This is a genomic window from Acetobacteroides hydrogenigenes, from assembly GCF_004340205.1.
Lineage (GTDB): Bacteria > Bacteroidota > Bacteroidia > Bacteroidales > ZOR0009 > Acetobacteroides > Acetobacteroides hydrogenigenes.
Window position 1 is genome coordinate 1 of record NZ_SLWB01000017.1, and the last position, 57,671, is coordinate 57,671.

General features: G+C 44.8%; 44 protein-coding genes, 1 tRNA gene, 1 pseudogene and 1 riboswitch (1 of these 47 running past the window's edge). Of the genes and pseudogenes, 9 read left to right on the forward strand and 37 right to left on the reverse strand.

What is annotated here, in order from left to right:
• Positions 1 to 197: 197 nt before the first annotated feature.
• A complete protein-coding gene (locus tag CLV25_RS13910) occupies positions 198 to 515 on the forward strand; it encodes a hypothetical protein (RefSeq protein WP_131840274.1) in 318 nt (105 codons plus the stop codon).
• Between the two features lie 20 nt (positions 516 to 535).
• Here the strand turns inward: CLV25_RS13910 and CLV25_RS13915 are convergent, their stop codons facing one another.
• The gene (locus CLV25_RS13915) at positions 536 to 1,153 is read right to left on the reverse strand and encodes a hemerythrin domain-containing protein (protein ID WP_165877090.1); all 618 of its coding nucleotides are present in this window, start codon (positions 1,151 to 1,153) and stop codon (positions 536 to 538) included.
• 142 nt (positions 1,154 to 1,295) lie between these two features.
• On the opposite strand from CLV25_RS13915, the gene CLV25_RS13920 reads away from it, so the two are divergent.
• From CLV25_RS13920 to CLV25_RS13955, 8 genes and pseudogenes are all read left to right on the forward strand, one after another.
• Positions 1,296 to 1,925: a MarC family protein gene (locus tag CLV25_RS13920; RefSeq protein WP_131840276.1), complete on the forward strand. Its 630-nt coding sequence runs from the start codon at positions 1,296 to 1,298 to the stop codon at positions 1,923 to 1,925.
• A gap of 106 nt (positions 1,926 to 2,031) precedes the next feature.
• Entirely contained in the window at positions 2,032 to 2,811 is a 780-nt protein-coding gene (locus CLV25_RS13925; protein WP_131840277.1) for an outer membrane beta-barrel protein, read from the forward strand.
• 5 nt (positions 2,812 to 2,816) lie between these two features.
• On the forward strand, positions 2,817 to 3,425 hold the full coding sequence (locus CLV25_RS13930) for a hypothetical protein (protein WP_131840278.1): 609 nt from the start codon (positions 2,817 to 2,819) through the stop codon (positions 3,423 to 3,425).
• 161 nt (positions 3,426 to 3,586) lie between these two features.
• Positions 3,587 to 4,480 carry a tetratricopeptide repeat protein gene (locus CLV25_RS13935; RefSeq protein WP_131840279.1) on the forward strand — a complete coding sequence of 298 codons (894 nt, stop codon included), beginning with the start codon at positions 3,587 to 3,589 and terminating at the stop codon, positions 4,478 to 4,480.
• A gap of 27 nt (positions 4,481 to 4,507) precedes the next feature.
• Positions 4,508 to 5,386 (forward strand): annotated as a pseudogene (locus CLV25_RS13940) (tetratricopeptide repeat protein); the annotation flags it as partial.
• Positions 5,387 to 5,627: 241 nt separating this feature from the next.
• Positions 5,628 to 8,729: a SusC/RagA family TonB-linked outer membrane protein gene (locus CLV25_RS13945; protein WP_131840281.1), complete on the forward strand. Its 3,102-nt coding sequence runs from the start codon at positions 5,628 to 5,630 to the stop codon at positions 8,727 to 8,729.
• 25 nt (positions 8,730 to 8,754) lie between these two features.
• A complete protein-coding gene (locus tag CLV25_RS13950; protein ID WP_131840282.1) occupies positions 8,755 to 10,140 on the forward strand; it encodes a RagB/SusD family nutrient uptake outer membrane protein in 1,386 nt (461 codons plus the stop codon).
• A 351-nt stretch (positions 10,141 to 10,491) separates the two neighbouring features.
• Positions 10,492 to 11,625, forward strand: coding sequence for a metallophosphoesterase (locus CLV25_RS13955; protein ID WP_131840283.1), 1,134 nt, complete (start codon positions 10,492 to 10,494; stop codon positions 11,623 to 11,625).
• A gap of 207 nt (positions 11,626 to 11,832) precedes the next feature.
• Here CLV25_RS13955 and CLV25_RS13960 read toward each other — a convergent pair whose 3' ends face one another.
• The 36 genes from CLV25_RS13960 to ligA all read right to left on the reverse strand — a co-directional run.
• Positions 11,833 to 12,414, reverse strand: coding sequence for a hypothetical protein (locus tag CLV25_RS13960; protein ID WP_131840284.1), 582 nt, complete (start codon positions 12,412 to 12,414; stop codon positions 11,833 to 11,835).
• A gap of 19 nt (positions 12,415 to 12,433) precedes the next feature.
• Positions 12,434 to 13,744 carry a phenylacetate--CoA ligase family protein gene (locus tag CLV25_RS13965; RefSeq protein ID WP_131840285.1) on the reverse strand — a complete coding sequence of 437 codons (1,311 nt, stop codon included), beginning with the start codon at positions 13,742 to 13,744 and terminating at the stop codon, positions 12,434 to 12,436.
• Positions 13,741 to 15,399, reverse strand: coding sequence for a C45 family peptidase (locus tag CLV25_RS13970; RefSeq protein WP_131840286.1), 1,659 nt, complete (start codon positions 15,397 to 15,399; stop codon positions 13,741 to 13,743). The genes CLV25_RS13965 and CLV25_RS13970 overlap by 4 nt, the downstream gene beginning before the upstream one ends.
• Before the next feature lies 1 nt (position 15,400).
• The gene (locus CLV25_RS13975; protein ID WP_131840287.1) at positions 15,401 to 16,894 is read right to left on the reverse strand and encodes a phytoene desaturase family protein; all 1,494 of its coding nucleotides are present in this window, start codon (positions 16,892 to 16,894) and stop codon (positions 15,401 to 15,403) included.
• Entirely contained in the window at positions 16,891 to 20,742 is a 3,852-nt protein-coding gene (locus CLV25_RS13980; protein WP_131840288.1) for a trifunctional MMPL family transporter/lysophospholipid acyltransferase/class I SAM-dependent methyltransferase, read from the reverse strand. The genes CLV25_RS13975 and CLV25_RS13980 overlap by 4 nt, the downstream gene beginning before the upstream one ends.
• Positions 20,743 to 20,744: 2 nt before the next feature.
• Complete coding sequence (locus tag CLV25_RS13985) at positions 20,745 to 21,914, reverse strand: DUF2062 domain-containing protein (RefSeq protein ID WP_131840289.1); 1,170 nt, start codon at positions 21,912 to 21,914, stop codon at positions 20,745 to 20,747.
• The gene (locus tag CLV25_RS13990; protein ID WP_131840290.1) at positions 21,911 to 22,267 is read right to left on the reverse strand and encodes a hypothetical protein; all 357 of its coding nucleotides are present in this window, start codon (positions 22,265 to 22,267) and stop codon (positions 21,911 to 21,913) included. Before CLV25_RS13990 ends, CLV25_RS13985 begins: the two co-directional genes overlap by 4 nt.
• A gap of 6 nt (positions 22,268 to 22,273) precedes the next feature.
• Positions 22,274 to 22,903, reverse strand: coding sequence for a LolA family protein (locus tag CLV25_RS13995; RefSeq protein WP_131840291.1), 630 nt, complete (start codon positions 22,901 to 22,903; stop codon positions 22,274 to 22,276).
• 97 nt (positions 22,904 to 23,000) lie between these two features.
• Complete coding sequence (locus CLV25_RS14000; RefSeq protein ID WP_131840292.1) at positions 23,001 to 23,675, reverse strand: polysaccharide deacetylase family protein; 675 nt, start codon at positions 23,673 to 23,675, stop codon at positions 23,001 to 23,003.
• Complete coding sequence (locus CLV25_RS14005; protein WP_131840293.1) at positions 23,666 to 24,412, reverse strand: beta-ketoacyl synthase chain length factor; 747 nt, start codon at positions 24,410 to 24,412, stop codon at positions 23,666 to 23,668. Before CLV25_RS14005 ends, CLV25_RS14000 begins: the two co-directional genes overlap by 10 nt.
• Positions 24,393 to 25,592, reverse strand: a complete 1,200-nt coding sequence (locus tag CLV25_RS14010) for a beta-ketoacyl-[acyl-carrier-protein] synthase family protein (protein ID WP_131840294.1) — start codon at positions 25,590 to 25,592, stop codon at positions 24,393 to 24,395. Before CLV25_RS14010 ends, CLV25_RS14005 begins: the two co-directional genes overlap by 20 nt.
• Positions 25,592 to 25,846, reverse strand: a complete 255-nt coding sequence (locus CLV25_RS14015) for a phosphopantetheine-binding protein (protein WP_047447399.1) — start codon at positions 25,844 to 25,846, stop codon at positions 25,592 to 25,594. Before CLV25_RS14015 ends, CLV25_RS14010 begins: the two co-directional genes overlap by 1 nt.
• 2 nt (positions 25,847 to 25,848) lie before the next feature.
• The gene (locus tag CLV25_RS14020) at positions 25,849 to 27,588 is read right to left on the reverse strand and encodes a beta-ketoacyl synthase N-terminal-like domain-containing protein (protein WP_131840295.1); all 1,740 of its coding nucleotides are present in this window, start codon (positions 27,586 to 27,588) and stop codon (positions 25,849 to 25,851) included.
• Positions 27,573 to 28,019 carry an acyl-CoA thioesterase gene (locus CLV25_RS14025; RefSeq protein WP_131840296.1) on the reverse strand — a complete coding sequence of 149 codons (447 nt, stop codon included), beginning with the start codon at positions 28,017 to 28,019 and terminating at the stop codon, positions 27,573 to 27,575. The genes CLV25_RS14020 and CLV25_RS14025 overlap by 16 nt, the downstream gene beginning before the upstream one ends.
• A gap of 380 nt (positions 28,020 to 28,399) precedes the next feature.
• On the reverse strand, positions 28,400 to 28,846 hold the full coding sequence (locus CLV25_RS14030) for a hydroxymyristoyl-ACP dehydratase (protein WP_131840297.1): 447 nt from the start codon (positions 28,844 to 28,846) through the stop codon (positions 28,400 to 28,402).
• A complete protein-coding gene (locus tag CLV25_RS14035) occupies positions 28,822 to 30,183 on the reverse strand; it encodes a lipid biosynthesis B12-binding/radical SAM protein (RefSeq protein ID WP_131840298.1) in 1,362 nt (453 codons plus the stop codon). Before CLV25_RS14035 ends, CLV25_RS14030 begins: the two co-directional genes overlap by 25 nt.
• A complete protein-coding gene (locus CLV25_RS14040) occupies positions 30,183 to 31,079 on the reverse strand; it encodes an LpxL/LpxP family acyltransferase (RefSeq protein WP_131840299.1) in 897 nt (298 codons plus the stop codon). Before CLV25_RS14040 ends, CLV25_RS14035 begins: the two co-directional genes overlap by 1 nt.
• Positions 31,066 to 31,317: an acyl carrier protein gene (locus CLV25_RS14045; RefSeq protein WP_131840300.1), complete on the reverse strand. Its 252-nt coding sequence runs from the start codon at positions 31,315 to 31,317 to the stop codon at positions 31,066 to 31,068. Before CLV25_RS14045 ends, CLV25_RS14040 begins: the two co-directional genes overlap by 14 nt.
• 6 nt (positions 31,318 to 31,323) lie before the next feature.
• Positions 31,324 to 32,547 carry a beta-ketoacyl-[acyl-carrier-protein] synthase family protein gene (locus tag CLV25_RS14050; protein ID WP_131840301.1) on the reverse strand — a complete coding sequence of 408 codons (1,224 nt, stop codon included), beginning with the start codon at positions 32,545 to 32,547 and terminating at the stop codon, positions 31,324 to 31,326.
• Between the two features lie 4 nt (positions 32,548 to 32,551).
• The gene (gene fabG / locus CLV25_RS14055) at positions 32,552 to 33,280 is read right to left on the reverse strand and encodes a 3-oxoacyl-ACP reductase FabG (protein ID WP_131840302.1); all 729 of its coding nucleotides are present in this window, start codon (positions 33,278 to 33,280) and stop codon (positions 32,552 to 32,554) included.
• A 115-nt stretch (positions 33,281 to 33,395) separates the two neighbouring features.
• Positions 33,396 to 34,928, reverse strand: coding sequence for an HAL/PAL/TAL family ammonia-lyase (locus tag CLV25_RS14060; protein WP_131840303.1), 1,533 nt, complete (start codon positions 34,926 to 34,928; stop codon positions 33,396 to 33,398).
• Between the two features lie 488 nt (positions 34,929 to 35,416).
• Positions 35,417 to 36,064 carry an anaerobic ribonucleoside-triphosphate reductase activating protein gene (locus CLV25_RS14065; RefSeq protein ID WP_165877091.1) on the reverse strand — a complete coding sequence of 216 codons (648 nt, stop codon included), beginning with the start codon at positions 36,062 to 36,064 and terminating at the stop codon, positions 35,417 to 35,419.
• Positions 36,054 to 38,171: a ribonucleoside triphosphate reductase gene (locus tag CLV25_RS14070; protein ID WP_131840305.1), complete on the reverse strand. Its 2,118-nt coding sequence runs from the start codon at positions 38,169 to 38,171 to the stop codon at positions 36,054 to 36,056. Before CLV25_RS14070 ends, CLV25_RS14065 begins: the two co-directional genes overlap by 11 nt.
• Before the next feature lie 94 nt (positions 38,172 to 38,265).
• Positions 38,266 to 38,450, reverse strand: a riboswitch (cobalamin riboswitch).
• A 185-nt stretch (positions 38,451 to 38,635) separates the two neighbouring features.
• Positions 38,636 to 40,060 (reverse strand): D-xylose transporter XylE, encoded by a 1,425-nt coding sequence (gene xylE, locus CLV25_RS14075; RefSeq protein ID WP_131840306.1) that lies wholly within the window; start codon positions 40,058 to 40,060, stop codon positions 38,636 to 38,638.
• A 17-nt stretch (positions 40,061 to 40,077) separates the two neighbouring features.
• Entirely contained in the window at positions 40,078 to 41,388 is a 1,311-nt protein-coding gene (xylA, locus tag CLV25_RS14080; protein ID WP_131840307.1) for a xylose isomerase, read from the reverse strand.
• A 6-nt stretch (positions 41,389 to 41,394) separates the two neighbouring features.
• Positions 41,395 to 42,867 carry a xylulokinase gene (locus CLV25_RS14085; RefSeq protein ID WP_131840308.1) on the reverse strand — a complete coding sequence of 491 codons (1,473 nt, stop codon included), beginning with the start codon at positions 42,865 to 42,867 and terminating at the stop codon, positions 41,395 to 41,397.
• Between the two features lie 4 nt (positions 42,868 to 42,871).
• Positions 42,872 to 43,603, reverse strand: coding sequence for an NUDIX hydrolase (locus CLV25_RS14090; RefSeq protein ID WP_243649641.1), 732 nt, complete (start codon positions 43,601 to 43,603; stop codon positions 42,872 to 42,874).
• A 350-nt stretch (positions 43,604 to 43,953) separates the two neighbouring features.
• Positions 43,954 to 44,038, reverse strand: a tRNA-Ser gene (locus CLV25_RS14095).
• Between the two features lie 149 nt (positions 44,039 to 44,187).
• Complete coding sequence (locus CLV25_RS14100; protein ID WP_131840309.1) at positions 44,188 to 44,874, reverse strand: DUF5020 family protein; 687 nt, start codon at positions 44,872 to 44,874, stop codon at positions 44,188 to 44,190.
• Between the two features lie 77 nt (positions 44,875 to 44,951).
• Positions 44,952 to 46,370, reverse strand: a complete 1,419-nt coding sequence (locus CLV25_RS14105) for a tetratricopeptide repeat protein (RefSeq protein WP_131840310.1) — start codon at positions 46,368 to 46,370, stop codon at positions 44,952 to 44,954.
• A 432-nt stretch (positions 46,371 to 46,802) separates the two neighbouring features.
• Positions 46,803 to 47,795: a dihydroorotate dehydrogenase-like protein gene (locus CLV25_RS14110; RefSeq protein ID WP_131840311.1), complete on the reverse strand. Its 993-nt coding sequence runs from the start codon at positions 47,793 to 47,795 to the stop codon at positions 46,803 to 46,805.
• 377 nt (positions 47,796 to 48,172) lie between these two features.
• Positions 48,173 to 49,654, reverse strand: a complete 1,482-nt coding sequence (locus tag CLV25_RS14115) for a glutamate synthase subunit beta (protein ID WP_131840312.1) — start codon at positions 49,652 to 49,654, stop codon at positions 48,173 to 48,175.
• 11 nt (positions 49,655 to 49,665) lie between these two features.
• Positions 49,666 to 54,186: a glutamate synthase large subunit gene (gene gltB, locus CLV25_RS14120; RefSeq protein ID WP_131840313.1), complete on the reverse strand. Its 4,521-nt coding sequence runs from the start codon at positions 54,184 to 54,186 to the stop codon at positions 49,666 to 49,668.
• Between the two features lie 727 nt (positions 54,187 to 54,913).
• Complete coding sequence (gene dapA, locus CLV25_RS14125) at positions 54,914 to 55,789, reverse strand: 4-hydroxy-tetrahydrodipicolinate synthase (RefSeq protein WP_131840314.1); 876 nt, start codon at positions 55,787 to 55,789, stop codon at positions 54,914 to 54,916.
• A 21-nt stretch (positions 55,790 to 55,810) separates the two neighbouring features.
• Positions 55,811 to 56,350: a DUF6913 domain-containing protein gene (locus CLV25_RS14130; RefSeq protein WP_131840315.1), complete on the reverse strand. Its 540-nt coding sequence runs from the start codon at positions 56,348 to 56,350 to the stop codon at positions 55,811 to 55,813.
• Positions 56,351 to 56,354: 4 nt separating this feature from the next.
• On the reverse strand, positions 56,355 to 57,671 hold the 3' portion of the coding sequence (gene ligA, locus CLV25_RS14135) for an NAD-dependent DNA ligase LigA (protein WP_131840316.1). Its footprint extends 681 nt past the window's final position; only the last 1,317 of its 1,998 coding nucleotides appear in the window; the start codon falls outside the window, past its right edge; its stop codon occupies positions 56,355 to 56,357.

The following is a 57,671-nucleotide window of genomic DNA, read 5'->3' on the forward strand; positions in this document are numbered from 1 at the left end:
CAAAGGAAGGCTAGGCCTCTTATCGGAGCAAGGGTATACAAGTGGCTCCGTTCCCTCGCCACCCTTGCTCCGATAAGAGGCCTAACCTAAAAGGCAGGTGTAATTCCTGCTTCCGAGAAAATATGGTAGACACAGTTCCGTGAATACTCCCCGTTACGCTGGTCGTAAAGAATGATGCGCTGGCAATATTCCCGGTTATGCTGATCGTGAAGAGTGTTACGCTAGCAATAACTCCTGTTACGCTGACTGTAAAGAGTATTACGCTAACAATAACTCCTGTTACGCTGACTGTAAAGAATGTTACGCTAGCAATAATGCCTGTTACGCTAAACGTGAAGAGTGTTACGCCAGCAATAATGCCTGTTACGCTAATCGTGAAGAGTGTTACGCCAGCAATAATTCCTGTTACGCTGATCGTAAGGAGTGTTACGCTGGCGCCAAACCATGTTACGCGGAAGTATTCACGCAGCTGGGGCTATCCATACACCTCGCATCAATGGGCGCATAGCCCGTGACCTTTCGCTGCCGCCTTTTGCTACGCGTACTTTTTCTTAAACGCTTTAATGGAGGCGATGATTTCCTGCTTACGGCCCTCGCCAATAACCTCCCGCTCGATGCTTTCGAATTCTAGGAGCAGCCGTTTTTGGGTTTCCTCGGTGAACTTGATATCGCTAATCTGAAATAGAACCATGTTCTCCTTTACGATGTGAGTCCGCAGCAGGCTAATGTAGGCCGAGGCGGCCTCTACAAACTCCTCCCTGCGGATTTCGCCATCACGAATGGCGTCCTGCATCTGCCGAATGAATAGGCGCTCCTTTTGATGCTCGCCAAGAATCATGCCTATCGGTCCGTTTTGGTTCTTAACGCCCACCTCCTCGAGGGCCGGGAATAGGTGCTTCTCCTCCTTGCAGTGGTGGCAGTTGTTTACGAATACGGTAAGAAAATCTACCATTTCGTTGATGTCCTCAGGGTCTACGCTCTTGTTGTTTTGGGCGTGGAGGCACATTTTTTCGATCACCTCCAGAGCAACCAGAATTGCGTTATGCTCGTGCAGGAGCTTTTGGCTAGCCGTCTTCATTCGCTTACGTGTTACAGGGTGTTGGAACTCCTTTTTCTTATGAACAGCGTACAGCCTCAGGTTGTTGCGCCGCATTCCCATTTTAGCATTTATTTGCCAAACCGTGCGCCCTTGCAAAAACGTAGCGCAAAAGGCGCATCCACCACCAATGTTTGCTACCTTTACGCGGGCAGTAGCATAAGGCAACGCTTTCGAAAAACTCAAATAGCCGTTAACGATGGAGAGCCTATTTAGCATCAGAGCCGAACAGTTCCTTTCGGTATACGTTACCATGCTGGCGCTGGTAAACCCAATACAAAAGATATTCGTCATGCTTTCGCTCGACGCGAAGCTGGGCGAGCGCGAGCGCCGCTATGTAGCCCTAAAGTCGAATGCCGTTGCGCTGGTTATTCTTCTGCTCTTTTTGGCGCTGGGCAACGCCATTTTCACCTATGTTTTCAACATAAACCTTTACGCCTTCCGCATTACCTGCGGATTTGTGCTTCTCTACAACGGCTTTATTGCCCTGCAGCAGGGCATCCTCATTAGGCTCGATGCCCAAACGCGCCTAAACGATGTTTCGGCAGTGCCCATTGCCATGCCCATGATTGCAGGCCCCGGAACCATAACCGCAGCGGTTACGCTTCCCAACCAGGAGGGCGTGGTGGTAACCATCGTGGCCATTGTTGCCGTAATTGCAACCAACGCGCTTATCATGGTGCACTCCAAATACCTAGGAGGCTTCCTCAACCGCTTCAACCTGATGTCGCCGCTGATCCGCATCCTGGGCCTTATAATTGCCACCATCGGAGTACAAATGTGCTTTAACGGAATTAAGGAGTTCTTGGATGCCATTGGAATCATATAGCAACAAATGCCCTATCGCAAGCATCCCCTTATGCCGATGGAGTTTTAGGCGGCCTAACGCACGCACAAAACAGCCCAACTAAGCAATAAACAAACACGTTTTACATATGGTTAAACCTCAAAAGTTACTTTACACAACCCTGCTGGCAATCAGCATTAGCGCAGCAGCTCAAGGCCAGGAGCTAAAAAGGCTAAGCCTTGGCATCGACTGCGGAACCAGCACCTACAGCACCGACCTAAAAGAGAACGATGCCATTAGGGCCACATCATCGGTTACCTTTTTCGACCAATCCGGAAGCTACGACTTACGCACGAGCACCCACAGAACCTACTATGGGATAAAAGCCGAGCTGCTCTCCTCTAGCGGATACTTAGGCATTTCCACCGGCATCCGCTATACGCAGGTTAAAAGCGAAATTAACCGAGACTCCTGGTTTAGCTACAGCAAAACCAAGTTCTACGTTCTGTACAACCAGAATGGCACCAATACGGAGTACGCTCAGGTAGAAAAGGTAACGCAAAAGGCCGACTACCTCGGTATTCCTCTCGATTTTCGCTTTTACACCACAAGACCTCGCTTCTTTAGGCTTTTCTTTAAGCTGGGATTCGATTTCAGCATGAGAGTTGGCAATAAAAACACCGTCGATTTTCTTACCACATCCATGAACCCTTACGAGCAGCAGGTTGGCCGTGCAATAGGAACGCCCTCGTCGGTGCTTACAACCTTTAATCCAGGGTTAGGCTTCAAGCTGGGCGACACCGATGGCGTTAACGTAAGCTTCGAGCTCAACGCCCCCTCCTACATCATCAGCACCAATGCCTCTACCTTTGCAAAGAATAGAATTGGCATTGGCGCACAGCTCTACATTTACTATCCAATACTGTAAAACCGATGAAAAAAATAGCATACCTCCTACTAGCCGCTGTAGCCCTATGCTCATGCAGCCGCGAGTCCGACCTAAAAAAGTCCATCTTTATCCCCGACTCCGACGACTCGAGGCTACCCGCCTACACCGAATGGGGCTACAACACCTTTGGGGCCTACCTCGATAGGGAAGTTTTCATTTACAACGACAATGCGCTCCCCTTTAAGGCAATTGCCTATAGCACCACCACCGAACTTCAATTTAACGGCGAAATTTACGAGGAATTCCACTCTAACGACGAGAAGGTTTCACTCATCGTCAAAACATCGAGCATCCTCCTCAAAAACGCCGAAGATTTCTCCCTACTCAACGGGAAAAGCTACCAGCTAAACGATCCCTCCTTTCAGGTCTACCTCGAAAGAAACGGCGTACGAACAAAGCTTTCGGTCGGACAAGGAGTTCTTACCTTTCAGCGGGTACAAAAGATTTTTATAGATAGAAAGTATACCGAAATGATCCTCTCGGGCTACTTCGAATTAAGCGCAATGCAAAACGGCAGCCTCATCAGCATCTCCGATGGCAGGTTTGATGTCGGATTGAAGAATGGGTACAACTTTACCTATCAGCCGATATAGGCAGCTGCACAACAAACATTGAGGTTGCAATAAGGCAAACATTGCCTATTCCCTTATTTTTGTTATTATTGGACTCTTGAAGCAGATGCGCCAAAAACTCTGCAGCAAACAAAAGCCAAATGCAGCAGTAAACAGCTAAATCCATCAGATTTTGCAGCACTATGATTAAAGGGAAGAACTCCAAGCTAAGAGAATCGATTAAGTCGTTACTCGTACCCGTAAAAGAGAAACGACTTTCATTCTCTATTACAATAATCGCTTTGGCGGTAGCAATTGTTACCGCATTAGCAGCAATCTTCTCGTACAACAATCATAAAACGGAAAAAGCGCAGCTTCTTGAGTCTAAAATCGACAGCCTAATCTCCGAGAAAAGCATCCTCTCCGACAAAAATGCAATTCATTCTTTCGAGAAGATCGAAGTAGCGAAAGCTTTGCTTGCCAAAGATTGCAATCCTAGACTCCTCGGAAAGGTACTTATTAGCGAGGCCTCGCTAGAGAAAAAGTACTACCAGTACGAGAAGGCCATTGCATGCTATAAAAAGGCGATAGCCCTATTTTCAAAAGATAATAGCAGACTTAATCTGGCCGAAGCGTACTACAAGCTTGGAGATTGCTACAAAAAAGTAGGGATTTTTGACTTAGGCTTCAAGGCAACCGTTAAAGGCTTAAACCTCTACATCGAAGAGAAGGATCTAATGGGTCAACGCCGATGCTATAACAACATCGGAAGCTTTTACAAATACCTTGGAGAATACGATAAAGCCTTAGCATACTACCAAAAAACGTTGGCTATAAGCCAAGAATTGGGTTACAGCGAAGGCATCTCTTCTGCTTTTAACAATCTTGGAACCATATACTCCGAGATGGGCAAAAATGAGCTAGCCCTAGATTTTTACCATAAAAGCAACATAGGGAAATCGAAGCTAAGCACAAAATCCATTGCTATATATAATGGCAACGTGGGAGGAGTACTCCTTAAAATGGGGAAGTACAAGGAGTCGTATGCTGCTTTAAGAAAAGCTCAATACTATCTTTCCAAAAATTTCGACCCCTGAAATCAGGTTTCGAACTATAACGACTTTGGAGATTACTACAAGGCAACTAGCCGAATCGATTCTTCGGTATACTTTTACCGTAAAGCCTTAAGCCTAGCAAAACAGTACAAGCTACACGAACGCATCCTAAAATCCTACGATAAGCTAGCCGAAGCCTACCAAAAAGCAGGGATGTACCAGAAAGCGCTAGAATATCAGAACCAATACCTCAACCTGCAAGAGATAATACTCAACAGCCAAAAATCGCTAGAGATCGCCCGCTTGGAGATGAACTTTGAGGCCAGCAAAGATCAGATGTCGCGAAACAGCGCCAAACAAAAATCCTTTTTCCTGCTAGTAATCTTCATTCTGATCTGCATTTCATTTGTTTTAACCATACACTACATCCGCAATAAGCACAAAAGCATTGTTAGGAAGCACATCCAGCTTCAGCATACCCTAAAAGAGGAAAAATGTAAGGTAGAAACCGATCTAAACGAGAAGAACCGGGAGTTGGCCCTCCACTCGCTCCAAATGATCCAGCAACAGGAAACCAATAAGGCAATTATTCAAAAACTTTACGCCCGTTCTACATCTTACTCTACCGATGTTCGCCGCGAACTATCTTCAATAATCCATGATTTAGAAAGAGAAAATACCTCGAAAGCAATCTGGGATGAATTCGAGCACCGCTTTATTGCTGTGAATCCCGAATTTTACCAAAAGCTGCTCCTTTCTTTTCCCGATCTTACCCAAAATGAGAAAAGGTTGTGCGCCTTCCTTAAGCTCAACATGAACACCAAGGAGATCTCTACAATTACCGGACAAACGCCCCACAGCATCAATGTAGCCCGAACTCGCCTTCGAAAGAAATTAGGCTTATCAAACAGCGAAGTTTGCACATGTGATTTTCTAGCCACAATGTAGACAAGTAGTTACCTAGAATTTACACTTCTTGTATCACAATTGTATCATACAGACAGGCCGGCTGTATGTACCTTGTTACCCTCCAAAATAACGGCCATCAATATCATTTACCAATTTTTGTTCTGCAAGAGAAATGTACTAGCCATGCCTCCTATTTAGTATGGTGCGCCTTTCATTTTGCCATGAACTACGCCTAACAAAAACACTTCGTTAGACCTAAAATCTAATTAAAACCAGATCTATGAAAATTACTACGCGCAAATCAATTGCATTCGCATGCATGCTGCTTGTAGCACTGATCGGCCAGGCTGAGACCTCGGTCGCAAAGGAGAACAAGGAAATCTTACCACCTAACTCGCAACAATCCACTGAGGTAAAAGGAAAAGTTGTCGACAAATCTGGAAATCCAATTGTAGGGGCCACCATTGCTGTAAAAGGTACCGGTAAGGGTGTAGCAACCCTCAACAATGGTACGTTCACTCTTAAGATTGGTCCCAATGACAAAGTGCTAATTGTCTCGTTTGTGGGAATGAAAAGCGTTGAAATAGCGGCTCCACGCAATGGAGTACCTATAACGATTACCATGGAAGACGACGCCCAGATGATAGAAGATGTAATCATTACCGGCTACGGAACGTACAAGAAGTCAGCTTATGCAGGATCGGCAGCCTCGGTTAAGACCGAAGCGTTAAAAGATATCCCTACCACCAACCTAAGCCAGATGCTACAAGGTGTTGCTACAGGAGTTACACTCACAGGCTCTTCCAATCAGCCTGGTTCTGCAGCCCAAATTCGTATTAGAGGTATGGGGTCATTCAACGCCTCCAACGATCCGCTATACGTAATCGATGGCGTACCCGTAACCTCGGGGAACATAAGCACCTTGGGTACTTCTAATGGAGGTCTTGACATCATGTCTACCATCAACCCTTCCGATATTGAAAACATCACCGTCATTAAGGATGCAGCCGCAGCATCGCTCTACGGATCGAGAGCAGCCAACGGCGTAATTTTGATTAAAACGAAAAGCGGAAAATCAGGAAAGCCAACCTTCTCGTTTAAGGGCGACTGGGGTTTTACTGATTTTGCCACGAGGTACAGGACTCCTATGGGAGGAGAAGAGCGTAGAAACCTTATCTACGAGGGATTAATCAACCAAGCAACCATCCAGAATGATCTTAGCGCTGCAGACGCAAAAACTTATGCAGACTCTAAGATCGACGAATATGCTCCAAAGCCATGGAATGGCTGGGCCGATTGGGAAGATATTCTATTTAGAAAAGGATTTCACCAAAACTACGAAGTATCGGCAACAGGAGGCTCCGATAAGCTAAAGTACTACACCTCTATTGGATATACCCAACAAGAAGGGGTTTCGTATCAATCTGAACTCGAGAGAATTTCTGGAAGATTAAACGTTAGCTACAAAATGACTCCAAAGCTAGAACTTGGGGCTAACATTCTCTTCTCCGAAGTTCAACAGGATGTAAATACCGAAGGTAGCGTATACACCTCTCCTCTATACTCGTCGAAAAACACAGTTACACCTTCCAATGCTCCATTCAATCAGGATGGCAGCTACGCAACCGACTTTCCTCGCAACGGCGATAGAAATCCTAAATCAACCGCTGATTTAAACTACGATAAAGAGTGGATCAACCGTTCTTTCAACACCGTTTTCGGAAGCTACGACCTTACCAGTAACTTGAAGATTAAGAGCACCTTTAGCTACGACTTTTCCATAAACAAGGGCCGAAGCTGGCGCGATCCAAGAACCTCGGACGGTGCAAAGGACAACGGTAGAACCGACAAGGTATACAGCGATCGTAAATACTGGGTTTGGACCAATATCCTATCCTTCGAAAAAACATTCAAAGAAAAGCATAACGTCGATGCCGTTATCGGTTACGAAGTTGACTCTAAGTTCAGGGATGAGCTTTACGGCACTAAAAAGAACTTTCCCAGCATCAACGATAGGGATATCGAAAATGGCTCCATTCCATACGCAGTGGGTGGTTACTTCAGACAAACCCGAATGGTTTCGTACATATCGAAGCTAAACTACAACTACGATAACAAGTACTACCTTGGTGGAAGCTTCCGCCGCGATGGTAGCTCTAAGCTTGCGAGCAAAAATCGATGGGGAAACTTCTGGTCAGTATCTGGCGCATGGCGTGTAACGGGCGAGGATTTTATGAACTCGATCAGTAATATCATCACCGACATGAAGCTTCGAGCATCATACGGGGTTAATGCAACTCTTCCTTCAGACTACTACGGATACCTAAACCTTACCAGCTACGGGAATGACTACTACGGTGTTCCTGGCATTGCCGAAAGTCAAATCGCCTACGAAAACCTAACTTGGGAGTCAAACTATAACATAAATCTGGGTATAGATCTATCCCTATTTAACCGCATTAACCTTACGGCCGAGTGGTACCAACGAAAAACAAAAGATTTGCTTATAGACAAACCACTAACCCTCACATCTGGCTTCTCAACCATCCTAACTAACGAAGGACAAATGCTCAATAGGGGAATCGAGGTTGATATAAAGACAACCAATATTCAGCAAAAAGATTTCAATTGGACGACCTTTATCAACATTTCACACAATAAGAATGAAATTCTTCGCCTAGATGGAGTTCAACAACAAATACCAAGCGGAAGCCAAATCCGCAAAGTAGGATCTCCCTACTATACATTATACCTTAGAGAATTTGCTGGCATTAACCCTTCAAACGGAATGCCTCAGTTCTACACCAACACTGTAGATGCCAACGGCAAACTGGTAAAGGATATTACGGAAGACCCTTCGAAGGCAAACCCTATTGTTGGCAAGTCGATTAGCCCTAAACTAACAGGAGGGATAAGCAACTATATCAACTACAAGTTTATTGATCTAGGCTTTACGTTTAGCTATTCATTAGGTGGGTATTCGTACGACAATGGGGCTCAAAAGCTCGAGCATGGCGGTAGCGAACCTGATGGCAACATACCTACATACTATAGAGATAGATGGAAAAAGGCAGGAGATCATGCAAAGTACGAAATCTTTATCGTTGATAACAGCATGGCAATGAGCGACTGGAGTTCTACACGTCGTGTTCATAGCACCGACCATCTAAGGCTTAAAAACTTCACCGTTGGAGCATCGCTTCCTTCTCGTTGGGCAAAATCAATCAGCTTAACCAAGGCACGAGTGTTCTTTTCGGCATCCAACCTCCTCACTTGGGCTGCTTACGACGACTACGATCCAGAAGTACCGGAAAGTGGCTCTGTTTACTTCGAGCTGCCTCCGTTAAAAACGCTGACCTTTGGTGTTGAACTCAACTTCTAATTCAATAGCATTAAACTAGACAATCATGAAAAAGAAAAATATATTTCTCTATTTGACGATGTCCTTACTATTCTGCTCTTGCGATAATACCTGGATGAACCTAGATCCACAATATGCAGTAGAAACAGATAAGGCGATAAGATCAACAACAGATGCAGAGTATGCCATTAATGGTATATATAGCACAATGCAGAATTACGAGTACTATGGCGCCCGCATGACCTACTACGGCGACGTTACCGGTGAAGATGCGCAAGCCTATAGCAACACCAAGCGCTGCGCCGATTTTTACCTGTTTCAGTACAATAAGGATAACGCTCCTACATCGTTATGGAAGTTCCCTTATAAGGTTATTCGACTTGCAAATAATATTCTTGCAGCCGACCCCAACTTTGTTCCTGCCGATATTAAAGGGCAAGCATTAGCGCTTCGCGCATTGGCCCTTTTTGATGTTACTCGCGTTTACGGATATCCTTACACCAAGGATAATGGAGCATCGTTAGGTGGTGTAATTATGCTAAAAGCCCCTAGCTATCTCGATAGACCAAAGCGTAGTACCGTTGCTCAATGCTACGATCAGGTGATCGCGGATCTTAAGGAGGCAATCCCACTTCTCACCAACTCTAAAAAACAAGGGAAAATGTCGCAAGTTGCAGCAAAAGCCCTTCTAGCACGCGTTTATCTTTACAAGAACGATAACGTAAATGCCTTAGCAATGGCTGAAGAAGCCATTACAGATGCCTTAGCCAACAAGTATCGCCTTTGGACTAATGCCGAATACGTTACGGCATGGGTAGGCGGCTTAGATACAGAGGTGCTATTCAAGATAATCAATACGGTTACAGACAACGCTAGTAACGAATCCATCGGATATCTATACTACGAAAAAGGGTATAAGGATATTATTGCTTCCGATGACTTTAAAACGCTTTTAAAACAGGATGCTAAGGATGTCCGAAATCTGTTAGTCCCCAGTAAGTACCTGCTAAAGTTCATTGGAAACGGAACCGATGAAGATACGCGTATGTCTGACGTGCCAGTCCTTCGTCTTTCGGAGGTTTACTTAATAGCAGCAGAGGCAGCTGTTAAAAGCCTCGATAACACCAAGGCGCTAAAATATCTGAATGCAATTGTAACTAGAGCAAATCCCGAAAAATCAGTAACCGGAACAGTAACGCTCACCCAGGTGCTCACTGAACGCCGAAAAGAGTTCTTTGGCGAGGGTCATCGTTTCTTCGATGCCATGCGAAATGGCATCACCATCGAAAGAAAGGGGAAATCGCACCTTACTGCACTTACTGATGCGGCTAGGAAGTTCAATTGGGATTACTACAAGATAGTACTTCCTATCCCAAAGTACGAAATGGATGCCAACCCTAACATGCGAGATCAACAAAATTCTGGGTATTAGTCTTTATTGAGGTTTTTCAACTATAAATAAATATTGTACAAACTGAAGGGGGAAGGAAAATAGCAGCTTATACTTCCCCCTTTTTACAACAATAAATACATACGGTTAACCGCCTATTAATCCATGATGACGTTTTTCCCATTTCAAACATAATCGATCATACGGAGTTGTAAAAAATATCTCCAAATTTCACAATTTGCCACCTGAAGAAGGTAAATACGAGTACATCGTGCACCTAAATACTAGATCAAAGTACGAATAAAGCACAAGCGACAGATTGTATCAACAGCAAAGAACTATGGTGCGCAAACAAATAGTTCAGAAAACCAGCACTCAAATCAATAGACGGCTATGATTACCAAGTTTTTAAATCTTAAGACAACTTTTTCTCTTATTCTCCTTTTATCGTGCCTTGCAGTACTAGCAGACAAACACGAGCATGAAAAGGACATTTACCATGCCGATGGTCCCTATATATACTATAAGAAGAAAGAGGTAAACGTTATTACGGCAAACAATAAGGGCGAGGTATCCAACATCCGGTATTCAGACAGTGCACTTCCCAAATCCTTCGAAGTATATTCCGAGGAAGCCAACCATCATTTTACCTTCTCGCTACATCCAATTACCATTCCAGCCAACACTTATCCTCAACCAACCAAAACCTTTGTGCTATCCGATCCGCATGGCGATTTTGACGCATTCGTTTCCATTCTTAAAGCAGGAAAGGTTATTAACGACAGGTACGAATGGATATACGGCACCAACCACCTTGTTATTATCGGCGATGTTTTCGACCGTGGTGTCGACGTACTCCCAATCCTATGGCTATGCTATAAGCTCGACTACGAATCGACCTTAGCAGGTGGAAAACTACACTACATTATTGGTAATCATGAGGATATGGTACTTTCGGGCAACTACAAGTATACCGATGATAAGTATGAAGATATTTCGGAGTACCTCAAAATTGACTATAAGCAACTTTTCGACCAAAATACCGAGCTGGGCAGATGGATTCGATCAAAAAATTTCATCGAGAAGATAGGCGACAACCTTTTCGTACATGCAGGACTTAGCAAGGAGTTCTTAGAAAAGAACCTCACGCTCGATGTGGTAAACAATACCATGCGCCACTACCTTGGCGTTGGCAAAAACAACATGGAGGATAAAAGCTCGTTGGCCTTCTTTCTCCTCGACACGAAGGGCCCTATATGGTTTCGCGGTCTTGTTAAAAGCGATGAGAAGTACTCTCCTATCGAAAAGGAAACTCTAAATGAGATTCTGGCAAAGTACGGCGTAAAGCGTATCGTTGTTGGGCATACCATCTTCGAAGAAATCTCCACACACCAGAACGGAAAAGTTATAGATGTAAACGTAAAAAACAATCATAACCGCAGTGTAGGGAAAGCCCGTGCGATAATTATAGAAAACTCGAAAATATCAGTAATTAATGATAAAGGATTTACAACTCTACTAAAGTAAATCTGCAATAATACAGCATTCAAAATAGTGGTTGTCGTTTGTATTGATTACAATAGACCTCCTTCTTTTTCATAGTTTTAGCAGAATGTGAACAGGGAGGGAACTAGTAAATATATTAGTTCCCTCCCTACTTCTTTTTAAGTCTATCCTAAAAGCAAAAAAAAGATGCCGGATAAATCCCGGCATCTTCCTTTTAATTTATACTTTTTAGTACCTCCAATCCTTCATAATCTTATAGATTGAGCCAGCCCAGTAGTTTCTTAAACCAAAACCAGCAGCCTTACCCGATACTGCCTTTGTATATAAAATATCTCCTGTTGCCTCATCGAAAAATACTACATGGTAGTATCCTATTTCGAACTGCTTATCCAAGCATTCTGCAACAAATACAAGCCCAACACCCTTACCTCCGGTTTTGTAGCTCTTAACATGAGCGGCAAGCTGTTCTGGAGCAATAACAGGCTTCTTGCTGTTGACAATCATGCTCGATTCGTTCATTTCATCGTTAAGCTTATTAACCAAATCAAAGTTGTTAGTAACCTCGTCCTTTTTAAAGAAAGAAGGAACGTTGAACTTCTTAGATTCGGTAATAAAAAGACCGTTAATGCCAGTATAAGCTTTTTTAAGCTCCGAAGGTGTGTTAACCACACCATATGCCTTCGAAATAGAGAAATCGACACCATAGAAGGTAATGTTTTTTACATCCTTCATACTGGCAGATTGATTCGACTGTCCGAATGCAAAAACAAAAGAAAACAGCAACAATGCTGCACATAAAACTTTTTTCATAATCCTTTGCATTTAAATGTTAACATTTTGTTTTGTCGCGGAAATCTACAAATTTTATAGCTTTTCTGCTCATTTTGGGCAGCTGTTTTTTTGCAATAGTTTCAATTGGTTCAAAAACGATATCAGGAGCTACGCGTACTTTTGACCTAAACGAATCCTTAATATGCTTAACCAACTCCTCCGTATGGTTCTCACTACCCACCTTTACCAAGATAGCATCGGTTCCGAGCGTGTTGGTGTACACCTCTACAATGTAGTTCTTCACATCAGGAATGTTATCAAGCACATCATACAAGGCCGTTGGATAAAGGGTTGTACCTTTATACTTAATCATCTGCCCCTTGCGCCCTAAAACAGGGCTTAAGCGCATCGTCTGTCGTCCACAACCACACTTTTCCATGGTATGGTAGCAAATATCTCCAGTTTTGAATCTCAACAACGGCATCCCCTTAACACCTAACGTAGTAATGGTAACCTCACCTGCATCTCCATCCTTAACCGGACGATTGTTATCGTCGAGAAACTCAACGATTATAAGTTCGGGCTGATGGTGCCCTCCATTATGGCATTCGCACTCAGTAAACGACGACTGCATTTCGGTAGATGCATAGGTAGAATGAAGAGCAAGTGTTGGCCAACGCTCGCTGATTTTCTTTCCAAGAGTATTCAACGAAAAATCGTTATTCCGAAGCGACTCCCCAATGCAAATAGCCTTCTTTAGTGGGCTATTGAGGTAGTCTATTCCATTTGCCTCTGCAAAATCTATCAGCTTAAGGAGGAACGAAGGAACCACCATGCAGCTGCTGGGATGATTACGTCGAATGGTATCCCACTGAAGTTCTGGAATGCCATTTCCTACTCGAATAACGCCACAGCCCAACTCCCTTGCTCCTAAGAAATAGGCAAGCCCAGCCATAAACCTACGGTCGATGGTGGTCATCAGCTGAATGATATCCTGCTTGGAACAGCCAGCCGTGGTAAACGAAAGAGCCTCGTTGTAGGCTAGGCGGTCTAAGTCGGCATCGGTAAGGGCAAAGGTAACCGGATCGCCAAGCGTGCCCGATGTGGTAACGTAATCGATAATCTCGCTTCTATCCACGCAGATAAAGTCCTCGTTGTGGAGCTGCAGGTCGCGCTTTGTGGTCACCGGCAGGTGAGCCAAATCCTCTATATGCTCTATCTTGCTAATATCTATCTTATACTCGCTAAACATGTGCGAGTAAAACTTCGACTTGGACTGAAGATATACCAATTCCTCTTTAAGACGAGCCTCTTGGTAGGCCTTTATCTCCGCGGGAGACAAAAATTGAATGTTTTGATCCTTTCTCATTTGCTGAGATTTTTAATCTTTTTCTCAATTGATTCGCGTTCATTTACCCGAGGAATCTCCTTTTTAAGAGCCATCCTCCAGTAATAGGCAGCCTTTGCGGGATTGTCGAAATGGGCGTAATAGTTTCCAAGTAGCTCGTACGTGTGGTACATATTCGGATTTACAGCCACTAGCTTATTCAGCGAATCGGCACTTAACGGACTGTCTGTACTAATAGATTTTTTGATTTGCTTAGCCAACGCCCTAAACTCAACAATTCTTGCATAGTCGTTTCGGATAAAGGTAGAGTCAACAGCAATAGTCAGCTTCTTATCGGCAAGTTCTCTGCTAAAATCGGGATTTGCAAATATCTTTTTTAAGCTGTAGCACACCATCTTGCCCGACTGCCATGGAGTGGTAGAAACCCACATCAAACCCTCTTTCGGTTTAAAGATAACGGAATGGTGACAGATGGACTGGTTGAGCGATTTCTCGTTGGTCAATCCGATATCCTCTCCGTTCACGCCTAACCTATCTCGAAGGATTTTAGCAGCCAAGTTCGGACTTAGCGGTTTCTTATCCTCCAAAAGCTTTTCCAAACGCCTATATCGGTACGGGCTATCGGAGGTTGCAATATTTTCAATGTTCTTCGGATCGTTCCTAAAGGTCTCAGACTGATAGTGATTTGTACATATTATACGATCGCTCTTGCTTTCGAATAGCCCAATCTGCGATGGAGTTTTTTCGATAATTGCAGCCTTACCGTCCTTTGTCGAACCGATTAGGAGCGATTCGGATACAAAGGTGTGATGCTTCTGTGCTATTGCGTACGCCTCTTTGATGGTTGAGGCATACTGAAGTATCTCGCGAACAAGAATAGAAATCGGCATTGCCGCCGACGTAGGAATGTCGCCTTTCGCAGCATTAATGGTAACGGTAAGGCCAGCCTCGTTCATCCCCGAAAGAACACCTACCATTCCGGCCCACCCAACAGATGCAAACTTATAGCCACTTTGAGGATTTACGAAAGAAACAAGCTTATTCTTTGCAAAATCGTCGCCCACATAAAAATCGAAGTTACGCCCAACCAGTAGCGAAGAGTCCTCGCTCTTTTTATCCCAAACAGCAAAAGAGCTACATCCCACCAGCATATACTCCTGCATGGTATGGCCAATATCGTGTGCTGCATGGTAGTTTAGCTGTCGCTCGTAAGGAGTCCCTATTGCGTTGTACTCATCAGTACATGAAAGAGAAATTCCATATATCTCTTTTCTGTACTCCTCTGGAATATATTTGCCCAGATTCCTATTGAAGACAACGGTAAAGAAACGAAGGAACTTCAGGTAGCTCTCAGAAGGAATGATCTCCTTAATCTGATCGACAAATACCTTTTCTTGATAAGCTAACAGGTCTTGAGATAAACGCCCCATTGCAACGCCTCTAGTTAAAGGATCTCCATGGATATACGCCTCCCAAAGACCGCTCTCGCTTTGACGAAGGTAATTCCCATTGCAGGTTCTAAAACCATTGGTGTCCAAAACCTGGTAATTCTTCAGGTTAACCGAAACCTTAGGAGTGCCCATATCAGCACTTATATAAAGTACCGTAATAGTTCCAACTAGCAAAACAAAAATTGCTAGCAATCCAATGGATATATACTTTAAAGTTCTCTTCATACTAAACAGCCCCAATTTTTTTCGCCAAATATTCCTTACCGAGTAGCTCAGAGCAAGTAAGCGTTGCCGTTAACGTAACGCCCAAAGCTCCATGTACGTTAAGGTTTTGGCCTGTTAGAAAGAGATTTTCGATCTTGGTTTTTGTAGGAATGAGCGATATCAACGGATTTTTGTAACTTTTGGAAATCCCATAAGCAGAACCTTGGGGTGTTGCCGTATAATCTCTATAGGTTAGAGGTGTTGCCGTGTATATCCTTTCTATGCTCTCCCTTATATTCGGTATATATCGCGCAGCAAAATCAATGATTTCTTCCGCTTTCGCCTGCTTAAACTCCTTGTACGAATCCCCTCTCCTTTCAACCGTTGTGCCACTCCACTGCGCAACCTCATCAAAAAACATAGGAGAAAGAATTGTAACCACATCGGCAAACTTTTCGTTGTAGCTGTTGGCCTGGTTGCAAAGTAAAGCGAACCTTACACGCTTATCCTCTGGATGAGCCGTTGCATACCACGCATCGGAACCTTCGTGAAGGTAGTAGTTTCTGTTGATGTAAGGGAAGGAATCCTTCTTCATTATCAAGTAAACGGTAAACAGCCCATAGGTATTGGGCATCGAATTCATGCGAGTTAAATAAGCCTTCTTAATTGCCTTTGTTTTATCAACCAAATCAAAAGTTGTGGCAGGATGCAGGTTCGATATGAAATATTTAGCCTCAATACGCTCGCTTCCATTTAACTCTACCGCAGAAATTCTGTTGTTCTCCACTATAAAACGGGTAACCTCTTTGCGTTTGAGCACCTCTCCTCCATTCGATCGGATAACATCCGCAAAAGCATCGGCAATGCTTTGGGTACCATCTACAATGCGGTATGCGCCTTCTATATTAGATCCCGTAATCATAGCATGATGGTATAGCATCGAATGATCGCGTTCGCCACCGTAAAGCGTTACATTACCGGCAAGAATATTACGAAGTTTCTCGTCTTTTACGGTTTCCTCAATCATATGAGAGGCGGACTGCGAGAAGTACTCCATTCCTCCTGCACTGATAATGCCATTCTGCAAATGCTTTACGCTAATAAGATCATAGATATTCTTTATCCTATTAGCGTACTCCTTCAAGCCTGATCGTTCGGAAGGAAACTTCTCTGCAAGGGTATCAACAAATCGGTCGTAGCCCATCGCATAGCTATACTCGCAACCTCCGTAGTTAATAACATCAAAAGCATCCTCATCTAAGCGACGAAGCTTTACCTTATCTAAAATTCCAAAATACTTAAAATACTGATGGAGGATCTGTCCCGGATCTAAGCTTCCGATATAGTGAAATCCCGTATCAAGCAGATGCCCATTTCTCTTAAAGGACTGAAGGCAGCCACCAATAATTGGATTCTTCTCTAAAACACAAACATGGTATCCCTCTTTCGATAGTATAGCAGCGCACTCCAGTCCTCCCAGACCGCTACCAACTATCACAACATCATACTTACTCATTGCTTTTGTAGAATATATATCGTATTCGAAGTGTGAACATCATTGTCCATTATGCTAATATTTAATCCGCTAGATTTTGTAATTACTTTAATCTGATCGGCAGAGGAGAAGCATAGCTCTCCTTCTGTTTTATTAAACTTGAAGATCTCTGTTGAGAACTTTTCGGTTAGCTTCGTTACCTTATGCTTATCCTGCTTCGATGTATCACCATCTCTGATTATGATCTTGCCACCTGGATTAAGCGCCGCTATGCATTTTTGGATAAGCGCCTCCTGTGCATCTATGCCCATGTAGTGCAAGACATCATTCAAAATAAATATGTCAGAATATGGTATTTCATACTTGGCTGCATTGGCACAAACAAAAGTAAGGTTCTCATTTTTGAGGAAGCTATGGTTAGCCACAGCAATCTTTTCTTCGTCATAATCGATTCCTAGTATGGTACGCTTGGGCGAATACATGGAAAGCATAAAGCAGAGCGGCCCGTATCCACAACCGATATCAGTTATGGTTGCATCCTTAGGTATAAGGTTGTCAAAAACACGGTAGCGCTTTTCCATGCGAACCTTTACCTTCATGTACCACTCGAGCACAGGACCTTTATAGGTGTAGCTATTGGTTAGTGCCTCAAAGAAGTAAGGATTGTCAGCTTTGCCAAACTCATCGCAAAGGCTACTGTATTCTGCTCTCACTAAAGCGCCTATGTCTTTTGATTTTTCCTTATATCCGCTACCGAATTGGGTATTACCATAAGGGATTCTCTCCATAATATCGGTAACAATAGTTCCCTTCTTAATAAAGAAAGGCTGTCGCTTAGAAATTACCATTCCATTACCGTAAAGCACTATAGGAAGGATATCCATCTTCAGCGTCTCCGCCAAATAGAACGCCCCCTTATGGAAACGTTTAATGGAACCATCAACAGAACGGGTTCCCTCGGGGAAAACAACCACCGAGTAACCATCAGCAATCTTCTCCTTAAGAGAATCAGCTAACGCTTCATATCCATTGGCGGTATGGTAGAAATCGGCATAGCGAACAATTCTTCCAAAGAAGGGAGAATTCCACACCCAACCATTGGTAACCATTACTGTTTTAGGATTAAGCCCTAAAAGCACAAGTATGTCAATAAACGATTGATGGTTGGCAACTATAACTGCTGGTTTCTTGAAGTCTTCGCCATGCTTGTTAATTCGAACTTTTCGCACCATAAACATAACATCTACAACAGCTCGAGTTGCAAAACTTACGGATACATGAAACCAATACTTCTTTCGCTTTTTACTTACCGGAATGATCCATGAAATCATCATTTGCAGCTGAAGAAAAATGCATCCAAACAAAAAGAAAATATAGGCAAATAATGATCTGGCGATTCCAAGAATGGTATATGGAAATCCACCTCTTTTTACTTGTGATGCAATAAAAAGTCTGAAGATTATCGGTTGTACGGTGTATGAAATTAGCACTACGGCTACCATTCCAAGTAGCGAAATCATCGAAATGGATTGTAATGCGGGATGGCCTGCAAATATCAACGCACCCATTCCTACAATAGAAGTAAAGGCCGAAAAGAAGATGGCAGTTTTGTGAGATGAGAGCATCTTCTTCCCCGTCTTATACTCGTTCAGCAATCCATCCATAATAAAGATGCTAAAGTCGTCGCCAATACCGAATACAAAGGTGGAAAGAATGATATTTACAATATTGAACTCTATTCCCAAGATTGCCATTAGCCCTAGAATAATGATCCAACTAATTGCCATTGGAATAAATGACATTATGGCTAACTCAAGACGACCATAAGAAAGCAGCAACGCTAAGAAAACTAAAACGGAGCAGATGACAAGAATCAGGTTAAAGTCGTTATTCACCGATGCTGCCATCTTTTGAGCGAAGTATGAACGATCGACAACCACCAAATCTTTTTCCGATCTCATCTGATGGTAAACCTCATCCTTATACTTATCCTTTACGGCAACCTGCGTTATAAGCATAGATAACGAATCGGCAGACGAAGCCCAATCCTTGAATAAGGGTGATGCAGCAAGCTCTTTTGCCGAAAAAGAGATCGGTTGGTAAGTTTTATCGAGAATATCTTTAAAGCCGTTAAAGCAACCAGGAGCAAACTGAAGAGCAGCAGCATTCGCTTCGATAAGTGCACAAACCCTCTCACGACGTTCTTTTGTCCAGAACTTATTCCACTTCTCGATACGTTCTTTTTGAACCTCCACCGGAACAAGATACTGTTGAGCAGAAAGCGACTTTTCGATTTTACCCTCCGATTGGAGTAAGGCTAACTTTTTGTTTATACTAGCATAGGCAGTAAGCAGACTGTCGTTGTTCTTACATGCAGATACAAAAAGAACTTTCTTGCTTGTTCCGTTGTATATCGAGTTGATCTTTTGTTCGGTCTTTTTAAGCGCATCCGACTCGTAGTTGAGGTGCATCATATCGCTATCGAAGCGAACATCATTATACCAGAAGAAACAAACACCAACAAGAATGACGATGAAACCTATCAGCCACTTGTTCGAATCGTATCGGTAACTGTTGGCTCGCTCTATCCATTCCAAAAGTTTGCTTTTTTTCTCGCGCTTCTTTTCCGAAAGCATGTGAGGTAAAAATACCAGACAAAAGATAGTGGTGCCAACCAACGATAATGCTGCAAATAAACCGAAGTCGCGTAAAAGCTTCGAGTTGGTGAAAAGTAATCCCAAGAATGCACCGATAGTTGTGAAGCTTCCTATAGTTAGCGGATAGGCTAACTCCTCAATTACCTGCGGAATTGTTTTTGTATGCTCGCGATGCGAAAGAACGTGGATGGAGTAGCTCATGGCAATGCCGAATACCGCCGCACCTGCGCCTATGGCAATAGAAGACATCGAGCCACTAATAAAGTAGATCAACGCAAGGGCAAATAAGCCTCCGAAAAGCACGGGAAGTGATATAAGAATCATCGCCCACCAGTTTCGGAATGCCAACGAGATAAACACAACAATAATCAGGATAGCGATGGTTAGGGTAATCATCGTATCCTTCTTTATCTGTCGGGCATTATAAACGGCAACGCTTGGCCCGCCATAATGCTCGATACTTACCTCTGTCATCTGCTGCATCACCGTTTTGGCCTGCTCTTCGATAGAAGAAATCAACGCTTCATTTTTACCGGTACTTCCTGTTCCATTTACAGGGTCGATCAGAACCAACATCTTCGACATATCTTCCGAAAAGATATAGCCGTCGTACATGGTGTAATTTGCAGCCTCACCAAAAACCTTCAGCCCAGACAAAGCCGAATTTCCTAGCCCTAGAGGATCCTTTACTACAATATCTTTAAGCGCAACACCCATCGGCGAGATCAGATTCTCGTAGTTGGTTTGCATCTTATGCTTTATAGCCTCGGGAGAGGTTAACGAGTCTAGTTTACTATAATCTTTATCTGTAAGGTAAATCGGCAGATTCGCATAAATAAAGTCGGTTACCTGATTCATTGCAGAGACATTAACCTCGGTAACCACATCCTTAATCAAAGGTGCAGCTGTCGATTTTTTCAGCTTGCCCACAAATACCTCGCTAGCCTCTATAAGCTTATCGGGATCGGATGTTTTTGAACTGTCGGCAGATGAAAATAGGATTATGATCTTATCCTTAACCTTTAGGTTTTTAAAAACCAAAGCTGTTTTCTGATTATCCTTGCCATCGGGGAAAAAGCTGGTAACATCCTCATCGAAATTCACTTTAACGGCAAAAAACGACAAAACAATAATACTCCCAACCATCAGGGAGTAAAGAAGTGGCTTACGATTATAAAAGTAGTTATATATCCTAATGAAAAAGGTATCCATTGCTAGAGTGGGTTACGTCTAAAAAAGTTGAGCATTATAAAGGTTATGCTACTAAAAATTACACTGGCAACAACCGCAAGTAAGATACTCCCTACTATATACTGAAACATGCAACCAGAAATAGATTCTATATTGATTGATGATAAAGGAAGTAACGTCGGCTTGTTTAGCGCCAAACCTCCCATTGCCATGCTGCCATAAAGAATAAATGGAATCATCGGAGGAATGCTGATGTTCGATACAGCAACGGCAATGACCTTGTTTAACCTTAGCAGGTGCGCCGTTATCCCTGCCGATATCATTTGCCATCCCCACAAGGGAACGATCCCAAAGAAAATGCCGATCCCTACGGAAAAGGTAATCTTAAGATTAGATTCCTTTGAATGCGTTATATGGTCGCGAGTGAATCGCTTTATGTTTTCCTTGGTTAATGCCCTAAAGAAACTTATCGGGTAGTAGTAAAGCAGGGCAATTGTAACCAAAAAGGTATTCAGGATGCTTATGCGGGTAAAATCACGCAGAGGACGGAAGTGGGAAACTCTCTCCTCCACGCTTGGGTAAAATACCTTAACCGGAATGTTTATCACAGGAATTCTTTTCCAAGCACAGCGTACTATAATCTCAAGTTCAAATTCATAACGAGGAGTAAAGAACTTCATCCCCGCTATTTTATTTAAGGGATAAAGCCTATAGCCCGATTGGGTATCCTGCATGGTAATCCCAGTTTCAACCTTAAACCAAAAGTTCGAAAACTTATTGGCAAAGGTGTTTTTACCCGGCATGTTATCAGCCGTAAGATTACGAGCGCCTACAATAAAAGCATCTGGAGTTTTCTCTATTTGATCGATAAATGAAGGTATATCATCAGGATAGTGCTGCCCATCTGAGTCTATGGTAATTGCATAACGATAACCGAGTTCAGCTGCCTTTCGGAGACCAACCTTTAGCGCATGTCCCTTCCCCCTATTCTCGGCATACGAAATCAGGGTAATGCCCTGTTTGTCGGCAAGAATATCAGCAGTACCATCCGTAGAACCATCGTTTACTACGATGATATCGTTAGAGTAGCAAGCAGCGTCGTCAATTACGCCTAACAGCGTAGCATGATTGTTATAGGTAGGGATCACCACTACAACGCCAAGGGCTTTCAGCCTATCTTTACAATCAATCATTGCTCTGTATAATTAGCCTTCATTTTAAGCATTACCGCTCCGTTTAACGAAACCACCGCTTGAAAGGTGTTTTCGTTTCCCACCACAATGCTCAACTCTACCGCATCATCCGAAGGAATAATAGATGATATGAACTTGCACGAAGGAATAGAGGTATACCTTATGCACTTACCCAGCAAATCGCTAACACATTCCTTTAGCATCTGAATGGTGCAAACGCCAGGGACTACAGGCTGCTGAGGAAAGTGACCCTTAAAAATTGAATGATTAGCATCAATCTTCACAACAAGCTTATGGGCATTGCCTTCTGTGCTGGTGCTTTCTACTGTATAAAAGCGGTTCTTTAGCAGCATAAGAAATTAGATCTTAAATTTATCGTCATCAACGTTGGCATTAAGCCTTTTATCGCTGAACTCGTATAGGGTGTAATCGGTATCATTTTCGTTCATCCTCATAGATGACAAGGTCATGTCACCCTTGTCAAATCGAAGAACAATCTGCTTAAGATAACTCTTTACTCTTCTATTGGTTGGCGTAATTACAACCGTGTAGTGCGATTGGTTTTCAAAGTATTCGGATACTGATTGGTTGCCAAACAAATTTAGATTACCAGTCATACAAGCCGTTAACATGTCGCCCATTTGGCGCATCATTGGGTTAGAGTTCATCTTAACAACAGTAGCCTTACCGTTTGTCTGAATCTTAAACTTCACACCATTCATAACAATAAGGTTGCCCTGAGGATTGGTATACTCAAGGCATATCTTTTGAGCCTTCTTGTAGAAGAATTTACCTTTCGACTTATTTGTTTTTGCCAGTACAGACATAAACTTAACCTGTTCAAAATCGCAAGTGATCGATTGAGTTCTATCGCTGGCACTCTTTAGTCGCTCGCTAAAACCACGCGAAGGATCTATCTTATTGCCATAGTTCTGTGCAAAAGCAGCTGTTGAGCACAGCAACATCAAAGCGAGTAATTTGGATTTCATGTGAAAATAATTGTTTATAAATGGTCACATGTAACTCGCATGATAGATTTTCATCTGTCTTGGTGAATTTCTATATTCATGCTCGTTTCATTTTATCCTATATTTCAAAAAGTTCGTCTAATCTTTTTATCTCGTATCCCTGCTCATGGAGGTTGACAATAACCTGCTCAACCAGCCAATCGCTGTTTTCTAGATTATCGTGCATTAGAATAACTCCACCTGCATGTGCTTTTTTAAGAATTCTTCTGAGCACCTTCTCACGTTCTGACTTAACCGTATCAAACGATCGGATGCTCCAGCCGACAACCTTATACCCCAACTCCCGAACAGAGGCTGCAATAGTAGGGTTCGTCACCCCAAATGGTGGGCGAAACAGGGTTATCGACTCTCCGGTTATATTTGTTAGAGCCTCATTGCACCGTTGTAGTTCGTCAACCATCTTCTTCGTGCTTAGAAGAGGAAAAAAAGAAGTATGATAGTAGGTATGATTTCCTACAATATGGCCTTCTTCTATCAGCATCTTAACCAACTGGGGATGCTTCTCAACCTTATCACCAATACAAAAGAATGTAGCCTTAACGTTGTAGCGTCTCAGAACCTCTAAAACCTTAGGCGTCCAAACCGAATCAGGACCATCGTCGAAGGTGAGCGCTATAGACTTGCTGTTACCTTTTGCCCTACAGAAAGCCTTAACGTATACTCCGGCAGAGATACTTACCGAGGCATACACCGCTAAAAGCAAAAAGCCAACAACAAGAATTACTACATACATCTCAAGGCTATTTTATAGTCGTCGTTAACCACCAAAACTCGCTTAGCACCAGATTTAACCTCCTCTACTCCCTTAAACATGGCAGCAGCTGAGGCTGTATGGTAACCTTTATCTGCATTTATTGTGATGTCGAACTCTCCATTAGGATTTTGCCCACCTAAGTACAGACCTTCAATAACACCAAGGCATTCGGTTGTAGGTGTACGGCTTAGCATAAAGAAGAAGGAACCTTCGTCTGGCGTATTTCCTTTACGAAATGCACCCAATCGCTCCATGATTTTTTGCTGGGTAGGTGTTTTCTCATCAGCAGTACCAACAAGAATATGCTCAGCCTCGCCATCTTCAGCCATCATTATCGCATCCAGCAGAGCGCTCTCGAAGCTGGAGAAGCGATGAGCATAGGTCATGTTGTAGCAGTGGCTTTTCGATAAAAGGGCAACTTGTCCCCCTATCGTATTAAAAGTAGACTGGATGAAAGGCGTAGGATTGAGCAGCTGCTCGTTGCTATCCTGTATCGACTTCAAGAACTTCTCGCTATCGGCAAGACAGCCCAATCCGGTAGCTGTAATAATGGCATCAATACGATCAACCGAAGTTTTACGAATGCAGTCCATTGCCGTTCCTACTCCCATCTTTACAACGTAACTCATTCGGCGACGCATGTTAGCATCGGGGATCAGCGTTTTGAAGTCTAACTCCGCATGGTAAGCACTCGCACTATTGATGTAAAGAGCCATCTTTCTTCGTAAATATTAGTGATGAATTATTTCCTCCAAAGCCAAACGAGTTGGACATAACAGCGCTTATATCGTTTCCTTCGCTAAAAGATGTCTCAGGAGTAAGCCCTAAACCTTCGATTGGAGATGTAAAGTTGAGGTTTGGGAAAATCATCCCTCTATCAATTGAAAGAACCGAAAATACAGCCTCAATACCTCCGGCAGCAGCAAGCGTGTGCCCGGTATACGACTTTGTTGAGCTAAACGCAGGAACGCTATCGCCAAACAGACGTCGTAAGGCTGCTCCTTCCGAAGCATCGTTATTGGGGGTTCCTGTTCCGTGAACGTTAATGTAGCTAATGTCGCTTGGCTTTAGTCCACTCATGCTTAACGCCTGGCTCATGGCGAGGTATGCTCCATTACCTTCGGCTGAAGATGCTGTTTGATGGTAAGCATCGTTGGCATTGGCAAATCCGCCTAGCAAACAGTATGGTTTACGGGAAACGGTATCGGTACGCTGAAGCACGATATAACCGGCACCTTCGCCAAGGTTAAGCCCTGCACGCGAATTGTCGAATGGACGGCACTTTTGGCTATCGAGAATCATCAGCGAGTTAAAGCCGTTAAGGGTGAACTTGCACAGCGCATCGGTGCCACCAACAACAACACAATCTAGGTAGCCATGCTTTATTAGTCGGGCACCCAGCATTACAGCATTTGCAGCCGACGAGCAAGCTGTACTGATGGTAGTAGAGAAACCCTTTATACCACAGTACTCCGCTATTTTATGCGTGCTATCGTAGCAATCGTGAGATGCGACGTTTCTTAGCCTTCCTTTAGAACTATCCTTTGCAAACTCCTCGTAGAAGCCGTAGGTTAAGTCCATTCCGCCTACCGAGGTGGCAGAAACAAGCCCAACGCGGAGTTTATCCAAATCGATTCCAGCATCCTTTAATGCTTCATTGGCAGCAAGCATACCCAACAGAGCAGTTCTCGAATAGGTATTACGCTCAGGTAGCGATAGTATCTGCACCAACTCCCTATTCGACGCCTTAACCTCCGAAACCGGAAGGTTGTGGGTAGAATCAAAGAGGGTTATGCTGCCCATGCCATCCTTTTGCGAAGCAAGCGATGCCACATTAGCATCTACCCCAATGCCAATTGAGGAAACAACTCCTATGCCGCTAACACAAATCTGCATTACTTTCTGTTTTTTTCGATATACTCAGCCAAGGTACGCACCGAATAGAATATTGGTTTTGCCTCGGCAGGATTCTCGATACGCAATCCGTACTGCTTCTCAAGAATTAGGATGATTTCTAGTGCGTCAATCGAATCGAGACCAAGCCCATCGCCAAAAAGAGGCGCTTCGGCATCAATCTCTTCGGGAGTTATCTCCTCTAGGTTAAGCGCTTCAATAAGCTGAACTTTTAGATCGTTTATTAGCTTCTCCATATCTATTTTTTTTCAATTATTACTAACTCTGCTTGATAGTCGTTGCCCAACAGCTCGCACCAGCCGTAGATGACAGCCTTATACTGGCTCCTTTCGAGCACCATACGTGCGTAGCTTTCGAGGGAGCTATCAGATTTATTCTCGTTGATAAAGAAAGTGTTTTCGCCTTGTATCTTATGGCGAATGCATACCTCGCCCAGAACAACGTTTGGCAAGGTATATACGAACACGGCAGGACTTGCACCAGCCTCCGAATGCTCGTTAAGTATGCGCTGGTGGTTGATGTCGGTATCGAGCGATGAGCTGCGGTTGGCTAGTACAATTCCCAAATCTAGGGGAGCATACTTTTTATCCTTAAGCAGATACTCAGCGGCAAGATAGCCTAGCTTGCACAGGTTATCCATCTTGTAGAACTTCATATTCGGAGCCTCAAGATGCTTAAATGCCCCACGAATAAACTCCGCAAAGTCACCGCCTGCTTCAAACACAACGTTACCATCTACCACCACCTTACCATCGGCAATCTGGCAGCTACCGATACGCTGTGCTGTACCGTCATTCTCCTTAACCTTAATCTCCTTGGAATGCTCTTCGAGAGCAAGCACCACGGCGCCGTTGCATCCCCCAAAGCCGGAAGCTGTTTTCACGCATCGTACCATGCTACCGATAGGCTGATGTTCCCCAGAGACTACAATAGGTTGAGGAACGCCCAGCTCAGCAAAACCCTTGGTTCCAATAACCAATCCGTGCTTTAGCATCTCCACGCACATCACCGTTTCGATGACGCCCGAAGCACCGAGCGTATGCCCAAAGTAGGGCTTTAGGCTATTCACCGGTACAGATGATAGTCCAGCCAAGGCTATTGCCTTCGACTCCATCTCGTCGTTATAGGATGTTGCCGTTCCGTGTGCGTTGATGAAGCTGATATCCTCAGCAGTCAGACCGTTCTCCTGCATTGCCTGCTGTATGGCGTAGCACAGGCCATCACCCGTGCGCGAAGGACCAGAAATATGGTTGGCATCGTTGGTAATAGCGCCGCCTTCGACAGCAACGCCACAGGAAAGGCTCTTATCCGAAGTTATAAGGATTGTCGCACAGCCTTCGCCCAGCGTCAGTCCATCGCGGTGGGCATCGTAGGGCGTGCAGGGGCGGCTGCTAACCGACTTGAACGCCGAAAATCCGCTTACCACAAAGCGGGTAAGGATATCGGCACCGACAACCACAACATGCTTATATGCACCTTCGCGAACCAGACGCGAGGCTATAACAGCTGCCGATACGCCAGATATGCAGGCGTTGGAGATTACCTCCGGCTTGTTAAAAGCATTAAAGTAGCTAGCCACGCGCTGAGCCATCTTCCAAAGGTAGGCACCTTCGTCGAGCACCTCTACGCTTTGGCTAAGCAGATCGACATTGCCCTTAGTTGAGGAAATGATTACTGCAGCGTCTTTGCTTGCCAGGCTAATCCCCGATTGCTCCAGAACATCCTTAATCGAAAGAATCATCATCCTTTCGGTGCTGGTGTAGCCTTCCAAACCTGCGGCTTGAGCCATGGCGCTTAGGCGCTGCCAATCTACCTGCGCTGCCAGGAACGGATGCTCGTAAAGGCTAGGATCATCAACAGGTACAATACCCGACACGTAGCGCTCAAGGGCGTTAAAGCACTCTTCGGTGGTAAAGCCCACCGAGCTAATAACGTTGGTTGAACCTACGTAGGCTATATTACTTACTCCACTCCCCATTTCTTCTTCCACTGAATGTAAAACTCGGGGTTAACCAGCTCCAGCACGTTATCCCTATTCAAGAACACCTGCGTGCTCTCGCCTGTGGCAACAACCTGCATGTCCGACTCCCTGTAAATGGTGTACTCGAAGATAATCTTTGCCGCTTCGCAGCTGATGTAGCGCGTTTCCACAATTGCGGTATCGCCGCATACCAACGGATACTTAAACTCCAGATTTATCTTTACCAGCGGAACCACATAGCCGCTGTTGTACATCTCCATGTAGCCCAATCCGCCATACTGACGGCCGAATGCTTCGCGGCCATCCTCGAAGTAGCGAACATACTCTCCATGCCACACGATCTGCATCGAGTCGACCTCGCTAAAGCGTACCCGAAGCGGGGTGCGATTTATCAAGCTTGGAGCTTGGCGTTTTACTTTTTTTGCCATTTTATCCGATTTTTATTTTCATGAAGGCTATTGAAGGCATCCACAAAAACATTACAGCATTCTCCCGATGCGGGAGAGCATCTCAACTATATTTTTACCGTTCTCCCGATGTGGGAAAGTGTAAAAACCATCATTTTCTTGCTCTCCCGATGCGGGAGAGCTCCAAATTCACCATTTTCATCGTCTCCCTAATTGGGAGAGCGACAAATTCACCATTTTGTTGTTCTCCCGATGTCGGAGAGCGAGAAAACCACCATTTTCAGCGTCTCCCAAGCTGGGAGAACCCCCAATACACCATTTTGTCGTTCTCCCGGTACGGGAGAGCAACGCAACGATCATTTCACCATTCTCCCGGAACGGGAGAGCAGGTATAATCAGCGTTACTTGGCAGCGCCGGGCGTTGCAACCTTCATCTGGCATTCGGCAATAAGCCTATCACCCAACATTACCTTTGCCGATAGCAGGGTGATGTCGAAGACCTCCATTTCTACCTCTACCTCTGTGTAAAGGTCATCACCCACGCGGGGTAAACGATCTATCGTTAGCCTGTTTATAGAGCCTATGAAGCCAATGGGAACCTCCGTTCCATTGCTGATATGGATGTAGCCAATGCGCATGGCTGCCGACTGAGCGATATGCTCAATTACACCACACTCCTGAAGCACACCATCCTCACAGAAGATGTTATCCTCCTTCACCAGAAGTCCACTAGCCGACATGTTCTCCTGAACTCCAAAGAACTTGTCGACCATCACAATTGGGGGGCGCTGAGGAATGTACTTCAGCACCTCGTCGCCTTCAATTATGGCTTTCTCAAATACTCCCATAGCAATCCTTTTTTGTTACGCTTGTAGCGCAGCACGTCCATCATGTCGCTTTGCGGATCGTCGGGGAAAACCCAAGCCTTTCCGGTTTCCAAAGCCATTCGTTTTACCTCTTCTACCTCGAAGCCCTCTTCGAGGTAGTAGGTTGGAGCAAGCAAGTCATCATTTGGAGAGATAACTCCTTTCGCTATAGCGATTGACTGAAGCTTAGTTCCGGGGTATATTCTCATCCCCATGTAGGGGAAAAAGACGCTGTACTGTATCTTCTTGGAATTCTCTATTGTTTCCCTTAGGGTTTCCGGCGTTTCGCCGTAGCCGCCAAGTATCAGGAAGTGCGCGTAGAAGATGTTATGCTTCAGGCATAGCTCCGACGACTCCAGCACATCCTTAAAGGTAAAGAGCTTTCCGTAGTTAGCCAGCTGCGTGTCCGAAAACGATTCTGTTCCAAACTCGATGTGCGTTAGCCCCGATGCCCTGAACAGCGCCAGCATCTCATCGCTAAGGTTATTTGGAGCGAAGTATGCTCCCCATCGTATCTTTAAACCGCTCTTGATAATCTTCTCGGCCAGCTCGATGTTGTAGCTGTTGTTGATGTTGAATACCGAATCGGTAAAGAACAGGTAGTTGATACCCTTCTCCTCTTTTACCCGCTTGATATTATCTATAATCAAATCGGTGTCGAGCGTGCGAACCTTTCGTCCATCAATCAGCGGATAGGAGCAGTAGATGCAGCTGTAGGGGCATCCGCGCTTGGTTTGGATGTTGAGCATTCCGCTGCTCTGCCAGTAGAAATCGATAAGATCGTGCTCAAACTTAACATCGAGCGACTTTAAGTATTTTGTATGAGGATTACACCTAAAGGTTCCATCTACGTAGCCGGCAATGCCCTCTATCGCCGAAGGATCTTCGCCCTTTTCGAGGGTTTGAATCAGCTGGCATAGCGACTCCTCTCCTTCCCCAATAATCCCGTAATCGGGCTTAAGCTCATCAATAAGCGCTTGAGGGTAGATAGAGAATCCGGCTCCACCAATGAATACGGTTGCTGTTGAATTCTCCCTTATACACGAAACAATCTCCCTGTAGCTACCTATAAAGCTCGATCGGTCCAACGAGTTTGCCCCATCAATATTACGCAACGAGACCCCTACATACGATGGATTTATCCTTTTAAGCTCCTGGGCAAGTTCTTCGTCGGAATGGAGGTTACAATCAAATACCTCCACCTGAAAGTCTGCAAGGTTCGACTCCAAGTAGCCTCGCAAGTAAGAAACCCCGATGGGGTACACGGGGTAAGGTACGCGGTGACGGTTGGCAGAAACGAGCAGTATAGTTTTCTTCATTAATTCCAAAATTGGTAAAAGTTATACCATTGCTGAGGATACCTCGACACAATGGCTTCCAGCTCCTTTTTGTACTGTTCGAATAGGAGTTCTTCTGGTTTTCGAGTAGCTGTTCGAGCTACCGGAGCGGCCACCTTAAAGTAAAAGCGATACTTCCAGCTCTTCTCGCGCATGGCAAAGTAGAAAACCACAGGAACCCTCAGGCGCGAAGCAACAAGAAACGGCCCTGATGGAAACTTGGCATCAGCACCCATAAAGCTTGCAGTAATCACGTTCTTGTCCGACATATACCTGTCGCCCTGGAAGCACACATATTCCTTTGCGTTAACGGCAGCCTTAATTCGGATAATACTTTCCAACGAATCCTCGGTTAGCGGAATCACCTTGTAGTTTTTATCACCTCCATGTTTCTCGATGGCAGCCTTTATCTTTTGATACTCGGCATCGTACATCACGATATTGATCTTACGGCCATAGTGGTCGAAGAATGGCGCTCCCACCTCCCAGCTGCCCACATGCGCACCAATTATAGTTACGCCTTCGCCGGAATTTAGCACGCTAAGAAACTCCTCGTAGTTATCAAAGTCGAACTTATACCGATTGGCCATGCCATTCAGGATGGCCACCTTATCGATGATAGTCTGTCCAAAACGGTAGTAGCTAACCAGAATCATCCACCCCGCCTTAAGCTTTCCATACTTAAGGATGTGGCGATTGTAGCGCCACATGGCTTTAGTGGCCTTGGGTGCAAACGGCACAAAGTAGGGAACAACAAACAGAAGATGAAAATAGGCAGCCCTTATTCCCAGATACTTTATCACAAGAATAAAAAAGAGGTGCCCAAACGAGCCTCCTCTTGACTTGCCGTTCCATGCCTTCCGGCTAGTTTCCTCCATTAACCTTTGCCGAGATCAGGTTGTAAAAATCTTCAAACGTTTTGATGCCTACAAAATCAGGTCCTTTTAGCGTTACGCCAAAGTTTTGCTCAATCAGCACCACCACATCAACAAGGTCCAAGCTGTCGAGATCAAGCGTTTCCATTAAAGGAGCATCTGGAGTAATAATAGAAGCATCTACTTCAAATTCATCGGCCAACACGGCGGTCAACTTTTCCTTAATTTCTTCGTTTGTCATTGTTATCTATTTATTATACTTTTTCACAATTAGGGTTGAGTTGGTTCCTCCAAATCCGAACGAGTTCGAAAGGAACGTGTCAAACTCTACATCTACCGTTTGGGTTGGGATATTAAGCGCTTCCGAAGCCTCGTCCTTTTCGGCAAGGTTGATGTTAGGCGCAATAAACCCGTTCTGCATCATTAGCGTAGAGTAAATGATTTCGCTAGCCCCAGCCATCCACATTTCGTGTCCGGTCATCGATTTGGTAGAGGCTACGTAAGGCTTGTTATCGCCAAAAACATCGGCAATAGCCTTTGCCTCGTTAAAATCGCCAATGGGGGTAGATGTTGCATGCGCGTTGACATAGGCAATAGCCTTGCAGTCAATACCAGCATCCTTTATCGCCATCCTAAGCGAACGACTTGGACCGTCGACATTAGGAACCGATATATGCTCGCCATTAGAGGAAAAGCCGTAACCAACGATTTCACCCAAAATGGGTGCACCCCTACGAAGAGCTGAATCTAAGCTTTCCACAAAAAGAGTGGCAGCACCACCGCTAGGAATCAAGCCATCCCTATTCTTATCGAATGGACGCGATGCAGCAGCAGGATCGTCCTCGCGAATCGAAAAGGCGCTTAAGCCATCGAAGCTTCCAACAGAGTAGCTGTTTACCTCCTGCGCTCCTCCACAAATAACGTAGTCTTGAAGGCCATTCTTAATAAGAAGGTAGGCCATACCTATAGAGTGGGAACCGCTAGCACAGGCACCTGCAATGGTAAAGTTTATGCCTCGAAGATTAAAGATCGTCGAAAGGTTCATGGTAACGGTAGAATTCATTGCCTGAAAAATGTTACCCGAACCGATAAGCGTGGTATCATTCTTTGCACGCAGGATATCCACTCCTTCGATCACCGCTTTAGCGGAACTATCGTTGCCGTAGAGTATTCCTACCTCGTTTTGCATGAGGAAATCGTGATCGACACCCGCATTCTGCAGCGCTTCGAGCGTTGCAACATAAGCGTAGTATCCCTGCTCGGGCAGACACACTCGGCTTCGACGATCGAGTTTACCCTTAAGATTGGGCAACTCCAACATGCCTGTTAACCCAGAACGAAAGCCCATCTCCTTACGGGCTGGATCTAATCCTATACCTGACTTTCCGTTATATAATGAGTCCTTTACTTCTTCAAGATTTTTGCCAATACAGGAATAAATCCCCATACCAGTAATAACCACTCTATTCATAGTACTACGTATATAATCCTCCATTTATCGAAATAACCTCACCGGTTATGTAGGCTGAGTTTTCGGATGCCAGAAAGCCCACAAGCTCCGCAACTTCCTTTGCCTCGCCAAAACGCCCGGTTGGGATGAGGCGCTTCAGCTCTGCCTCATCAAGATCGGCAGTCATCTCGGTTTTGATAAACCCAGGAGCAACTGCATTTACGGTAACACCCTTTTTGGCAACCTCCTGTGCAAGCGCTTTGGTTGCAGCAATCATACCTCCCTTTGCAGCCGAATAATTAGTTTGCCCGGGTAATCCCTTGATGCCCGATAGAGAAACGACGTTGATAATACGTCCAAACTTCTTTACTAGCATATTCTTTAGCAAGGGCTGAGTTACATTATAAAATCCGTTAAGGCTGATGTTGAGTACTGCACTCCACTCCTCAGGCTGCATCCACATCATCAGGTTGTCCTTGCGAATGCCAGCGTTGTTAACCAGCACAGAGATATGCGCACCAGCATTTGCCGAATGCCAACCTTCGAGAGCGGCAGCAGTTTCCTGAGCATTTGCCACATCAAACTGCAGCATATCCCCCTTACCACCTTGCTCTGCTATAAGTTCAAGAGTCTTTTCGGCTTCTTCCTTATTCGATTTATAGTTTACAACCACCTGATAGCCCATCTGAGCAAGCTTTACGCAAATTGCTCGTCCTATTCCACGACTACCGCCAGTTACCAGTGCATATTTCATATTGCTCTATTCTTCCTTTACATTTTCTACTTGAGCCTATTCCAAAAATTTAGCGCCAAAATTAGTATTCATTTAGCTTTTTACAACAAAACTAAACGATAGAATTTTTCACGCACTAATTGCTCATCACTCCAGACTTAAGGTAGGCAACCATTGCCTCTATTTCCTTATACTTGGGGGTATCTTCAATAAATACTGGAACAATTGCCCTTACCTGATCGTAGATAGCCTTAGTGCTGGTTGATAGCTTATCTTGGATTCCCAAACAATCAACAGCTTGAGCAATTGCCATAAAATGGATGGCCATTACCTGGAACGAATTCTCGATAACGGTCTTTGCTATCAGCGCGGAGTTAGTTCCCATGCTTACGATATCCTGATTATCGTTATTGTTAGGGATGCTATGCACGTACATTGGGTTCGATAGCGTTTGGCACTCGGCAGTGGTAGATGTAGCCGTAAACTGAGCCGCCTGCAAACCATAGTTAAGACCTAGAACACCTAGATTTACAAATGGAGGCAGAATACCGTTAATTTTATCGTGGAACAGGTAGTTCATTTGGCGTTCGCAAAGCATGGTAAGCTTGGTAATGGCAATCTTAAGCTTATCCATTTCGTACGAAACGTAATCGCCGTGGAAATTACCTCCGTGGTAAACGCTTTTGGTAACGGTATCAACAACAGGATTGTCGTCAACCGAGTTAAGCTCGTTTACAAGCACCTTTTCGGCATTTTCAAGCTCTTCGAGAACGGGACCTAGTATTTGAGGTACGCAACGCAGCGAGTAGTATGGCTGCACCTTATGCGTAAATATCTTTTCGTTGTTTGTGTCACCATAGAGTTCTACCTCGCGCTTTGGAAGGCAACGGCTATCCTTTGATAGATCGCGCATCATCTCGGCAATGCGTTTTTGTCCCTCATGGAATTTCATGCCATTTAGCACCTCCGACATAAAATCGTCGTACGATGCGGCAATCTCGTTCATCATTACCGAAGCAATAACACCCCAGCGGAGCAACCTACGGGAGTTAATCAGGTTAACAAGGCCAATACCTGTCATAACAGCGGTACCATTACAAACGGCAAGACCTTCGCGAATGTGTACGCCAAGTGGCTTTATTCCGACCTCTTCGAGTACACCCTTGGTATCACGCCTTACGCCTTTGTAGATTACCTCACCTTCGCCAATAAGCGTTAGCGCAATATGCGAAAGCTGAACTAAATCGCCGCTAGCACCTACACTTCCGTGTTGAGGAACGATAGGATATATTTCGTGATTAATAAACTTCGAAAGGATGTCTACTAGCTCGATATGAACGCCCGACTTTCCCTGCGCAAAGGTTAGCAAACGTGCTACCATAGCAGCCTTAACGTAAAGTTCGGGAAGCGGATCGCCTGCGCCAGAAGAATGGGATCTAATAATGTTGTACTGTAGTTGCTTTAGGTGTTCGTCATCTACACGGTACTGCGCCATTGGCCCAAAACCCGTATTTATCCCGTAAACAACCTTGTCTTTTGAAAAGCTCTCTAAGAAACGATATCCACTCTCAACTTTTTCTCTGATATCGTCTGAAACAACAAAATCCTTACGATTAAAAAGAATATCGTAAAGGCCATTAATTCCCATATACTGATTCATAATCAACATGAAATAGTTTTCAATAGAACTAAATAATGTATAAAAGACAACAGGTTCAGCACTAAATACTAAAGCAGCAACTTTAAGGCGTCTATTCTCTTTTCACTGCTAATATACCCCACGATTAAAATCTGAAAGCCCAACCAATACAAAACAATTAACACTCATTTGTGCTTTCACCAAAGCATTAACAAGATGCTAATAAACAACTTACAAATTTCAGGATAATTCACAACACCCTACATTATTCGGCCGTAAAAGTATAAAAAAAAAGAAAGATTCAAACTTTTAAACACTATTAGAAAGGTGTTCTGTTACTTATTTTATTCTTATACATTATCCTTTAGAATTTTATATATCATTCCCAATTTTATTATGGGGAAACACTAATCCTTATATTACAGGATATCTAATTTATGATTCTTACATCTACATAAGAATCCATTTATTTCCCCATATTCAAATTCAAAATAAGAATGGTGAACAAAAGACAAATGCTAAAGGTAGCATGCCACCGTATCACCTTCTCGATACATCTGGAGTGTAACGCAAGGACATTTGGTCATTTGCCGTTTTAGCTCGATGATATCTTCTGAACTATGCAAGGTTGGTACGATAGTGGTTCGAAATTGATAAGATATAACATTCTGCTGAAGCAACCTCATCGTTTGCAGAACCTTGGAGAATTGGCACCTACTTATAGGTGTTACCTGAGAATAGCGTTCGTAGGTAGGTATTGTTTTTATATCCATAGCAACGTAATCGATCAAACGTTCGTAGATCAACTCCTCCAGTAGGTTAGGATTGGTACCATTGGTATCAAGTTTCACCAAATAGCCCATAGCCTTAATTTTTTGAATAAACTGCTTTAAGCAAGGTTGAAGGGTTGGCTCTCCTCCCGATATCACAACACCATCGAGCCAACCACATCGAGAGAGAAGGGCTGCTAGCACTTCATCCTCCGAAATGCAAGCAGCCGTATTATAGAATTCAGGAATGACTAGCGAAGGATTATGACAGTAGCCGCATCTAAAGTTGCAGCCCTGTGTAAAAACCACAGCAACCATTCGACCATCCCAATCGATGAAACTTTGTTTTTGGAAACCTCCTATACGCATCATTTGCGCCATCTCCTTATTCAACATTAGATACCGAAAACAGCTTACGATCGGCAAATTCCTGCTGTTTTCCTGCATTCCATTGGTTTACAGGACGCATATAACCAACTATTCGACTGTACACCTCTGTTCTATTTCCGCAAATAGGACAAATTGCATGTTCGCCCTGCAGGTAACCGTGCGATGGACAAATGCTAAAAGTTGGAGAAATAGTTATATATGGGAGACGGAAACTTCCGGTTACCTTTCGAACGAGGTTTTTGGCTGCCGAAGCCGACATTCCACTATCTCCGGTAAATATATGCAACACGGTTCCTCCTGTATATAGCGTCTGAAGATCATCTTGAAGACTAAGCACCTCGAATAGGTCGCTACTGTATCCAACTGGCAGCTGGGTCGAGTTGGTATAGTAAGGCTGAGCCCCCTTTGCAAAATGTCCATGGTTAGCCACAATGATGTCAGAATACAGCTCTGTGTCTATGCGTGCAAAACGATATGCAGTACTCTCAGCAGGCGTAGCCTCGAGATTGTAAATGCTATTGGTTTCTTCCTGAAACTGCTCAAGCATCATACGCATAAAATGCATTACCTGTTTGGCAAACCGTTGACCTTCGGGATGGGCTATATTCACACCAAGGAAGTTGATACAGCACTCGTTCATTCCATTAATGCCAATAGTAGAAAAGTGGTTTTTCCAATAGCATCCATAACGCTCGTGGATGTGGCGGAGATAGAACTTCGAGTATGGATAAAGCCCATTTTCGGTATGCTTCTCTATTATCTTACGCTTTATTTCGAGGCTCTCCTTGGCAAGCGTCATGTAGTTCTCAAGGCGTTGAAAGAAGTCCTCCTCTCCCACTGCTTCGTAGCCCAATCGAGGCAAGTTAATGGTAACTACGCCCACAGATCCTGTAAGAGGATTCGAAGCAAACAAGCCACCTCCTCGACGGTTTAGTTCACGCTTATCCAGCCTTAAACGACAACACATGCTGCGGACATCATCAGGTTTCATATCAGAGTTAACAAAGTTCGAGAAGTAAGGAATGCCATACTTCGCCGTCATCTCCCATATACCATCGTACTCAGGATTATCCCATTTAAAATCGGGAGTAATATTGTAGGTAGGAATCGGAAAAGAAAAAAGACTTCCAGCAGCATCGCCTTCGCTCATTACTTCGGCAAAAGCCATATTGAGCATCGTCATCTCGTGCTGAAAATCGCCATAAGTATAGTTCAGTATTTCACCGCCCCATACAATGGCCTCATCCTTTAGAAATTCGGGGACAACCAAATCCATCGTAATATTGGTAAACGGTGTTTGGAAGCCAACACGTGTAGGCACATTAAGGTTGAACAGAAACTCTTGAAGTGCTTGCTTAACCTGCTGATAGTCGAGTTTATCGAAGCGAATAAATGGTGCTAGGAATGTGTCGAAGTTGGAGAAAGCTTGTGCACCTGCCGCCTCACCCTGCATGGTGTAGAAAAAATTTACAATTTGCCCTAGTGCTGTACGGAAGTGTCGTGCAGGCTTACTCTGCGCTTTATCATCAACCCCCTTAAAACCAGTTACAAGAATATCCTTCAGGTCCCATCCTACGCAATACACGCTAAGAAATCCTAGATCGTGAATATGAAAGTATCCTTGTTTATGAGCATTGGCAATGCTTTCTGGGTACAGTTTGCTAAGCCAATACTGCGAAGTTATTACGGTAGAGATGTGCTGGTTTAACCCCTGAAGAGAATAGCCTGAGTTGGCGCTCTCCTTTATTCGCCAATCGTTCATCTTAAGGTAGTTGTCCATCACCTCAATGTTGCTAAAAAGCTCTTTAGCATCTCTAATTTGTGCGTGCTGGTTGCGGTAAAGCATATAAGCCTTTAGCAGATCAAACTCTCCATAACTAAAAAGAGTCTGCTCTACACAATCTTGTACCTGCTCTACAGTTGGCTTGCAATCAGGACAGATGTCCGACAGCATTTTCAAAACGAGCTGACATAAATTGTACGCCTGCTTACGGTTGGGTTTTCCAAGAGAACGCATCGCCTTAAATATGGCGTGCTCAATTTTGCTTGCACTAAACGGAACTTGTTCACCATTGCGCTTCACAATGGTCGAAAAAAGAAGTTCACCATTCATACTCTCTAGTAATAAGGTTTATAAATGGTAACTTGCGGGAACGTAAAAACTACTTGGAAGGTACAAGTATTCTATCGCCTTTCGCCCGAAAGCTACGAATTACATGTATCGGGCAGGTCTTCTGACTTGTTCAACCTTACTACTGCCTTCCCATTCCGTTGGTCGGAATAGTGACATATTGTAGAGGCACTTTATCGAACTTACAGCTACGGGGATAGTTTTGGACTTTCACCAAATTCCCTATTAATCCAGTAAGGAACCCTATACGGCAGTAAAACTAAACATTACTTACTAACACAACGAATTTAAAATGTTGATTTTATCAACAAGCAAACTTCAAACATCTGCTAAATACGATTACTTCTTTATCAACTAACACGTTAAGCTGTTAATATTTATATAGACTTATAGACACACAAAAGAGGCTACCGTACTAGGCAGCCTCTTCTTATCCTAATGGTTGGTTATTTACTTTTTATAAAAACTTTTTCCATCTCCTCAAGAGTTTTTCCTTTAGTTTCTGGAACAAACCTTATCATAAAAAATGCAGCCAAAGCGCTTATCGCCCCATAAATCCAATAAGGGAAGGCGTGATTGAACATCCCATTAAGCAACGTCGACTTATCCATTATCGGAAATGTCCAAGAAACAAGGTAGTTTGCAATCCACTGCGAAGCAACAGCAATGGCCATCGCCTTACCCCTAATCTTATTGGGGAATATCTCGGAAAGAAGCACCCAAACTATAGGTCCCCAAGACATGGCAAATGAAGCAACATAGGTAAGCATTGCTAAAAGCGAAAGCACCCCCATCTTATTGAAGAAGAAGGTTGCCCCTAACGTAAACATGCTAATAGACATTCCCCAAGCACCTATGATCTGTAACGGTTTTCTACCCCACTTATCGACAGTAAATATAGCAAGTACTGTAAAGGTTAGATTAATCGCCCCCACAATGATAGTCTGGAGAAGAGCGGTATCTGTTTGCGAACCCATGTTCTTAAAGATCTCGGGGGCATAGTAAAGCACCACGTTAATACCGACAAACTGCTGAAAAACAGAAAGCATAATTCCAATAACGACAACAGCAGAACCAAAAGAGAAGATGCTTCCTTTCGATTTTTCGGCTACGCTATTCTTTATTTCGTTTAGTTCGGCTTGCGCTTCGCTTTCCGTACGGATTAGCGAAAGTACTTTATGAGCCCTATCGTTGTGACCTTTTAACACCAACCAGCGTGGGCTTTCGGGAATGAAGAATAAAAGCACAAGGAAAAGGGCTGCAGGTAATAGCTCAGAAATAAACATCCATCGCCAACCGATGGTATTTAACCAATCTGAAGTTCCCTGCTTGGCAATAAAGTAGTTTACAAAGTAAACAAGCAGCATTCCAAAGATTATGGCAAACTGGTTCCAGGAAACCAATGCACCCCGCTTATCTGCCGGAGCCGTTTCGGCGATGTACATGGGCGAGAGCATAGAGGCAAGTCCAACGCCAATCCCCCCAATGATACGATAAACAATAAAAGGAGTAAGATAGCTCTCTACATTCGATCCGAAAGGGGCAAATCCCATTTCGGGGAATCCAGAGCCTAGTGCGGATATGCCAAACATAACCGCAGCAGCAATCAGAGTGTTCTTTCGACCAAAAGTTAAGGCCATCCATCCTCCTATCATTCCGCCAACGATGCAGCCAACTAGGGCACTTGAAACAGTAAAGCCTAGCAGCGAGTTGGCCGAGGTTTCGGGTAGGTTAAGCGGATCAATAAAGTTAACTTGCAGCGAAGCTACAGTACCCGATATTACCGCAGTATCGTAGCCGAACAGTAGCCCCCCAAGGGCGGCTACCATCGTTAGAAAGACTACAAAGTTAAAGTTGGTGCTTCTAGTCATCAGGTTAGGTTTTTTTATTAGATATACAAGTTGATGATTTGCTCGTAAAGTTCCTGCTTTCCACTGGTAAGCGTAGGCTCTCCTGCTACCTTGGCGAATTCTCGAAGATCCTCAAGCGAAAGTTTTCCTGATTCAAACTCAGCACCCTTGCCAGAATCGAACGAAGCGTATCTCTTCTTTCTCATCTCAAGTAGATCGGAGTTCTTTAGAATATTGTCTGCCACTACAAGCGCACGGGCAAATACGTCCATTGCAGAGATATGGGAGATGAAGATATCCTCAAGGTCGGTAGAGTTTCTGCGGGTCTTAGCATCGAAGTTGATACCTCCAGTGGTAAAACCACCTGCCTGTTGAATTACCATCATTGCTTGAGTTACCTCGTAGATGTCTACAGGAAACTGGTCAGTATCCCATCCGTTTTGGTAGTCGCCTCTATTGGCATCAATGCTACCTAGCATGCCAGCATTGGCCGCCATTTGTAGCTCGTGCTCGAAGGTGTGACCTGCCAGCGTGGCATGGTTTACCTCTATATTCATCTTAAAATCCTTATCGAGGTTGTACTGGCGAAGGAATCCAATAACGGTTTCGGTATCGAAGTCGTACTGGTGCTTGGTAGGCTCCATTGGCTTAGGTTCGATAAGGAATATACCCTTAAAGCCATTCTTGCGGGCATAGTCGCGAGCCATGGTTAGGAACTGTCCAAGGTGCTCCTTTTCGCGCTTGGTATCGGTGTTCAGCAGCGACATGTATCCTTCTCGACCACCCCAAAATACGTAGTTCTGACCACCAAGAGCAATGGTAGCATCAATGGCATTCTTTACTTGAGTTGCTGCATGCGCCAGCACGTTGAAGTCTGGGTTGGTAGATGCACCATTCATATATCTAGGATTGCTGAACACGTTGGCAGTACCCCACAGCAGCTGAACGCCAGTTTCCTTTTGTAGCTTAGCAGCATATTCTACCATTTTTGCTAGGCGTGATTCAATTTCGAATACACTACCATCACCAGCAACATCGGTATCGTGAAAGCACCAAAAAGGAATGCCCAGTTTCGATGCAATTTCGAAGGCAGCATCCATTCTATCGTGGTTGCGCTGCATTAGATCAGATGCCTGCTCCCAAGGAAATACCTTGGTTCCAGGACCAAAAGGATCACCACCTGTACCAAGAAGCGTATGCCAGTAGGCCATGGCAAAACGTAACTGTTCTTTCATTGTCCTACCATTTACAATACGGTTCTCGTCATACCATTTGAATGCAAAAGGGTTCTTAGACTCTCTTCCCTCAAATTTGATCTTTTCTATCGATCCGAAAAATTCTTTGCTCATTGCGTTTTATTTTAGTTGCTGATTTAAACAATGACACCAATTGCCGTAGGCCTCTTGAAGCAGTGGATTACGACTAGGCTCAACGACCTTTTCTACCTTAAGAGTCGAGAATGCCTCCGAAGACTTGCTGTAGTATCCTGCACCTAGAGCAGCACCTCTTGCGGCACCAATTGCTCCGTTCGTATTGTATAGTTCTATTGTTGCCCCGGTTATGTCGGCAACAGTTTGCGTAAATAGATCGCTTTGGAATAGGTTGGCTATTCCTGCACGGATAACCGTAGGAATAACACCTACGGTCTTCATGATCTCAACTCCATACTGCATTGAAAAGGCGATTCCTTCCTGTGCCGCCCTTAGCATGTGAGCCGTGCTATGAATGTTGAAGTTGATGTTCTGCATATGAGCGCCTAAATCTCTATTGCCAAGAACACGCTCAGCTCCATTGCCAAATGGAAGTATAGTAAGCCCTTGGCTACCCGCAGGAACTTGCGAGGCCAATTCATTCATTTGGATGTAGGATAGACCTTTCGTGGCATTTCTACGCAACCAGGAGTTAAGAATACCTGTACCATTAATACATAACATTACCCCCAAATGTGGATCTTTTGTAGTATGGTTAACGTGCATAAAAGTATTTACCCGCGATTGAGGGTCGTAGGCAATACTGCTACTTACACCGTATACTACACCAGACGTTCCTGCTGTAGCAGCAATTTCGCCGGGGGTAAGTACGTTAAGTGAGAACGCATTGTTAGGTTGATCTCCAGACCTATAGGTGATAGGCGTACCTTCCTTCATGCCCAAGATTATAGCGGCTTCGCTGTTCAGTTCCAATTGATGGCCAAAGCAGGGAACCTGACGAGCCAGTATTTCCTTATTTAAACCGTAGTGATTAAGAATAAATTCGGATACCCGTTCTTCCTTAAAATCCCAGAGTATCCCTTCGGATAATCCTTGTGCGGTTGTAGTAATATCCCCTGAAAGTTTATATGCAATGTAATCGCCAGGTAGCATTATTTTACGAATTCGGCTAAACAGCTCCGGTTCATTTTCTTTAACCCAAGCAATTTTAGATGCAGTAAAGTTACCTGGAGAGTTTAAGTGATGCTGAAGACATTTCTCAACGCCAATTTTTTCCAAAGCCCGATTTCCAAACGATACGGCTCTGCTATCGCACCATATAATGGAAGGACGAACAACACTGCCATTGCCGTCTACCGCTACAAGTCCATGCATTTGGTAGGTTATTCCAATAGCCTTTATATCCTCCATATTAACAAGCGCAGATAGCTGCTTTGCGGCATCAACAAAGTAGCTCCACCACGTATTGGGATCTTGTTCGGCCCACCCCTTTTGAGGAGAGTTTATGATCATCTCGTCGGTTGGCATTTGAGTTGAAGCCAAACAGCTGCCATTTGCGGCATCAAAAACGGCTACTTTTATGGAAGAGCTACCTATGTCTATTCCTAATGTTTTCATTGAATTAAAATATTTTCAGTTTCTTCAACTTCCGTTGCTCCTGACGGTAAGCGTGGATATCAAACTGGTAAAAAATTGCAGGCTTATGACTCACCTTTGCCTCCCTCTCATTTAGCTGAATAAGATATGGATACTTCAATATCTTCTTTCTAAAGTTTCTGTTGTCAATATCAATACCGAGAATTGCCTCGTAGAGGTTTTGCAGCTGCTTTATGGTGAATTTTTTGGGAAGTAGTTCAAATGCAACCGGAGTAGTTTGCATCCTGCTTTTCAGTCGTTCTAGCCCTTTTAGTATTATCTCCTTATGGTCGAATGATACATGCTTTAGCTCCTGAACATCGCACCAAAAAGCCATACCTTGTATGGTAGTTTTGAGAATACTTAAGTTGATTTTTACCAGCGAAAAGTAGGAAACGGTTACAATACGGTTTGTAGAAATACCATAGGTATGCTCAATCCATTGCTTGTCCTCGTCACTACTGATTCTGTTTGGATTTGAGAATACGTAAAGCTGTTCGAGGTATATATTTTTTAAACCGGTAAGGTTCTGGAGCGTATTATGCGCGCTGGTATCAAGATCTTCCTTCTCTGAGATCATGCTACCAGGAAGCTTATACTCAGTAGTTGCTTTTTCGTTCAGTTTTTGTCGCTCGATAAGGAGCACCTTTAGCCTCGTTCCATCGAAGCCAAACACTACGATATCTACCGATATGGACGGATTAATTGGAGCTTGCATAACATTAACCTTTTGCCAAATATATACTTAGAAAACCATCTTTGCACAATAATAGTATTTAGTACGCTAAGTATTCTGTTGATCCAATCATCAACCTCGCAGAAAAAAGGTTTTATATGGAATACAGTTAAATTTTACGAGTGTAATAACCGTATTATTTGCTCAAAAGAAACGGTTGACCTATTACTTCAAATTTACGCTAACTAGCATTAAGCAGCACAACAACGCGTTCACCGAATTGGTAGCTTTTTATTTGGGAATTGGGGTGAAATATTGAAATGGGGAAAAACACAAAAGCCTGTAAACCATTCGATTTACAGGGCTTTGTTGTGCTTTGATGTTGTGGTCTGCGGAGAGGGAGGGATTCGAACCCCCGGAGGTTTGACCCTCAACGGTTTTCAAGACCGCCGCAATCGACCACTCTGCCACCTCTCCGAGGACAAAAGTACGCCCATTTTTCTTTTCTGCAAGCGGTATAAGCTATTGCAGAATTACTTTTTTTGTCTAAGGTTATTTCATTCGGTACATTGAAAGAAAATAGGCTACCTTTTGGGTAGCCTATCAATCGTTAGCATTATCTTATTCTAGAAGTTCCACTTAATAGCAGCGGTTGGATAAGCTTCGAAGTCTGACGACACAAAATTCTTGCTCAACTCGATTTCACCACCTACCGAGAAGTTCTTGGTAACGTTGTACCAAATCTGTGGTTCTGCGAGGAAGATGAAGTCTCCACCTGCAGTTTCTTGTTTCCACCAATCGGCAAATCCGCTAAAGGTAAGCTTGTTGTTTAGCATGTGCATGTACCATACAGCAGTAAGCTGGAACGATCCCTTGTCGTAATCCTTAATGCTCTTGTACATTGCCTGAAGAGTAAGCCCTCTGGTAAAGTTGGCGTTATTCCAAGAGTAGTCCACACCAAACAGCCAAGCAGGGTTGATGTTAAATCCACCGTATGTATTACCCATGTTAAAGATACCTTGACCTGCATTATACTCGACATGAGCAGCAAATGGGCCATCCCAGAACTTCAGGCTACGGGCAATTTCCCAGTATGATAGGCTAACACCCTTAACATCGCTTTCGCCATAGTTCATATCCACAAAGAAGAAGGTGCTACCCCACTTGTCGGGCTTAAACATCTCTACGGTAGAAGTAAGTACGGTTCTAGAATTCTTATCGCTTCGTGTAAAATCGTAGTGAAGCTGTACATTTTGTGCAAAAGCACCCAAACCAGCAACGGTAAGCGCTGCAGCAAGTAATAGCTTTTTCATTGTAAAATGATTGTTATGAATGGTTGTTAGACTTTTTATTCCCATAAGATGAAATTCTTCATCATTATCATTAACGGTTACTCTTTTGTGGGCAAAAACTTCGCTAGTATTTCGATGTAAAGGGGATCGTTTACGGCATCGGCACAGAACTCGAAGAACTCTTCGGCGCTTTCACTATCCAGAGTAAGCCCCTTTTCAAACTCAACCAAGCTCTCTTGGACGTTTCCCATAAGGTAGTAGTAGGCGGCCAAGCGCTGGTGCAGCGCTGCTGTATCGTCATTTACCTTTAATCCGTTTTTTATGATCTCTACGCCCTGCTCCAACGATTCGTCGCCTACAATTTCGGAAAGTAACAGCCACGATTCAAAATCGAGAGGATCGAGCGCAATTGCCGTTTCGAAAGCAGCCTTGGCTTCATCGAGCCTATTGAGGCGCATGTTGAGCTTTCCTAGGCCAAACCAATACTCGGGAATATTGGGATCTAGCTCAATGGCCTTGGTTGCCAGCTCGTAGCTCTCGTCTACACGATCGAACTCCAGCTCAACTACAGCCAAACCGTAAAGCGCATCTGGATTTTCGGGGTTGCTGTCAAGCGATTTTTGGTAGTAGATTCGGGCATTTTCGTAGTCGCCAAGCTTCTCGTAGCACTCGCCTATGCAGCACATGGCCATGGCAGTATCCTCCTCCATATCTGCATACTCGAAGAATACGGTAAGCGCCTCCTCGAATCGTCCGATGTTGGCAAGCGCATTGGCCTTGCTAAAGTACGATAGCGGAGCATCGGGCTCGAGCGCTATGGCGTAGTCGAATGCCTCTATGGCCTTGTCGTTTTTACCCAACTTGGCGTACAGCGTTCCTAGGTTCGACCAGCCAAAGGGAAGGAATGGGTCGCCATCGAGCATTTTCTCGTATGCTTCAATTGCCTCCTCAGTTCTATTCAGCTTCTCTTGTATAAATCCGAGTTCCCCATAAGTTTGCGTGTTGGATGGATCTAGCTCGATCCCCATCTTCAGGTACTTGCAGGCTATCTCGAATTCGTCGTACTCCTCAAGGATGGCCACCACCTCAAAAAGCATATCGAGCTTCTGATCGGTACTCTTCAGAAGTACCTGATCGAACATGGCAAGAGCCTCGTCGGTCTTACCCGTAGCCATTAAGGTTTTTCCTTTTACAAGGTAAAAGTCGGGATTGTTCCTTTCGAAAGCCTCTACCGATGTGAGATCAACTAGGGCATCGTTGTAGCGACCGGAGAATAGCTCTATTTCGGCCTTCTTGATGGTGAGCTCTGAGGAATTTGGATGCTGCTTCCGGGCAATTCGAAGCACGTTAATGGCGTCTTCCGATCGATTTTGAAGAATATAGTGATCGACCATTTTTTCGTAATCGCATACGTCGAAGTAGGCAATGCGGTTGGTTTTCACCATTGCCTCGTAACGCTTTACAATTTCTGGAAGGTTGTCGTCTTCGCTGAAGTACAATTCGCTATCTTCTTTCATGCATTACCCCGTTGTGCGGGTAAAAGTAGCAAAATTAGCCGGAAGAAAAAAGCGAGTGGCTTACAGCCGATGAGATTCCCTCCCTAGAACGCGTAATTGAACATCACCCCAGGAAACAAGAGCCATTTGGTCGACCAAATTACGTTCCGCTGGCAGCGGATTGCCATTTACTCGACCAAATAGGCTTCCGCCAGCAGCGGAATGCCATTTACTCGACAAAATGAGCTTCCGCCAACTGCGGAACGCCATTTGCTCGGTCAAACATGCTTCCGCCAACTGCGGAATGTCATTTACTCGACCAAATGAGCTTCCGCCAACTGCGGAATGCCATTTACTCGACCAAACGGGCTTCCGCCGACAGCGGAAATCCATCTACTCGAGTAAATGGCAATTACAAAACATAAATTTCCCCAACCTAGGATTCAATGGTCCTTACCGATCCTTAAAGTACTTCATGAACTGCACGCGCTCGAATGCTGCCGGGTTGTAGGTTCTGTCCTTCGACATTTTTCCCCTAAACGCATCGAGCGATGTGTAATCGTTCGCCACCATCCATCTCTTAAGGTCGTTCAGCATGTCCTGAGCATAAGGTATCCCATGTAGGTAGAATGCCGATGCAGCAGTTACCACCTTTGCGCCTGCCAGTAGCTGCTTTACCATTGCATCCCCATTAAGTACTCCGGTTGATGCGGCCAAGTCGCATTTTACCCTGTTTGCCATAATGGCAATCCAACGTAACGAGGTAGAAATATCCGAAGGAGTGCTTAGCACATTGGGTGTGGTAAACTCCATTGTATCCGTAGTAAAATCTATAGCGTACATGCGGTTAAAGAGCGTAATACCTTTTACACCTGTTTCTGATAGTTTTTGGATAAGTAATCCAAGCGCAGCAGAGTAGTATCCAATTTTTAGGGATACCGGAATTGTAATCTTTTCTAAAACCTTAGAAACTATATCGAAGTAGATGGCCTCGCTCTCCTGGCTGGTGCGCGTAAAGTCGGAAGGAAGGATGAATAGGTTTAGCTCAAGCGCATCGGCCCCTGCCTGTTCTATCTTTTGGGCGTAGTTGAGCCACCCCTCTGCGGTAATACAGTTTATCGAAGCTATTACGGGTATCGTCAGCTCTTTTTTTGCACTACTGATAAGATTCAGGTAATCGCTAAGCGGATCCTTTATCTGCTCGTACTCAAGTTCGAAGTAATCCAAGGCTTCAGGATAGATGGACGGAGAAACCGACATCCGGGTAAGAGACTCTTGGGCATAGTGAATTATTTCCTCCTCAAAAATTGATTTTAGGATAATTGCTCCTACCCCACTTTCCTCGAACTTTTTCAGGTCCTTAAGATGCGTTGTTAGCCCACTGCTGCTGGCAACCAATGGCGAGCGAAGCTTCAGCCCCATGTAATCTGCTGAAATATCTACCATAATGACTCAAGTTTTTAATACGATCAACGTTTGATAATTCCTACCATTAGAACATACCAAAGCGCAAAAAGCTTACAAGGAGCACCAAACAGTACAACCTTGTAAGCCTTTTGGTCTAACAATTTGAGTCTAGAAGATTCTTATGCCTTAAGCATAGGTTTCTCAAGGCTTATTCCCCTCCTTTTCAAGACAACGCGCTTAACTTGCGGGAAAACGTTCCCTCGGAGTGTCATCCCGTGCTTGTCACGGGATCTAAAGATTCGCCCGAAGGGCTTTTTCAGAATCTATTGGATTCCGATTTAGATTCCGGGACAAGCCCGGAATGACAACACTGATTTATCTTGTGCAAAACTCATAGCATGACATTGTGCTTATACTTATAGTATGGTATACCCCATCAGGTATTCGTCTACCGCCTTGGCGCACTCGCGCCCTTCGTTGATTGCCCACACCACCAAGCTTTGTCCGCGACGGACATCGCCGCAGGCAAATACCTTATCGGCGCTGGTGGCGAACTTGCCGTAGTCGGCTTTTACGTTGGTTCGGCTATCGGTTTCAACGTTCAGCTGCTTTAGGATCTCCTGTTCGGGTCCAACAAACCCCATTGCCAGCAGCACCAAATCGGCATCAATCACCTCCTCGGAGCCTGCAACCTCAACGGGCTGCATTCCGCCAGAAGGACCTGCCGCCCACTTTATCTTTACCGTCTTAACCTGGGTAACCTCTCCTCTATCGTTCCCCACAAACTCCTTAACAACCGTAGCGAATGTTCTGGGATCGTCGCCATACTTTTGGGCAAACTCCACCTGACCGTAATCGGTTTTATGCACCTTGGGGAATTGAGGCCAAGGGTTATTGTTGGCGCGTAGCGGCGGCAGCTTCTCCATGATTTCGATCTGCATCAAGCCCGCGCATCCATGACGAAGGCTGGTTGCCACGCAGTCGGTTCCGGTATCGCCACCTCCAATGATGATGACGTTCTTATCCTTTGCCGAGATGTAGCGCTCATCTTTAAGGTTCGAATCGAGCAGGCTCTTGGTTGTTGCCTTAAGGAAGTCCACCGCAAAGTGGACACCCTTCAACTCGCGCCCCTTTGCCACAATGTCGCGAGGCTTGGTTGCCCCACAGGCAAGCACAACCGCATCGTAGCTGCTATGCAGCTCCTTTGCATCTACATTTGCCCCAACTTCGGCATTGGTTTTAAAGGTGATTCCCTCCTCTTCTAAAAGGCTAACACGGCGATCGATTACCTTTTTGTCGAGCTTCATGTTGGGGATGCCGTACATCATCAAACCGCCAACCCTATCGGCACGCTCGTACACGGTTACCGTATGCCCAGCCTTATTCAGCTGATCGGCAACCGCCAATCCGGCAGGACCAGAGCCTACCACCGCCACGGTTTTGCCCGTTCGTACCTTTGGCGGATGGGCAACAACGAGGTTGTCCTCGAAGGCTCGTTCGATAATCGAGCACTCGTTCTCCTTAACCGACACGGCATCGCCATGAAGCGCTACCGTACAGGCAGCCTCGCAGGGGGCGGGACAAACACGCCCGGTAAATTCCGGAAAGTTGTTGGTTTTATGCAGGCGAACTACCGCCTCGTCCCACTTACCCTTAAAGATAAGGTCGTTCCACTCCGGAATTAGGTTGTGGAGCGGACATCCTGTAGTCATGTTGTTAATGGTAACACCCGACTGGCAGAATGGTATTCCGCAATCCATGCAGCGAGCACCCTGCTTGCCCTGCTCGCTCTTGGGCAGAAGAACTATATACTCCTTGTAATCTTTTAGTCGTGCAGAAGGGTGCTTCTTAGAGGAAACACTCCTTGGTATTTCTAAAAATCCTGTAGGTTTACCCATCGTTTAACCCCCTATTTCTTTACGGTTGTAACATCAGCAAAGGCAAGCCTTTCTGCCTCATCGTAGCTATGACCTGCCTGCTCGTATCGCTTAATCAGCGTCATAATCTTCTTGTAGTCCTTAGGCAGCACCTTTACAAACTGTATTTTTTTCAGATCGAAGCGATCCAGCACCTTTTTGGTTACTGCCGAACGGGTGTGCTTATAGTGATCTTCCAACATTCGCTTTAGCACCACCTCATCCTCGCCATCGAGCTTCTCGACGTACACCATATCGGTGTTGATGCGGCTACGGTTCATGCCCGTTTCATCCTGAATGTAGGCAATACCACCCGACATACCTGCGGCAAAGTTCCTACCTATGGTTCCAAGGATTACCACACGACCTCCTGTCATGTACTCGCAACCGTGGTCGCCAACACCTTCGACAACAGCCTCGATACCCGAGTTACGAACGCAGAAGCGCTCGCCTGCCGCCCCGTTGATATACGCCTTACCGCTAGTTGCGCCGTAGAAGGCAACGTTTCCGATAACGATATTCTCGTATGCCTCGCGGCTAGTGGACTGCTCTTCCTGAACGATAATCTTACCGCCCGATAGCCCCTTGCCCACGTAGTCGTTGGCATCGCCCCAAAGTTCGAGGGTGATACCGCTTGGGATAAAAGCGCCCATGCTTTGCCCGCCTGCGCCCTTCATCTTAATCCAAATGGTATCTTCGGGAAGTCCTTTATTCTGATACCTCTTGGTGATTTCGCTACCAAGCATGGTTCCGATGGTTCTATTCACGTTATCGACATCCAGCTCGATGGATACCTTTTCGCCAGATTCCAGCGCCTTCGAAGCCTTATCGAGCAACACCTTTGCATCGATGGTTTCGTACAGCTTCTGGTCGTACTTCTGCTCGAAATGGTAGTTCGAGTTTGGCATCTTGAAGTTCTTGAAGAGCACCCTCGTTAGGTTTACCTTCTGTATCTTCCACCCTTCGACAGGCTTCTGGCAAAGCTTATCGGTACGTCCAACCATCTCGTCGATGGTTCGGAAGCCAAGCTCCGCCATGTACTCGCGCATCTCCTGGGCGATAAACATCATAAAATTTACGACATGTTCTGGCTTACCGGTAAAACGCTTGCGCAGCTCCTCGTTTTGGGTAGCAATACCAACCGGACAGGTATCGAGATTACATACGCGCATCATTACACAGCCAATGGCAGCTAGTGGTGCAGTTGCAAAACCAAACTCCTCGGCACCCAAAAGAGCAGCAATCACCACATCCTTACCCGTCATCAGCTTACCATCGGTTTCAATCTTTACGCGCTGACGAAGCCCGTTTAGAACAAGGGTTTGATGCGCCTCGGCAAGCCCCATTTCCCAAGGTAAACCACCATGGCGAATCGAGGTCATTGGTGATGCACCCGTACCGCCATCGTAACCGCTTATAAGGATTACATCGGCGCCACCTTTGGCAACACCCGCAGCAACCGTTCCTACGCCTGCTTCCGACACCAGCTTAACGTTGATAAGCGCTTGCTGGTTGGCATTCTTCATGTCGTAGATTAGCTGGGCAAGGTCCTCTATTGAGTAGATGTCATGGTGAGGTGGTGGAGATATCAGCCCCACTCCTACGGTTGCATGGCGTGCCTTGGCAATCCAAGGGTAAACTTTCGTTCCGGGCAGCTGACCACCCTCGCCAGGCTTAGCCCCCTGCGCCATCTTTATCTGAATCTCCTTTGCATTCAGCAGATACTCCGAGGTAACGCCAAATCTACCAGAAGCAATCTGCTTAATTGCCGAGCTTCGAAGATCGCCGTTCGCATCGCGGGTGAAGCGCTCGCGTTCCTCGCCTCCTTCTCCTGTATTCGACTTTCCTCCTAGTCGATTCATGGCAATAGCCAAGCACTCGTGCGCCTCCTTGCTAATTGAGCCGTACGACATCGCCCCCGTCTTAAAGCGCTTGACGATGCTCTCGGCAGGCTCAACCTCTTCAATAGGAATTGGCTCCTGAAAGCGAAAATCGAGCAGGTTGCGAAGCGTAACTGCCGACATTTCGTTATGGAATAAGGCGGAATACTCCTTAAACTCCTTGTAGCTGCCCGTTCGGCAAGCGTTCTGCAGCTTGTATATCGACATGGGATTGTACAGGTGCTCCTCCTCCGAACTTCGGTACTTAATGCTACCTGCCGAATCTAGCGAGAAGTCGGTAATACGGCTATCAAAGCCGCGAGTATGCCTTTCGATGGTTTCTCGGGCAACATCCTCAATATCGAGTCCCTCAATACGCGTTGGCGTTCCGGGGAAGTATTTCTCAACCAGTTTGCTCGATAAGCCAAGAGCCTCGAATATCTGCGCACCACAGTACGACTGGATGGTAGAAATCCCCATTTTGGAGATTACCTTCACAACGCCCTTCAGGATAGCCTTATCGTAGGTGTGAACGGCATCCTTGTACGACTTGGCAATGGTTTTACTATCTACAAGGTCTCTGATGATGTCGTAAACAAAGTATGGGTTGATGGCATTTGCTCCAAAGCCCAGCAGCAGCGCAAAGTGGTGTACCTCGCGTGGCTCTGCCGACTCCACAACAATGCTTGCCTTCGTTCTCTTTGCCTTCTTTATCAGGTGATGATGTAGCGCCGATGTTGCCAAAAGCGCAGGTATCTGCACCTTGTTCTCATCAACATCCTTATCGCTAAGAATAAGTATTGATGCCTTCTTAGCGATAGCCTTATCTGCCATCTTGCAGAGTTCCTTTAGCGCAATCTCTAGACCATCCTTGCCCAACGACTTATCGAAGTAAAGTGGCAAACGAACGCTTCGGAAGCCTCGGTTATCAAGCCCCTCGATATTCTTCAAATCGAGGTTGCTGATAATGGGGCTAGCCAGCTTTATGCGGGTGCAGTTCTTCTCCGAATCCTCCAAGATATTACCCTCAGCACCAAGGTAAACCCTTACCGAGGTTACGATCTCCTCACGAATGGCATCGATTGGCGGATTGGTTACCTGGGCGAACATCTGCTTAAAGTAGTCGTACAGCAGCTTGCTCTTGTTGCTGAGCACCGCCAACGGCGTATCAACCCCCATTGCCGAAAGGGGATCATCGCCAGTTGTTGCCATGGGCTGGATGATGGAGTAAACATCCTCGTAGGTATAGCCGAATCCCTTTAGGAAACGCTTATAGTCAACTGCCGATTCCTCACTTTCGTCGATAGCCTGCTCCAGCTTAACAAGGCTACGCTCAATCCACTTCGCGTACTGCTTGCGGCGCGAGTAGGTATCCTTTAACTTCTTATCGTTGATGAGTTCGCCCTTAGCGGTATCCACCAAAAGCATCTTGCCCGGTTTCAGGCGTCCCTTGGTTTTAATATTTTTCTGAGCCACATCGAACACGCCAACCTCCGATGCTAGCAGTAAGTAATCATCTTTGGTGATATAGTAGCGAGCCGGACGAAGCCCGTTTCTATCGAGCACGGCTCCTAGCTGCTCGCCATCGGTAAAGGCGATAGCTGCCGGACCATCCCAGGGCTCCATCATGGTCGATTTATACTCGAAGTAGTCGCGAACGCTTCGGTTAAGCTCCTTATTCTTGCTCCAAGGTTCGGGAATATGCATCACCACCGCCTCGGGAAGGGTACGCCCATTCATCACCATAAACTCGATGGAGTTGTCGAGCATGGAGGAGTCCGAACCATCGGGGTTGATTACGGGAAGTACCTTCGAAAGGTTGTCGCCAAACACCTTCGAGGTAAAGTTACCCTCGCGGGCGGTCATCCAATTTTGGTTTCCCTTGATGGTGTTGATTTCGCCATTATGGATGATCAGGCGATTGGGATGCGCCCTCCTCCACGAAGGAAAGGTGTTGGTGCTAAAGCGCGAGTGAACCAGCGCCAGCGCGCTTTCCATAGCCTCATCGTTTAGGTCAGGGTAGAACTCCTCGAGCTGCTTAGACGTTAGCATCCCCTTGTATACTATGGTTCGGCACGAAAGCGAACAGATGTACGAATCGGGAGTAAGTTTCTCGAACTCCTTACGAATGGCAAACAAATCGGTATCGAACGCTTGCTTGTCGGTGCTGCCATCGTTGCGCGCAACAAAAGCCTGCGCAATGTAGGGCATGGCATCGCGGGCAGCATCTCCTAAACTTGAGGCATTAAATGGCACCTCTCGCCAACCTACAAACTTATGGTTGTGCGCATCTACAATATTCTCAAAAATGAGCATTGCACGTTTTCTCTCTGTTCCATCGTGAGGTAAAAAGAACATTCCTACGGCGTATTGCCCCTCTTCGCCAAGCGAAAAACGAATCTTCTTTGAGAAAAATTTATGTGGGATCTGAATAAGGATGCCGGCACCATCGCCAACATTGGGGTCTGCTCCCACCCCACCACGGTGATCAAGTTTCGTGAGCACCCTAAGCGCATCGGTAACAATTTTATGCGACCGAATGCCCTTAATGCTGGCAATTGCACCTATTCCACATGCGTCTTTCTCAAAAGCAGGATCATACATTCCTTGCTGCTGGGGATAATCCTTTTCCATAAGCGTACTTCCTTTACTCTATTTTACTCAAAAAAACATACTAAGTTCTTCAAAAAACACTCTTACTTACAATACGTAACTTTTGAATACAACTATTACATTAAAATAGACATATATAGTTACATATCTTTTTATTGCATACGTTACAATCTATCACGTTGCATTAATTAATGCATATAAGAGTCCCATCCTGTCCCCTGAACGGAACCAGACAACTAACCACGTAAGCGGTTTATGCTTGCAATAACGCTTTAATGTAAGTCAAGAAGCAAGCATTAAGCTTGCATGGGGAGGTTGACTTATTTGGAGATAAAACGAACCAATATTACAATTCGTAGCTGAATTTTTACTTCACTTGGAAATTGGTGGTAAAAATGTCAGAATATTGGTCTCTCATTATCTCGTTTTGCTAAAAGTAGAGATTATTTTCAATAATAAAAATCGGCAAAAGTATGGCTGATTACCAATATAAAACCTAGTTATAAGTATTATAAAGAGGTTTTCTTACTATTGTTTTTAAATACTTTTAAATCCTAATCCTTCGATTAAAGAAGCCTTGAAAAAATGCTTACAGATTGTAGCTTACTTAGCAAAGCAAGATAAAAGCATCTTTTAACTCTTCTATGTATCCTTTAAAATACACAGGACTCGATCATCCTCCAAACATAAAAAAGCCCAAGAGCATTTTATCTCTTGGGCTTTGACCGTATAGTGGGGCTATATTAGGCTACATATTGCCTTCAATAAACTTCGAAATTTCAGCGTAGAGCTTTTCGGAAGCAGGTACAAGCGGAAGACGTAGTACGTTTTTGCAGATGCTCAACTTTGCCAGCACAGCTTTGACACCTGTTGGATTTCCTTCTGCAAAAAGCTGATCAATTGGATCGGCAAGCTTGTAAACCGTTGGAATAGCCACATCAAATTTCCCGCTTAATGCCAAATGAACCATATTGCAGAAATCCTTTGGATAGGCGTTGGCGGCAACCGAGATTACGCCATCGGCACCCACCGAAATTTGAGGAATCACGTATGCATCATCAGCCGAAAGTACAAGGAATCCTTCGGGTCTCCCCTTAAGAACCTTAATCATCTTATTCATGTCCGTATCGGCTTCCTTTATTGCGATGATATTATCAAAATCATTAGCCAAGCGGATGATTGTTTCAGCGGTAAGGTTCACTCCTGTACGACCTGGTACATTATATAGCACAATAGGCTTCTTAGAGGCCAAGGCAATTGCCTTGTAGTGCTCGTATAGCCCAGCCTGATTAGGCTTGTTGTAATATGGCGTTACAGAAAGGATTGCATCGGCGTATTTGTACATTTCATCATTCAGAAGAGCGATGACATCGGCGGTGCTATTGCCGCCGCATCCAATAACTATCGGAAGTTTAGCCTTATTGCTCTCATAAACATGTTTGACGATTGCCCGTTTTTCCTCTTTTGTCAAGGTAGGGGTTTCGCCTGTTGTTCCATGAACAACTAGGTAATCAACATCATTGGCAGAAACATACTCTACCAAACGAGTTAACGACTCAAAGTCTACGCTTCCGTCTTCGTTAAAGGGTGTAACTAGCGCCACACCAACTCCTCTTAAATTCATATGCATTAATTCTTAAAACAACTATCCAATCTTAGGCAGATAGGCAAACATCTGCTCTTCAAAAAACCGTAAATCAGCATCATCACTGACATCAAGGGTTAAGTCAAATGGCGAACCGGCAATACCTACACCTCCTATTTTGAATTTAGCCAACGATGCAGTTGCGAGGTAAATGCTGAGGCTCGATTCTAACCTGGTCAAATCTATGAAATAATCGTGATTGTTTTGCAAAAGGTTGAGAACCTCCTCATTTTTGGGCGTACCATTCCATTTCACCTCCTGATATCCAACTGGGTAAACGCTATACTTGTTGGGAATCTCCAGCTGCAAATCCTTTTGTTTTCCCACCAAAATGGTATCAACCTTAGCACCTTTAGCCTCTAACCGATCAATAAAAGGGTATAAATCAGAGAAGCTATCCTCTCCCCCAACTCTATAGAGCAAAACAACGCTCTTTATCCGATCAAAGGGTGTAAAATATCTTTTACGAGCCGAACTTACGCTGGAGCGTAATGCCTCGAATGCCCGTTTTTGAAAGCTCTTTTTTATTGCAGTAAGCATAAACCTATCTGTTTATCAACGTATATAGTTCTTCAAGATTAATCATTTTGACACCTAGTTTATTCGCTTTTTCAAGCTTCGAAGGCCCCATATTTTCGCCGACAACTAGGTAACTGAGATTCCCAGAAATGCTGCTAACCATCTTACCTCCGTTATCCTCTATCATCCTTTTGATATCATCACGAGGGATATCGAAGGTTCCGCTAATTACAAAGGTAAAACCTTTTAACTTATCCGAAGCCCTTTCAACCTCCTTCTGCTCCATTTGCACGCCAAATTCTCTAAGTCGTTTTACCTGCTCCAGATTTTTTGGCTCGCTAAAGTGATACTTGATGCTCCCTGCAATTTTTGCGCCAACCTCTTCGACTTGCACCAGTTCGTCGTACGAGGCGGCAATGATGGCATCAATGCTCTTCATGTGGGCTGCCAGCTTCTTTGCCGTTACCTCGCCAATGTAGCGGATGCCGATGGCGTAGAGCACCCTCTCGAAGCCTACTTGCTTAGAGGACTCAATACTTTTAACGATGTTTTCGGCCGATTTCGTACCTAGACGCTCAAGATCTTTAATCTTGTCGACGGTTAAAGTGTACAAATCGGAGATGTCGCTAACCAGACCTGTGCGGTAAAACAGCTCAACGGTTTCGGAGCCGAGCCCCTCTATGTTCATAGCCTTGCGGCTGATGTAGTGCTCTATTCGTCCAATGATCTGCGGCGGACATCCGGCATCGTTGGGGCAAAAGTGCTTGGCTTCGCCCTCCTCGCGAACCAGCTCGGTTCCGCATTCGGGGCAATGGGTTATATACCTAAAAGGCGATAATCCTTCTGCCCGCTTATCCAAATCTACCCCAACAACCTTTGGAATGATTTCGCCTCCCTTTTCTACCAGAACGTAATCGCCTACCCTTAAGTCTAGCAGTTCTATTTGGTCGGCGTTGTGCAGCGATGCCCGCTTTACCGTTGTTCCTGCCAGCTGTACGGGCTCTAGGTTGGCAACTGGCGTAATAGCCCCAGTTCTGCCCACCTGAAAGTCGACGCTTAGCAGCTTGGTGGAGGCTTGCTCGGCCTTAAACTTGTAGGCGATGGCCCACTTGGGCGACTTAGCCGTAAAGCCTAAGTCTTCCTGATCGGAAAGGCTATCAACCTTAATTACGGCGCCATCGGTATCGTATGGTAATTTTTCGCGCTCCTTATCCCAGTAGCGAATAAAATCCTCAACCTCCGCCATGCTGCTGCAAAGACGCATGTGCTCCGACACCTTAAAGCCCCAGCTGCACAGCTGCTGAATGTTCTGGTAGTGGCTATCGGAAGGAAGCGCTTCGCC

Excerpts from the sequence above, each read along its gene's own strand:
- CLV25_RS14070 (WP_131840305.1), bottom strand. The coding sequence starts at position 38,171 with ATGAATGGTGAACTTCTTTTTTCGACCATTGTGAAGCGCAATGGTGAA.
- CLV25_RS14060 (WP_131840303.1), bottom strand. The coding sequence starts at position 34,928 with ATGTTGATTATGAATCAGTATATGGGAATTAATGGCCTTTACGATATT.
- CLV25_RS14010 (WP_131840294.1), bottom strand. The coding sequence starts at position 25,592 with ATGCAGATTTGTGTTAGCGGCATAGGAGTTGTTTCCTCAATTGGCATT.
- CLV25_RS14115 (WP_131840312.1), bottom strand. The coding sequence starts at position 49,654 with ATGGGTAAACCTACAGGATTTTTAGAAATACCAAGGAGTGTTTCCTCT.
- dapA (WP_131840314.1), bottom strand. The coding sequence starts at position 55,789 with ATGAATTTAAGAGGAGTTGGTGTGGCGCTAGTTACACCCTTTAACGAA.
- CLV25_RS13960 (WP_131840284.1), bottom strand. The coding sequence starts at position 12,414 with ATGAAAAAAGTTTTATGTGCAGCATTGTTGCTGTTTTCTTTTGTTTTT.
- CLV25_RS14110 (WP_131840311.1), bottom strand. The coding sequence starts at position 47,795 with ATGGTAGATATTTCAGCAGATTACATGGGGCTGAAGCTTCGCTCGCCA.
- CLV25_RS14045 (WP_131840300.1), bottom strand. The coding sequence starts at position 31,317 with ATGACAAACGAAGAAATTAAGGAAAAGTTGACCGCCGTGTTGGCCGAT.
- CLV25_RS13990 (WP_131840290.1), bottom strand. The coding sequence starts at position 22,267 with ATGCTGCTAAAGAACCGCTTTTATACAGTAGAAAGCACCAGCACAGAA.
- CLV25_RS13945 (WP_131840281.1), top strand. The coding sequence starts at position 5,628 with ATGAAAATTACTACGCGCAAATCAATTGCATTCGCATGCATGCTGCTT.
- CLV25_RS13980 (WP_131840288.1), bottom strand. The coding sequence starts at position 20,742 with ATGGATACCTTTTTCATTAGGATATATAACTACTTTTATAATCGTAAG.
- CLV25_RS14065 (WP_165877091.1), bottom strand. The coding sequence starts at position 36,064 with ATGTTGAATAAGGAGATGGCGCAAATGATGCGTATAGGAGGTTTCCAA.
- CLV25_RS13985 (WP_131840289.1), bottom strand. The coding sequence starts at position 21,914 with ATGATTGATTGTAAAGATAGGCTGAAAGCCCTTGGCGTTGTAGTGGTG.
- CLV25_RS13925 (WP_131840277.1), top strand. The coding sequence starts at position 2,032 with ATGGTTAAACCTCAAAAGTTACTTTACACAACCCTGCTGGCAATCAGC.
- CLV25_RS13955 (WP_131840283.1), top strand. The coding sequence starts at position 10,492 with ATGATTACCAAGTTTTTAAATCTTAAGACAACTTTTTCTCTTATTCTC.
- fabG (WP_131840302.1), bottom strand. The coding sequence starts at position 33,280 with ATGAAATATGCACTGGTAACTGGCGGTAGTCGTGGAATAGGACGAGCA.
- CLV25_RS14035 (WP_131840298.1), bottom strand. The coding sequence starts at position 30,183 with ATGAAGAAAACTATACTGCTCGTTTCTGCCAACCGTCACCGCGTACCT.
- CLV25_RS13950 (WP_131840282.1), top strand. The coding sequence starts at position 8,755 with ATGAAAAAGAAAAATATATTTCTCTATTTGACGATGTCCTTACTATTC.
- CLV25_RS14100 (WP_131840309.1), bottom strand. The coding sequence starts at position 44,874 with ATGAAAAAGCTATTACTTGCTGCAGCGCTTACCGTTGCTGGTTTGGGT.
- CLV25_RS13970 (WP_131840286.1), bottom strand. The coding sequence starts at position 15,399 with ATGAAGAGAACTTTAAAGTATATATCCATTGGATTGCTAGCAATTTTT.
- CLV25_RS13935 (WP_131840279.1), top strand. The coding sequence starts at position 3,587 with ATGATTAAAGGGAAGAACTCCAAGCTAAGAGAATCGATTAAGTCGTTA.
- CLV25_RS14020 (WP_131840295.1), bottom strand. The coding sequence starts at position 27,588 with ATGGGGAGTGGAGTAAGTAATATAGCCTACGTAGGTTCAACCAACGTT.
- CLV25_RS13910 (WP_131840274.1), top strand. The coding sequence starts at position 198 with ATGCTGATCGTGAAGAGTGTTACGCTAGCAATAACTCCTGTTACGCTG.
- CLV25_RS14015 (WP_047447399.1), bottom strand. The coding sequence starts at position 25,846 with ATGGAGAAGCTAATAAACGATCTAAAAGTTCAGCTTATTGAAGCGCTT.
- CLV25_RS13965 (WP_131840285.1), bottom strand. The coding sequence starts at position 13,744 with ATGAGAAAGGATCAAAACATTCAATTTTTGTCTCCCGCGGAGATAAAG.
- CLV25_RS13995 (WP_131840291.1), bottom strand. The coding sequence starts at position 22,903 with ATGAAATCCAAATTACTCGCTTTGATGTTGCTGTGCTCAACAGCTGCT.
- CLV25_RS14000 (WP_131840292.1), bottom strand. The coding sequence starts at position 23,675 with ATGTATGTAGTAATTCTTGTTGTTGGCTTTTTGCTTTTAGCGGTGTAT.
- CLV25_RS14105 (WP_131840310.1), bottom strand. The coding sequence starts at position 46,370 with ATGAAAGAAGATAGCGAATTGTACTTCAGCGAAGACGACAACCTTCCA.
- CLV25_RS13915 (WP_165877090.1), bottom strand. The coding sequence starts at position 1,153 with ATGCGGCGCAACAACCTGAGGCTGTACGCTGTTCATAAGAAAAAGGAG.
- CLV25_RS13930 (WP_131840278.1), top strand. The coding sequence starts at position 2,817 with ATGAAAAAAATAGCATACCTCCTACTAGCCGCTGTAGCCCTATGCTCA.
- gltB (WP_131840313.1), bottom strand. The coding sequence starts at position 54,186 with ATGGAAAAGGATTATCCCCAGCAGCAAGGAATGTATGATCCTGCTTTT.
- xylE (WP_131840306.1), bottom strand. The coding sequence starts at position 40,060 with ATGACTAGAAGCACCAACTTTAACTTTGTAGTCTTTCTAACGATGGTA.
- CLV25_RS14130 (WP_131840315.1), bottom strand. The coding sequence starts at position 56,350 with ATGCTTACTGCAATAAAAAAGAGCTTTCAAAAACGGGCATTCGAGGCA.
- xylA (WP_131840307.1), bottom strand. The coding sequence starts at position 41,388 with ATGAGCAAAGAATTTTTCGGATCGATAGAAAAGATCAAATTTGAGGGA.
- CLV25_RS14040 (WP_131840299.1), bottom strand. The coding sequence starts at position 31,079 with ATGGAGGAAACTAGCCGGAAGGCATGGAACGGCAAGTCAAGAGGAGGC.
- CLV25_RS14025 (WP_131840296.1), bottom strand. The coding sequence starts at position 28,019 with ATGGCAAAAAAAGTAAAACGCCAAGCTCCAAGCTTGATAAATCGCACC.
- CLV25_RS14085 (WP_131840308.1), bottom strand. The coding sequence starts at position 42,867 with ATGAAAACATTAGGAATAGACATAGGTAGCTCTTCCATAAAAGTAGCC.
- CLV25_RS14090 (WP_243649641.1), bottom strand. The coding sequence starts at position 43,603 with ATGCAAGCTCCAATTAATCCGTCCATATCGGTAGATATCGTAGTGTTT.
- CLV25_RS14050 (WP_131840301.1), bottom strand. The coding sequence starts at position 32,547 with ATGAATAGAGTGGTTATTACTGGTATGGGGATTTATTCCTGTATTGGC.
- CLV25_RS13920 (WP_131840276.1), top strand. The coding sequence starts at position 1,296 with ATGGAGAGCCTATTTAGCATCAGAGCCGAACAGTTCCTTTCGGTATAC.
- CLV25_RS13975 (WP_131840287.1), bottom strand. The coding sequence starts at position 16,894 with ATGAGTAAGTATGATGTTGTGATAGTTGGTAGCGGTCTGGGAGGACTG.
- CLV25_RS14030 (WP_131840297.1), bottom strand. The coding sequence starts at position 28,846 with ATGGGAGTATTTGAGAAAGCCATAATTGAAGGCGACGAGGTGCTGAAG.
- CLV25_RS14005 (WP_131840293.1), bottom strand. The coding sequence starts at position 24,412 with ATGGCTCTTTACATCAATAGTGCGAGTGCTTACCATGCGGAGTTAGAC.